Source organism: Pirellulales bacterium (genome assembly GCA_036267355.1).
Lineage (GTDB): Bacteria > Planctomycetota > Planctomycetia > Pirellulales > DATAWG01 > DATAWG01.
Window position 1 is genome coordinate 57,672 of the sequence record DATAWG010000082.1, and the last position, 57,671, is coordinate 115,342.

Consider the following 57,671-nt stretch of genomic DNA (forward strand, 5'->3'; position numbering starts at 1 on the left):
AGGGTGTCCGCTCGCTCCCGCGACTGCCAGTGAATGTTCTTGGCTTCCGTCGTGGGTTCGATCAACTCACAAACCTTGCCGGCGGACATCGCCCCGCCGCATGCGTCGAACAACCGCTTCAGTTCGGCGATTTCGAACACCTCGTGCGCAACAACGTGCAGGAAGCGTTCGTCGTTTTGTACTACTTTATCCGCCACATTGACGATGACCGCTCCGGCCTCACGACTAAAGACGCTCCGCAAGGCTCGTTGCGATTATCCCAGAAGATAGGCTCGTTTGGCCGCAGATCTCTTGCCACGAAGTATCTCGCGTCCCACGGATCTCCCGTCCTTCGTCGGCGGATCGTCAGGGTCGCGTGGGTTTATCTTCAGGTAGTCCGGCGTTGTAACTCCTTTCGATGTGGCCCCAGCGAGCAAGGCCTCTACACTCCTATCCCGCACCTCGCCCGTGTTAGGGCGGTATGCGTTAATTCTGCTGCTTGCCGCCGCGCCCGATAGATCATATCGAACGGCCGGAGCACCTTCTTCTCCTCCGCTGGTGGGCTCCGACACTGGGTTCAATTCACGCGCCATCGTCGGCGGAAGGGCGCTTCCAGGACGGGATCCTCGGACTAACCGAATTATAGCAAACGAATGATCCTTCAATCCGGTGCTGGAACGCTTTCAACCAACCGTTCGACCAATGCTTCGAGCGACTCGCGCTGACCGGCTTGGACGTAGCTTTTGGCGATCAGCCGATGGGCCAACACCGGCACCGCGAGCCGCTTCACGTCGTCGGGCACGACGAACTCGCGCCCCTCGACAAGCGCTAAAGCCTGCGTCGCTCGATACAGGCTCAGCGCCCCGCGGGTGCTCGCGCCGACTTGAAGTTCGTCGCACCGCCGCGTGGCATGCACGATCGAAAGCAAATAGTTTTGGATCGATTCATCGACGGCAACTTGGCGCACCGATTCTTGCAGCATGCGAACCTGATCGCTCTCGATGGCCGAGGCGAGCGTGTCGACTGGCTCTCCGCCGCGATGGCTGCTGAGCACTTGCAATTCGTCGTCGCGGGCCGGATAGCCGATCGAAATCCGCATCAAGAAACGGTCCAACTGGCTTTCCGGCAGCGGATAGGTTCCCTCGAATTCGAACGGATTTTGCGTGGCGATCACCATGAACGGCGACGGCAGCGGATAGCTCTTGCCGTCGACCGACACTTGCCGATCGCTCATTGCTTCGAGGAGGGCCGACTGGGTGCGCGGCGTGGTGCGATTGATCTCATCAGCCAGCACGATATTCGCGAAGATCGGCCCATGGCTGTAGACGAACTCGCCGCTTGCCGCATGAAACAAGCTGCTGCCGGTGATGTCGCTGGGGAGCAGATCGGGCGTGAATTGGATGCGGCAGAAATCTCCGCAAACGCTTTTGGCCAGCGCCTTGGCCACGAGCGTTTTGCCGACGCCGGGCACGTCTTCGATCAACAAATGCTCGCCGGCCAGCAGCGTGACGATGCATAGCCGCACCGCTTCCGGCTTGCCAAGCACGACCTGGCTCATGTTGGCTTCCAACTCGGCCACGCGGCTTTGAATATCGGTCGCCATCCAGGCCTTTCACAAGCGAGAGGAGCGGAATTCGAGAAGAGAGATTCTTGGAGGGCTCGCGCCGCACTATGTATACTAACGTGTCGGCGGAACAAACTAAACCGGCGGGTCGAATATGGCGTCGGAAAGTTTTGTTAGCGCCCTGTTCTTGCCAACGTACGTCCGACGCGATGCCCACCTATGGCGAAAGCCGCTTCAGATTCCGGCCTGCGACTCATTCCCGCGGCCCCAAAATCACCGCAGAAGCCGCCTGGGGGCTCGGCGCCCTCGTCGTCGCCCGGCGGCGGCCGTTCGCCGGCGGATTTGTCGTTCGCCGCCGCTCGGCCCAAAGACGCCGCCGGACAGTTAGCCACGGTGTGGCTCGATGGCAATGTGCTCACCTGCGCCTGTCCGGATTGCGGCGCTCCGATCTCGATCCGGCTTTGGCTGATGTTGGCCGACTGCTGGCGTTGTGGCGCCAATGTCGAATTGACCGAAGAGCAGCAGCGGCTTGCTCAACAATTGATCGACAAATCAAAATCGGGCCGCGGCAAACCGAGGGCGGCGGCTCTTGCCCCGCCTCCGGTGATTGATCCTGCGAAGCCGGCCGCGAGACCTTCCGCGGCGAATCCTTCCGCGGCCCCAGTCGCAGCGCCTCGGATTGCGGCTCCCGCGGCATCGTCGGCGCCGCAAGCTCCTCCCGAGCCGCCGGCCGCGAAAAAGTCGGTTCTTCCGCCGCTGCCGATCTCGCCGGCAAAGCCGAAGCTGCCGGTGGCGAAGCTGGTGAAAGGCCCGACGATGCCGGTTGCCGCGCCGCTCGCCCCGCCCGTGGTGGCCGAATCGTTGGCGCGTTTGCCATGGGGTTTGGCGGAGCCGGTGAGGCGGCCTCACTGGCGGCGTTGGCTTGTGGGCGCCGCAACGGTGCTCTTGGCTGCGGTAGCGCTGGGCGTATGGTATTTGTCGCATCACGGCAATGAAAATTCGTCGACCGCGATCGCCGCCGCATCGCCTCCGGACTCACAGCCGGCCGCGAAGGGTCCGCCGAAGCCGGGCGAAGAACTTTCGCTGGCCCGCGATGCCGTCGCCCCCACCCTGAAAGATTTGCCGAAAGTCATCGAAGCAATTCGTTCGACCGACAAGGGGCGGATGTTCGAAGGCCGCGACCCGCGAATTCGGCAAGAATTGCTCGACGAGGAAGGGGGGTCCCTCCAGACGGAAGCGGCGGTCGTGGCCGGCTTGCGATGGCTGGCAGCGCATCAAGAAAAAGATGGCCATTGGAGCCTCAATCACTTTTCGCACGCCGGCGATTGCAACGGCCGCTGCGATGGCGAAGGGGGCGATTCCGACAACGCGGCCACGGCGCTGGCGTTGCTGCCGTTTCTCGGAGCCGGCCAGTCGCACAAATTGGGGATTTACCAAGATGCCGTCGGCCGTGGGCTGAAATGGCTGGTGGCACGGCAAAAGCCCGACGGCGATCTGCGCGGCCCCGGCATGGGCCGAATGTATGCCCACGGACTGGGGACGATCGTGCTGTGCGAGGCCCTGGCGATGACCGGCGACGACAGCCTGCGCGGCCCGGCAATCAGTGCCGCCGAATTCATCGACCGAGCGCAAAACCCAGAGGGGGGCTGGCGCTACGAACCGGGCCAAGAAGGCGATACCAGCGTCATCGGCTGGCAACTCATGGCCCTGGAAAGCGCCAAAACGGCCTACATCGATATCCCGCAGCACGCCTTCAATCGCGCCGGGCACTATCTCAGCGCGGTGCGCGGCGGGCGGCATGGGGGACTGTTCGGCTATCAGCCCGGCTCATCCCCTTCGCCCGCAATGACCGCCGAGGGATTGCTCTGCCGCGAATATCTTGGCTGGCCGCAGAACCATCCAGGCTTGAAAGAGGGAATCGACTGGCTGTTGCGCGAGCATCTGCCGAACAAGGTTCGGCCGAACATCTATTGCTGGTACTACGCGACGCAAGTGATGCACAACGTCGGCGGCGAGCCGTGGGAGAAATGGAATGCGGCCGTTCGCGACGCGCTGCTGTCGATGCAAGAAAAATCGGGCCACGCCGCCGGAAGCTGGGCTCCGCGCGGCGGCGCCGTCGGCGGCAACTACGACACACGCGAAGGAGGCCGGATCTATATGACCAGCCTCGCCCTTTGCACGCTCGAAGTGTATTACCGCTATCTGCCGCTCTATCGGGCGATCGACATCGAATAGCCGGGGCGACGGCGCGAACGCTTGGACAATCGATCGCAAGCATTCCGCCGCGTTTGAGGCCGTCCCTCGCTCACGCGTCGGAAGGTCGTCCCTCGCTAACGCGTCGGAAGGCCGTCCCTCGCTAACGCTTCGGGCTAGTATTCGCGTCGGGCGAGCGTTCGCTTGAACGGCGCACACTAGCCCGAAGCGTTAGCGAGGATGGCGACGCCGAAAGGCGAAAACTGTCCTTTTGTCGCAGCTTAGGCGGCCGCGCGGTGGGCGGCCATCTGCAGGCCGACCGCGGATATGAGGCCAAACGTTCCCTGCAGGAACCAAGTGATATCCATCGAGTCGCCAATCAATTCTCCGGCGGCCGCAACAAGCAGGCATGTGCTCAGCCAGGCAATATTCGCAGGCAGCGTCTTGCGTTCGGTCATGTTGAAACACCTCGATTGAAGTAGTTGCGCGTCAAAGAAATCTCGTCCAGCGCAAGCATACTTCGCAGTCGCCCTGATCGATGGACAAAGCCGAGCGAATTCAAGAATTTTCGGAAGGCATGTTGCACATTCGCAACATGCCGGCTGCGTTGCTGGTGTGGGGGTCTCATGTAGATGGGGTTCGATTAATTGAGCAGTTCTCCGGCAACTTTGCAGGCGGACTCGCGAACGGCTAATCACAGAGCCACAACGCGGCAGAACCGCAAATAAAAAAACTCTTTATGCACCCCAGGCGTTCACGCTGCCTGAAGGCCTGGGCCAGGTAAAAATCGTGATTTGGCAGTTCGCCGCAACCTCGCTGATGCGCTTTCTTCTGGCCGTTTTTACCGTAGCGCAGCCCTCCGCCGCAACCAAAACTCGGTGGTGAAAAAACACTTGCTTCACGCGCGGCGAAGTCCAACACCAAGACTCTCTATCCCGCCAAGCGGTATGCAGCGATCTAAACGAAAACGGGGCTTGCTCGATTGGTTGTCAGGCTGGAAAGCCTCGCCTACGACCTGTCGCCCGAAACGCCAGTCAACTATGATGAACTCGATTCACCGATGCAGCACATCATTCGACCAGCGTTGACGCTAGGCCTGGGCAAGATCGATGGGAATTCCGCAAGTCGTGATTGTCGGCCGGCCAAACGTCGGCAAGTCGAGCTTGTTCAATTGGTTGGTCGGCAAACGGCTGGCAATCGTCGATCGAACGGCCGGCGTCACACGCGATCGGATGACCTATCTGCTCTGCCACCGCGATCGGTATTTCGAACTGGTCGACACCGGCGGGATGGGCATCGAAGACGAGGATAATCTCACCCAGCAGGTGGAAGACCAAATCAACGCGGCCATCGAATCCGCCGCCGTGATCCTGTTCGTCGTCGACACGCGCGACGGGCTCGTGCCGCTCGATCAGGAAGTGGGCAAGCGGCTGCGCTATCTGACGGCGCCGATGCTGTGCGTCGCCAACAAGGCCGACGATCCCCGGCTCGACCCGCAGGCCGATGAATTCTACCGCCTCGGCCACGGCAAGCTCGTTTGCACCAGCACGCTGCAAAATCGCAATCGCGATCTGCTGCTCGATATGATCGTCGAACGGCTGCCGCAGCCGGAAGCCGGCGATCAGCCGGAAGGGCAAGCCGAGCCGACGATGAAAGTGGCGATCGTCGGCCGCCGCAATACCGGCAAAAGCACGCTGGTCAACACGCTGGCACATGCCGAGCGCATGATCGTGAGCGAGGTGCCCGGCACGACGCGCGACAGCGTCGACGTGCGATTCGAACTCGACGGCAAATCGTTTTTGGCAATCGACACCCCCGGGCTGCGCCGCCGCAAAAGCATTTCCACCGATATCGATTTCTATAGCACGCATCGCGCCCAGCGAAGTATCCGGCGGGCCGACGTCGTGCTGCTGTTCTTCGATCCCACGCAGCGGATCAGCAAAGTCGATAAGCAGCTTAGCGACTATGTCGCGGCACAATACAAACCGTGTATCTTCGTGGTCAACAAATGGGACCTGATGGCCGACGGCATGCCGACCGAGCGCTGGGTCGGCTATCTGCGCGACACATTTCGCACGATGTGGTATGTGCCGATTGCGTTTATCACCGGCCAGACCGGCAAGAATGTCAAGGCGATGCTGAACCATTCGCAGAATCTGTTCAAGCAGGCGATTCACCGCGTTAGCACCGGAGAACTGAACCGAGTGGTGCAAGGCGCGCTCGAGGCGAATCCGCCGCCGCTCTATCAAAATCGCACGCCGAAGATCTTTTACGCCACGCAAGTGGGCACCGAGCCGCCGACGATCGTGCTGTTTTGCAGCGAGCCCGAGGCGCTGTCGCAGCCGTATCGCCGTTATTTGCTGGGCGTGTTCCGCCAGAAGTTGCCGTTTTCGGAAGTGCCGATCAAGTTGTACTTGCGCAAGCGCGAGGACAGCCGCGACGCCGAACCGGCGTAACAACGATTTTGCGTCGACAAGCTACGACGCAACTGGGCCGGAATGGAAGCGGCGGCCACAGATCTGCCCCGTCGAAAAAAACACGGCAGCCCATCGCCGGTGAGATCGGCGAGCACGGGGCCGTGCGAATTCCGGTTCGCCCATCGTTCGCTTTCAATCAACCCGATCTTTTCGCTTCAAACTCGCCGATCGGCACACAAGCCCAATGCGCTAGCGAGGGAATCAGCGACCGACGAAACCACCTCCGCCGCGTGCCATGCCCATCGTTTTGCATGGGCATGTTTCGGTCTAAGAGGCAGTGCGATCGCAAAGGATCTCGCAAGCCGGCCCGGCAGAAAATTTATTCCCGCGCCATTATCGACGACTCCTTTGGAAGAGCGTGTCCGCGTCGAAGAACGTGACCACGAGATGGCCCTGTTTCCGCTGGCGCAACGGCCTACCGAATCAGGCTGCGGTTGATCGATTCCGCTCCGGCCCGGGTGGTGAGGTTGAGATACGTTGCCGGATCGACCCGGTCGGTGATGGCGTCGACGTGGCAATCAGCGTAAACGTGCATCACCGCGCCGTTCGGATGATCGCTCGACGGGCCCCAGTCTTCATTCGCCTGCGTCGGCGTGTACATATTTGTCGACAGCAGATAGGGCACATTGTGTCCGGCCATCGGCGTGTTTGCGATGACCGCATTTGCCAGCGCCGGATCGAAGCCGGCGTTGATGGCAGTCGAGGCGCCGGTCCAGGGCGGCAGATCATTGGTGCCCGGCGGCGGAGCATTGGGATTGTTCGTCACGACCCAATTCAGCGTGCCGTCGTACCAGGAGCAATAGCCGCACTCCTTGGTTTCGCAGAGCAACAACGTGTTCGACATGCCGTCGCTGATCGAACTGATCGTCGCACCCTGCGATGCGGTCAGCAACATCGCGCCGTTTTCGACGGGCGTTTTCGGATAATCGCCGGTGGTTTGTAGATGCGTTCCCACGATCGCCTTGTAATTCGTCGGACAGGCAACGTTCACGAATCCCGGCGGCATGCTCAATTGCGATTGCTGCGGAATCGCAGCGTATTCCGGGGCGCCGGCGCCGGATCGAGCAGTGTTGTCGACGCTGGTGGTGCCGTTCGTGTTTGCATTGCCGGCCCAATTCGGACAAATCACGGCGCTCAGATACGCGGCCGAGCAATGCTGATAACCGGCCGAGCCGTTGACGATCGCCGGATCGAACGGTCCGCGGAGCGTCGTCAAGCATTTGCCCGAGCCGAACTGACATGAATTGAGGTCGATTGCCTTATACAGGTTGCCTTCTTCGATATAGGGCAGGATCCGCACGATCCAGCTCCAGCCGGTCATGTTGCCCGGCGAGGCCGTGGTCCCCTTGCCCGCCGGTTTGGCCAAGAGGGCCTGCGGCGTGTCGGAATTCGGCCTGGTGCCCGCGGGAGCGTTAAATATCAGCGGAAATCGTCGATACGCACTTTCGTGATTCAACAATGCAAAGCCGAGTTGCTTGATCTTGGCCTGACACTGATTGCGGAAGGAGGCGCCGCGGTCGGCAACCAGGTGCGGCAACAGCAGGCCAATGAGAATGCACAGGATGGTAATCACGGCGAGCAATTCCAAAAGCGTAAAGCCAGATTTTGGAGAACGCATGGACATACGCCACCTCCAAGAAAATATATGGATGAAATGAGACAGCGATGCGGCCAGAGGACCGCAGAATTCCGCACGACGACCGCAGCGCGGTCGTAGTCGGATTGGCCACGGACCGCGAGTGGTCCGGCGCGCGTGTCTCGTGCGCGGAGCTGTTTCAAGAGCAGCGCACCAACAAGCGCGGCCGCTTGGCCTCGGCCGAAAAATAGCTTCTCCACAGCACCCTCTGCTCTTGCGGGAGAGGGCAGGGTGAGGAGTTTTTCGGCCGAGCCCTATTCAAGAAAAGGGCCGCCTCGGGAGAGATCGCTCCCTCCCGAGGCAGCGGGTTTTAACGGAGGACGATGCGGCGGGCTAACCGGCGTCGCAAGCGACGCGGCTAACGCCGCCAGCGAGGCCCCAGCCTACCGGATCAACTGCGTGTTGATGGATTCCGAACCTGCCCGCGTGGTGAGCGAGAGGTACGTGGCCGGATCGCACTGGTCGGTGATCGCATCGACGTGCGCATCGGCGTAAACATGCATCACCGCGCCGTTGGAATGATCGCTGGAAGGACCCCAGTTTTCATTCTGCGTGGTGGTGTTGATGCCATTGCCGACTTTGAGGAACGGGATGTTCGTGCCCGCGGCAGCCGTGTTCGCCAAAGCCGGATTGTAGCCTTGGTTGATGGCCACCGAGGCGTTGATCCACGGCGGAAGATTGTTCGTGCCCGGCGATGGCTGGTTGGGATTATTCGTCACCACCCAGTTCATCGTGCCGTCGTACCACGAGCAATATCCCCATTCCTTGGTCTCGCAGACCATGAACGTCTTCGACGTGCCGTCGCTGATCGAAGAGATCGTCGAGCCCTGGGCCGCGGAGAGCAGCATCGCGCCGTTTTCAAGCGGAGCCTTCGGATAAGTGACACCGGTTCCGGCAGTCTGGAGGTGCGTTCCCACAACGGCCTTGTAATTAGTGGGGCAAGGGATGTCGACGAATCCGGGCGGCGCCCCGGTGCCTGTCTCGGTGATCGTCGTGTACTCCGGAGCCCCGGTTCCCGTCGTCGTTCCGCCTGTGCTCGTGTTGTCGACAGTGCTGGTGCCATTCGTGTTGGCATCGCCGCCCCAAGAGGGGCAAATCATGGCGCTCAAATACACCGCCGAGCAATGCTGATACGTCGCCGAGCCGTTGACGAGCTTCGGATCGAACGGGCCTGTAATCGTGCCCGAGGTATTTCCCATGCTGAACTGATAGGAATTGATGTCGATTGCCTTATAAAGATTGGCTTCTTCGATATAGGGTAGGATCCGCACAATCCAGCTCCAGCCGGTGAGCGTGCCCGCCGAAGTCGCGCTGCCGGTGCCGGCCGGTTTGGCGAGGTACGCTTGAGGTTCCGTGTTGCCGGTTGCGGTCGTGACGCCGTTCGGTTCGTTGAACACCAGCGGGAACCGCTTGTACGCACTTTCGTGGTTCAACAGTGCATAGCCGATCTGCTTGATCTTGGCCTGGCACTGGTTGCGGAAAGCGGCCTCGCGGGCAGCTTGAACCGCCGGCAGCAATAGCGCGATGAGGATGCCGATGATGGCAATTACCACCAGCAGCTCCACGAGGGTAAACCCTCGCTTTAGGGAACGCGTGGACATACTCCACCTCCAAAGAAAAAATGGATGAGACAGATGCGGCTACGACGCCGCTTCCTTCCGCCAACGAATCCGGCGCCGCGCACCGTCGGAAAGCCCTGGATTCCCCCGAATGCGCGCACGCCCATAGAAAAGATGAATGGCCGCAGTCTAGCGGTTTGCCAACTCGCTGTCAAATTTTTTGACGGTCGATTTAATGGCGGAATTACGGGAAAGCATTTTCTCACGCGGAGGCGCGGAGGGAGGGCTTTCAGTGGGATTCATTACCGAGCGAGGGACTTGGCTTCGGCGGCGTGGTGCGCCTTTCTGCCATAAATTCTCCGCTTGTCGTTTTATTTCCCCTTCCCCTTCCCCCTCCGCGTCTCCGCGGCTCCGCGTGAGTCTTCCCGTCGCGTGAGTCTTCCCGTCGTAGCGCTTTTTTCCGCTAGAAAAGCTAAGCTATGGCGATGATCGAGCTTAATCCGGAAATGCAGCGGCGGTTCGCCGTCGAAGTCGTCCAGCGGCTTCGCGGCGAGCGCTTTAGCGCCTATTGGGCCGGCGGGTGCGTGCGCGATCGAATGCTTGGCCGGCTGCCGGGGGATTACGATGTCGCCACCAATGCCACGCCCGAGGAGATTCGCCGCCTCTTCGGCCCGCGGCGCACGCTGGCGATCGGGGCCGCCTACGGCGTGATCGTGGTGCTTGGACCGCCCGGGGCCGGACACGTGGAAGTGACCACGTTTCGCAGCGATGTCGACTATCGCGACGGCCGGCATCCCAGCCGCGTCGTTTACAGTTCGCCGAAAGAAGATGCCCAACGGCGCGATTTCACGATCAACGGCATGTTCTTCGATCCGCTCGCCGAGCAGGTGATCGACTTCGTCGGCGGCCAGGAAGATTTGCAGCGGCGCGTCGTGCGCGCGATCGGCGATCCGCGGGCCCGCTTTGCCGAAGACAAGCTGCGGATGCTCCGCGCCGTGCGGTTTGCGGCCCGATTCGAGTTCGAGCTCGACCCGGCCACGGCAGCCGCGATCCGCGAAATGGCGGCGGAAATCGTCGTCGTTAGCGCCGAGCGAATCGCGGCTGAAATGGAAACAATGCTTTTGGACAAACATCGCGCCCGAGCGATGCGGATGCTGCGGGGGGTTGGATTGCTCGCGGTGATCTTGCCGGAAGTAGGGGCGACAGTAGGGGCGACAGCAGGGGCGACAGCAGGGGCGACAGCAGGGGCGAGGGACGAAGAGCAAGGGGCGAGGGGCGAGGGGCGAGGGGCGAGGGACGAAAACAATGAGGCAGCCTGGGAGCAGATGGTCAACTTGCTCGATGCACTCGCGGATGCTTCGTTCCCACTGGCTTTGGCGGTGCTGTTGCTCGGCGCGAGCGATCCCCTCGCCCCTCGTCCCTCGCCCCTAGCCCCTTCCGCACTCGTCCCTCGTCCCTCGTCCCACGCCCCTGCCGCCCCTGCCGCCCTTGCCGAGCAGGTCGGACGGCGATGGCGGTTGGCCAAGAAGCAGTTTGAACGGGCGGGCTGGTTGTTGGAACATCGCGCGGCCCTTGTCGAGGCTCGGCGCTTGCCGTGGTCGCGGCTTCAGCCGCTATTGGTTCACGAGGGTGCCGGCGAACTGTTGGCGTTCGGAGATGCATTTGCCGCTTGCGGGTTCATGGATGCCGCCGAAATGGCCTTTTGCCGCGAGCGGCTGGCGATGCCGGCCGCGCAATTGAATCCGCCGCCGCTCTTTACCGGCGACGATCTGCTTAAGCTCGGCGTGCCTCGCGGGCATGTTTATGCAGAGCTATTGCAAAAAGTCCGCGAGGCGCAGCTCGACGGGCAAATCAAAGACCGCGCCGACGCCGTTGAACTGGTCAAGCGATTTCTTGACGACGCGCGCCCGCCGGGTTAGAGTCTGCGGGGAAACGAGACGGGAAAGGGGCCAGAGATCAGGGGCCAGAGTCATCAGAACACGAACGCCCGGAAGTTATCCGGCCCTGAACGCGCTCACCCCATCGAACGAATCCTCCGCGTCCCGCTGGCCTCTGTCCTCTGACCCCTGGCCCCTCGCATGCACTACACCTTTCTCGACGCGCTCGGCCTGATCTTTCGCTGGATGCATATTCTGGCGGCGATGGCGGCGGTGGGGGGGCCGATGTTCATCTGTTGGGCGCTGCTGCCCGCGGCCGAAGCGCTGCCCGACGGGCCGCACCGGCAGTTGAAGGAAGGAATTCGCCTGCGATGGTCGGTGATCGTGAGGATCGCGATCATGTTTTTGCTGTTGAGCGGGGCTTACAATTACCTCGCGTTCATGCGTGCTTCGCGAGCCTGGGATGCCGCATGGCAGAATGGCCCGGCCCATCTGTATCAGGCGCTGTTCGGCGTGAAATTCTTGCTGGCGCTCGCGATCTTCTTTCTGGCCAGCGCGCTGACCGGCCGCAGCCCGGCGTTGGCCCGATTTCGCGAAAACGCACGGTTTTGGGTCGCCGTGAACCTGGCTCTCGGAATCGTGTTGGTGGGCATATCGGGCCAAATGCGGATGTTGCACATTGGTCCTCCTCCGGCGACGATCAAGGCCGCGCCGGCCGCCGCAACCGCATCGGCCCCACATGGGACCGCTACTGAACCACATCGATCGACCGCCGCCGATCCAGCCTAATTCGCAAACTCGCGACAAGAGCAATGGACAAGAAAGCCAAGAAACGCATCGACCTGTTGCAGCAGAAGCTGCAAAAACTCCGCCAACAACTGGCCGGCGCCAAAAGGCAAATGGACGAGCCGGACGAAGCCCGGCGGCTCGAAAAAGAACTCGCCGCGACCGAAGCCGAATTGCAAAAGCTCAAAGAGTCGTAGCGCGCGCCGAAGAAATAACATTCTCACGCGGAGTCGCGGAGACGCGGACGGGGCAGCATGCGGGAAATTGACGACATTACCGAGAAATTCTTGATTCGACGATCAAGATTCATTCGGCGCTCGGGCCCGGGCTGTTGGAGACGGTGTATGAAGTTGTGCTGGCCAAGGATTTGGAACGGCGAGGATCGGGCGTAGAGCGACCGAGAAAAGTATCGTTCGAATTCGAGGGGATGGTGTTCGTCGATGCGTTTCGGATCGATATTCTTGTGGAGGGGCTGGTTGCCGTCGAGTTGAAGTCCGTTGAACAAATTGCACCCGTGCATTGCAAGCAACTTCTGACCCATCTGCGCCTCATGAATCTCAGCGTCGGTTTGTTGATCAATTTCGGCGGTGCAACGCTGAAAGTAGGCGTGAAGCGTATTGTCAACAACCATTCCATTTCCCCCTCCGCGACTCCGCGTCTCCGCGTGAATCAAAAAGAATCCTTTCGCCGAGAGGCGGAGGAATGACGACAGAGCGAGCCGATTCATGACCATTGCCGAAACGATGCGGCAGCGGGCCGAACTGTTCGCCCAGCGCTATCATGCCGTGCGCGAGCAGATTGGCCGCGTCATCGTCGGGCACGACGACATCGTGCATGGTGTGCTCACCTGCTTGTTCGTCGGAGGGCATTGCTTGCTCGAAGGCGTGCCGGGGCTCGGCAAGACGCTTTTGGTTCGCACGCTCTCCAAAACCCTCGATCTCGATTTCTCGCGCATTCAGTTCACGCCCGATCTGATGCCGGCCGACATCTTGGGAACCAACATGGTGATGGAGGATCCCGAGGGGCGGCGATTCTTCGAATTCCAACGTGGCCCGATCTTCACGCAAATTTGCCTCGCCGATGAAGTCAATCGCGCCACGCCGAAAACCCAATCGGCCATGCTCGAAACCATGCAGGAAGGCTCGGTCACGATCGCCGGGCATCAATACATTCTCGAGCGGCCTTTTTTCGTCATGGCCACGCAAAATCCGATCGAGCAAGAAGGCACGTATCCGCTGCCCGAGGCCCAATTGGATCGGTTCTTCTTCAAGCTGTTGGTCGGCTATTCTGGCCGAGATGAATTGGCGACGATCGTCGATCGCACCACGCGGGGCGAGCGGATCGAAGCGACGAAGGTGATGGACGGGGCCGAAATTATCCAGTGGCAGCAGTTGATTCGCGAAGTGATTCTGGCCGAGCATGTTCGGGATTACATCGTGCGGCTGATTCTAGCGACGCATCCGCAAGGCCCGTTCGCCCCGCAGATCACCAATAAATATCTGCGCTGGGGTTCGAGCCCGCGCGGGGCGCAAACCGTGGCCCTGGCGGCGAAGGTGCGCGCCCTGTTGGACGGGCGATACAACGTCAGCTTCGAAGATATTCGCCGGGTCTATTTGCCGGCGCTGCGGCACCGCGTGATCTTGAACTTCGAGGCGCAAGCCGAAAGCCTCGACACGGACCATGTTCTGCTCGAAATTCTCGAAACACTGCCGGAAAAGTCGGATTCGAGCGGAAGTTGATCGAAGAACGCTAGGGCGGGGCGAATCCCGGGTGGGCCCAGCCGATGCGATCGAAGCGATTGGATCGATTTTGCTTGCCCGGCCTCCTTCCGGCACCTGTTCCGGCGTCGGCTGCGGCACGCCGCTCGTCGCTCCGCTTTGCGAGCGTGGCTATAATTAACCGCATCCACTTGCAGGGTCGCTGAGACGGCGAGGCGGGTGGAAATGCCCTCCCCGAAGCGAGAGCAGCTTGCCAGTCCGCATGCCCGCGTTATCGAATCACGATCTGTCGCCCGATCTTCCGGCGTGCGATCTTTCCGTGGTGGTGCCGGTTTTCAACGAGGAGGAAAGCCTCCGGCCGTTGGACGCCGAAATCCGCGCGGCCTTGCGCAGCACGGGGCGATCGGCGGAAATCATTTACATCGATGATTGTTCGCGCGATTCGTCGCTCGCCGTGCTCGAAGAGCTGTGCCGGGCTGCCGATGAAACCCGCATTCGCACGCGGATCGTCCGTTTCCGCCGCAACTACGGCCAGACGGCCGCGATGGACGCCGGCTTCGAACTGGCCGAGGGAGCCGTTGTCTTCCCGCTCGATGCCGACGGACAAAATAATCCGGCCGACATTCCACGCTTGCTCGCGGAATACGAAAAGGGCTACGACGTCGTCAGCGGTTGGCGCAAGCATCGGCAAGACAAAGCCGTCTCGCGCAAGCTGCCCAGTTGGGTGGCGAATCGCATGATCGGGCGGGTCTCCGGCGTACGGTTGCACGACTACGGTTGCACGCTCAAGGCCTATCGCGGTTCGCTGCTGAAGGAACTGCACTTGTACGGCGAAATGCACCGCTTCATTCCGCTCTATCTCGCGATCCTCGGAGCGAAGGTCACGGAATTGCCGGTCGACCATCGCCCGCGGCTCAAAGGCGTCAGCAAGTATGGCAGCCGGCGGATTTTCAAGGTGTTTCTCGACCTGCTCTTGATTCGCTTCATGACGCGTTACTACAACCGCCCGATGCATTTCTTCGGGCAGGTCGCGATTGGGTTCATGGCGTTGCTGTCGGTGTCGGTTTGCTTGATGGTGATCTTTAAATTCGGCTGGCTGCGTTTGATCGGCATCGACTATCAATCGAGTTTCGTGCAAACGCCGCTGCCGGAAATGGCCTCGACGTTTCTGATCGGTGCGATCATCTCCTTGTTTTTCGGAATTCTGGGAGAAGTGCTGGTGCGCGTGCATTACGAATCGCGCGGCACCAAGCCATACAAGGTCGAAGGCATTCTCGACTCGTTCGACGACCGCCGTATCCCGGCGACTCGGCAATCGCAGGGAAGCGTATGTGTGGAGTGATGGGAATCGGTGGTCCGCGCGGGGCAGAGCTTGTTCGGCAGTTCTTGCCCACCCTCGCGCATCGCGGCCCGGACGCCGACGGCCAATGGGATTCGCCGGAGCTGACGCTCGGCCATCGCCGGCTGGCGATCATCGGCCTCGACGACGGCGGCCGGCAGCCGCGCGTAAGCCGCTCGGGTCGCTCGGTGATTACCTTCAACGGCGAGATTTATAACTATCTCGAAATTGCCGATCGTTTGGAGGCGGCCGGCCATCCGGTCGATCGCCGTTACGACACGGCCGTGTTGATCGAAGCCCTCGAGCAATGGGGAACCGGCATATTGGCCGAATTCAACGGCATGTTTGCCTTCGCCTGGTATCGGCCGGCCGAGCGGCGGTTGATCTTGGCTCGCGATCGATGGGGCAAAAAACCGCTGTTTTGGGGGCGCGTCAAGCTCGACGACGGAAGCCATGCCCTGGCGTTTTCCTCCGAGCTATCGCTGTTCACCTGTTTGCCCGGCGGACCGCCGCCGCCCGATCCGCTGGGCGTGGCCCGCTATCTCGTTTACGACGGAATGCCCGGCACGCGGACGGTTTATCGCGACGTGGAAAAGCTGCCGGCCGGATCGTGGGTCGAACTCGATCCGGCCGGCAATCGCTTAAGCGGCGGCGCGTATTGGCAATTCGAATCGCGGCCGGAACCGATCGAGCTGGCCGACGCCGAATCACATTTCATCCGCTTGCTGGAAGAGAGCTTTGCGCTGCGGCTGCGGAGCGATGTGCCCGTCGGGCTCTTCTTGAGCGGCGGATTGGATAGCTCGCTACTGGCTGCCGTCTGGCGAACCATTCGCCCGCAAGACACCTTGCGCACCTTCACGATCGGCTTCGCCGAGCGTTCGTACGACGAACGCTGGAGCGCTCGATTGATGGCCGAGAAGATCGGCGCCGAGCACCATGTGCTGGTGATCGACAACGCCGAACTGGAGCGCGAGCTGAACCACGTTTGGGAAACGCTCTCCGAGCCGTTTGCCGATCCGAGCATTGTGCCGATGTCGCTGCTCTGCCGCTTTGCCCGCGAACACGTGACCGTGGCGATCGGCGGCGATGGGGCGGACGAACTGCAAGCCGGCTACGATCCGTTTCGGGCCTGGCGGCCGGCCCGCGTCATGGAGCGGCTCTTGCCGCGGCGGCTGTGGTATGCGGCCGGGAAGACGCTCGAATGGCTTTCGCCGAATAGTCCGTCGAATATGTCGTTGCGATTCAAGGCCCGGCATTTTTCGCAAGGATTGTTGCATCCGCCCGAGGAACGCATCCAGGGTTGGATGGCGAGCTTTCCGCTGTGGCTGGCGATGAATGCCCTCGATCCGGATTTGGCGCGGCAGGTCGACATTGAAGAGGTTTTGGAACCGACGCGGCAAGCATTCGCTTCGGCCAGACATATCGGCGAAGTGCATGCTCAAATTCAAACCTGGGTTCGCACCTACATGGAATGCTCGATCCTGACGAAGGTGGATCGATCGAGCATGGCCTATGCCCTCGAAGTGCGAGCGCCGTATCTCGACGCGCGGTTGGCAACGTTTCTCGCCGATTTGCCCGAGCCGTTGATCTTCCGCGGCGGCAGAGGGAAATACTTGATGCGCCGGATCGCGGCAAAAATGCTCCCGCCCGAGCTGCTGCGGAAAAAGAAAAAAGGCTTCGGCGTTCCCCAAGCGACTTGGCTCAAGACGATCCTTCGCGAGCGCATGGAAACGGCGCTCGAGCAAACGCGCCAAGGCGGTTGGTTCCGATTCGAGGTCGTCAATCGCATGTGGCAAGAACACTTGTCCGGCAAAGCCGACTACCGCCGCGCGCTATGGAATTTTCTGTTCAGCTTCCCGTTCCAAACCAACGGCGTGCTGACCGCTCCCGCAGCTAGCGCGCGCTCGTCGTGAGCGGCATGGCGCTAGCCCCCGGTGTTTCGCGTGTTTCGTTAGAATCCTGGAACGCAATCGTCCATTGCCGGTAGAATGGCCGGCTTAAGCATAGCGCCCGAGAGTCCTCCATTCCGATGAATGCAGTCGACGCATATCCTGCTCGCGCGCGAGGCGCACTTTCCGGCCACGATCGCCGATCTTTACGACCCCGACTCGATGCCCGACAACCTCCGCCAAGCCCACGAGCGCAACGATGAGACGCTCGAGCGGATCTACATCGGCCGGCGTGTCAAAAACGACACCGAGCGGCTGGAAAAACTCTTCGACCTCTATACCCAGATGACGGCGGGCAAGGAGTCACCGAAAAAGCCGCCAAGCGCAAAACCAAAAATCCCGATGGATGAACCCACAAGCCTGAAGCGCAAGCGAAGGTTTTCTTCGCTGGCGCTTCAGGCTTGTTGGTGGCAAGCATCGGGCACACGCGCCGGACGCGCAAGCGAAGGAATAGGAGGATCGCAAATGACAAACGAAGTGGGCCACGCGCCAATGGATGATCCATTGGCGTACTTTCTGACGTGGACCACCTACGGCTCGTGGTTGCCGGGAGATGAGCGCGGGTGGGTCAAAAAGCCGGGCCAATTCCGTGCCCCCGACGTAAAGCTGCAAGAGGCGGCCCAGCAACGAATGACCGAAACGGCTCTGACCCTGGACACGGCGCAGCGCCGCATCGTGGAGGACACGATTACCGACCATTGTGGGATTCGCGGCTGGCATCTCCATGCCGTGAACGCTCGCACGCAGTATGTCCACGTGGTGGTATCCGCTCCGGGGCGGGATCCCGAAGATGTCATGGATCAGTTCAAGGCCTGGTGTACGCGGAGGCTCAAGAAACGCGAGCGGTCGCGTCAATCGACCGGCGAAAACCTTCGGCAGAACTGGTGGACTCAGCGCGGAAGTAAGCGGTGGTCGAACGATGCAGACGAATTGGAAGCGGCCTCGCGGTACGTGCGCGAAGAGCAAGGCGAACCGACACCACGACCACCCGAAGAGAGCGAAGATACACAAGGGTGAAGCGCGTGGGGGCGACAAGATTCCTTCGCTGGCGCTTCAGGCTTGCGCTGGCAAGCATCGGGTACAGAAGCCTGAAGCGCGAGCGAAGGAAATCGCCCACGGGAACGTGCGCGAAGATCGACGCCGGCTGGGGGCAGTCGTCCGACGTCGGAAATCGCTCCCGGGCGCGCGCGAAGGGAAGCGAGGATCGACATTCCTTCGCTTGCGCTTCAGGCTTGTGTCGGACTTCGCGCTGCCGGTGGCACTATTCGGCCGCACTGCTAAAATGGAGCTTCTATGAGCCAACACATCTCGATCCCCTCCTTCACCAATCTCATCGCCGAGCCGGATGCCAGCGAATTGGCCGTCACCGAGGCGGTAAACGGGATCGACCCGCCAGCGCCGCCGAACTTCGCCCCCCCAACTCGATGCACGCTCCGATGAAATCCAATATTGGCCGCCGTGAATTCGTTCTTCAATCGTCGACCGCGGCGGCAAGCGGACTGGCATTGGCCGGCGCCGCGGCAACGGCAATCGGCGCCCCCGCGGCGTCAGCTTCGCCGGCGCGGGGCGCGACATCTCCCGGCCGGCGAATTCGCGTCGGCGTGATGGGACTCGGCCGCGGCAGTGCGTTGGCGGCCGCGCTCGCTTCGCTCGCCGATGCCGAAGTCGCTTATATGTGCGATGTCGATCGTCGGCGGCTGGCGAACGGTATGAAGCAACTCGGCGGCGCGAAATCGCAGCATCCGCAAGCCGTCGCCGACTTCCGCAAGATTCTCGACGATAAATCGGTCGATGCGTTGGTCGTCGCCGCGCCTGATCATTGGCACGCCCCTGCCGCGATTCTCGCTTGTTCGGCCGGCAAGCACGTTTATGTAGAAAAGCCCTGCTGCCACAATCCCCACGAAGGCGAACTGGCCATCGCGGCCGCACGCAAGCACGATCGAATCGTGCAGGTCGGAACGCAGCGGCGAAGCTGGCCGGCGCTCATCGAAGCGGTGGAAAAAATGCGCGCCGGCGAAATCGGCCGCGTGCTGTACGCCCGGGCCTGGTATGCCAATCATCGGCCATCGATCGGGCGCGGCAAGCCGGCTCCTGTGCCCGAATGGCTGGACTACAGCCTGTGGCAAGGCCCCGCTCCCGAGCGGCCGTTCAAAGACAACTATTTGCACTATTTCTGGCACAACTATTGGCATTGGGGCACCGGTGAAATGGGCAACAACGGCGTGCACGGGCTCGATCTATGCCGCTGGGGATTAGGCGTCGATTATCCGACGCGCGTCGTCAGCGGCGGCGGAAAATATCGCTACGAAGACGATCAGCAAACGCCCGACACGCACACGGTCACCTTTGAATTCGGCGATCGGGCGATTTTTTGGGAGGGCCTCAGTTGGTCGCCGCGCGGCATGGAAGGGGAATCTTTCGGGGCGTCGTTCCATGGCGAACGAGGCACGCTCGTGATGACCGGTTCCGGTTATGCCATCTATGCCTCACGAACAAGGAAATCGGCACAGCGAATGTCGCGTCGGGGGATGGCGTGCACTTGCAAGACTTTCTCACCAGCATCCGCCAGCATCGCCCGCCGCACGCCGATATTGTCGAGGGCCACAAGTCGACGTTGCTTTGCCATCTCGGCAATATCGCCCACCGCACCGGCCGCACGCTCCACTGCGATCCGCAAGACGGCCATATCCTTGGCGACGACGAAGCCATGCGGCTTTGGACGCGAGAATATCGGCCCGGCTGGGAACCGGTTGTTTGATTTGCAGCCGCTCCGTCGCCGCACGCGACGGACGCTTTCTCCGCGCCTTTGCTAGCGTCGGGCTTTCAATTTCCCGAATTCCCCTTGAGTGGGTCGGGCGTTTTCGCTACAAGTCCCGATCTCTTCTTGCGTTTTATCGCCCGTGCGCCCTTTCGGGCCCCACGGCGATCGGGTTGCAGCGCCTATTCGGGCAGGAGCCTAGCGATGCGATTCTTGGTTCAAGCGATCGGTGTTTATTGCACCACGGCGATCCTCGGTTGGACGACCGCTGGCGCGCGGGCCGATCAGCCGGAGTTTCCCTACACCGCCTACGTAAGCATCGACGACGCCTACGTTCGTAGCGGGGCGGGCAAACGCTATTACCCGACCGATAAGCTCGTGCGTGGCGATGCGGTCGAAGTTTATCGGCAAGACCCGGGCGGATGGCTTGCGATTCGTCCGCCGCGCAAAAGCTTTAGTTGGGTGCCGGCCGACGTGCTTCAGCCGACAAAGAACCATCTGGCGATCGTCGCCGGCGATCGCGTCGCCAGCCACGTCGGCAGCCGATTGAACGAATCGCGCGGCGTCGTTCAGGTACGGCTGGAGCGCGGCGAGGAAGTCGAAATCGTCGCCGCCGAGCCGCTTACGATCAACGGGCAGCAAGAGCTGTGGTGCAAGATAGCGCCGCCATCGGGCGAATTCCGCTGGATCTACGGCAGATTCGTCGACCGCATCCGGCCGCCGCCGGTCGTGCCGTCGATTGCCGTCGAACCGCTCGCGCCGGCGACACCGGCAACTGCGAAGCCGTTTGTCGCGCCGAGCGACAATGCCGGCGCCAATTCCGACGCATTCGACTCGAATCTTATGGCGGTCGATTTGGCGCTTTCGGCAGCGGTGGTGCAAGAAATGGCGACCTGGCGATTCGACGATCTCGAACGCCGCGCCGAACGAGTGCTGGATCGCGCCCAAACTTCCGACGAGCGCAACCGCGCCCGGCAGTTGCTCGATCGAATTGCCAACTTCGAAGACATCAAGCGGCGCAGCGACGCAATTGCCGGGCTCGACACGGGCGTCGATCGACGGCGACTCCAACTCACGGCAATGACGACCGCCCCGGCAGCGCCGGCATGGTCGAATGGCGTGGCGCTAACGGGCGCCGCGTCGCGCTACGACGCGGTCGGAAAACTCACGACGGTGCGATCGCTACGACCGCACGCGCCCCCTTTCGCACTTCTCGACGCCAATCACGAACCGATCGCGTTTGTCACACCGATGCCGGGCGTCGATCTGCGGCCGCTCTTGGGCCATCAGGTCGGCGTGAGCGGCCAGCGCGGCTACATGCCGGAATTCAAGAAGGCCCATATCACCGCGATGCTGGCCGAGCCGCTCGACGGCTCCGATGTGATCATGGCCCTGCGCGATCAAATGCGCCGTTGAGAGTTGCCTGGCACTCGCAAGCGCCGTCTGGCAGTGCCTCCAGGTGAGTTTGACGTTCAGTTTGTTTGGGATTGAACCTCCGGCCAGACATAACGGTTTCGCCGCGCACAAGAATTCACGGCGCACGGCGCACGCACTGGCAGACTGCGCTTGCCCGTGGGCACCCGCCTGGCACCTGAGTGCCGCCCAGAATGCCGTTCCATGCGTCAAGCGGTGAGCGGCGGTTCGGATGCGGCGAAACGCCGGTGTTCGTTGCGGGCAAAATCGCTGCCGTTGCCGTGGGGCACGAAAAGACCGCGAATCCGCGATCGCAGGATAACGCCCTTTTCCAATCGCTCGGCAAACAGGCGATGCGTCAAGCGAACCGTCGGCGGCGCCGCGCTCGTCCACTCGAAGATTGTTTGCCGAAAGTCCGCGGGGTGGACCATCTCGATATAGCTCGGCAACGCTCCCGCCAGTCGGATCAGGCAGCAGTCTGGATTCTCCACGGCTCGAGCTTTCGAACCCATCGGCTGGCCACGAAATTCGACTGCCGAAGCCAGACGGTTGGTTTGGGCCATATCGCTTGGCACTGGACTCGTTGGCTGATCGCAGCACGATGCAAACGCGATTGGTGCGAGCCGATCGTCCATGGCGGCAAGCATCTGCCATGATTCAACGTGCCCGAGCGTCGTAAAAACTGACAAAGCCGTTTCGATATCCAGTTGGCTGGTCTGCACGGACACGACGAGTTCCAACTGCTCGATGGGTGCGGTCGGCGCGGCGTGTCCGAATCGATCGCCGACGCGCGGCGCATCGGCGAGAAAGGCCCTCGATCGTTCGGCGTCGAGCAATCGCCAGTAGATCTGCGTGCGAAAGGGGCGCGCGGCGGTTTCTGCGTACGTCGCGATCAGATCGTTGCCGCGCACGAAGGAATCGACGGCCGACGCCGCTGCCGCCGCCGATGCCGCTGCCGCCGCCGAGTCGGCGGGTTCTATTTGCACGCCAAAGAGCGAAGCGCCCGGGATCGGTTGCCCGCACAGAGTTTCCAATTGCATGCCGTCCGATGGGCGATCGAGATCAACCGTCGCCGTCAGACGCGGCGATTTTAGCGTGGCGATTCGTCCGACGAGGTGCCAGGCGGAATTCGGCATGAGGCGGCGTAACGGGATAGCGCGGTAACAAAAAAACCCCGCCGTCCACTTGCGCGGAGCGGCGGGGCCGGAACAGAGAAGAGGCCGACGCTAAGGAAACACTCTGGGATGAATGATGCCGCTATGAAACCGCTGAAAGAATCAGGACACGGAACTCGCCACGCCGAAAAGGCAAACCCCCCTGTCCCATCTCCCCTGATAATACCAGCTTCAACGCCGATGTCCAGCATTTTGGCAGTGCATTTCCGAAATTTTTTTCCGGGCTTCCGATTCACTTCAGTTCACACACTGGCCGCCGCTCGCCGGCGGCTTCGCCGTCAATTTTCCCACGTTATAATCGGGAACCGCAAACCCAAGCGCGGAAAGCCGCTTGCGGCATCGGTTGAGCGGTGATCGGTTTTGAATTTGCCCACCCGGCCCTTGGAGTTTGCCTGCGCATGCCAGATTTTCTTGCGGTCTGTGAACAAGCGGCCCGCGCCGGCGGGGCGACACTGCTGGAATGGGTCGAGCGGTTTACGGTCCGCGAGAAGGCGCCGTCGGATCTGGTTACGGACGCCGATGTTGCGTCGCAGGAGGCGGTCAGAAAGATCGTGCTGGGTGCGTTTCCCGATCACGATTTTCTCAGCGAAGAAGAACCGTGGAGCGCGCCTCCGAGCGGGTCGGTGCCCCGCTACCGTTGGATTCTCGATCCGCTGGATGGGACAACGAATTATGTTCACCGTATTCCCGACTATGCCGTTTCCCTGGCGCTCGAGCGGGGGGGCGAGGTGCTTGCTGCCACAGTGTTCAACCCTGTGCACGGCGAATGCTACACAGCTGCGGCGGGAAAAGGCGCTTATTTGAACGGCCGGCGGATTTCGGCCAGCGGTGTTACCGAACTAGCCCATGCCGTGGTCGCGGCAAGTTTTCCCCCAAAAATGACGGCGGATTCACCAATCCTGGCCGATTTCACGCGCATCATCGTGGCATCGCAGTCGGTGCGCCGAACCGGGTCGGCAGCCCTGAATTTGTGTTATATCGCGGCCGGCCGATTCGATGGCTTTTGGGCCCGCGATACCAAGGTCTGGGACGTGGCGGCCGGCTTTTTGGCGATTCGCGAAGCCGGCGGCATCATGACTGGCCTCGACGGCAGCCCGTTTCGCCTCGACCGGCCCGAATTCATCGCCGCCGCCACCGAACCCTTGCACCGCGAACTTCGTTCCATGCTTGGATGAGGGACGGCTGCAAGACTTCAGGCTACAGACTACAGGCTACAGGGACGCGCGGCGCAATCACGGCATGGGTGGCGCGGTGGGCCCGGACATGGATGTCGCGCGATGTCGTGCTTTCGATATGCTTGCGGGCTGGGTAAGATAAAGGCTTAAGACAGACCTTTTCGCCGTAGTTTCGGCAATTATTCTTTTCTATCGCGACCGAGCGGCAGATCCCTCGACTTTTTCGCGGATCGTGGCTGCTCCGCGGGACGGTGACCTTGCGGCATCGTGGACCTTTATTTTTGCTCCCGTGGCTACTGATGGCGTTGGCCGTCGCGCTACTTTTACCGCCGTTCGACGCGGCGCCGGCAAGGGGAGATCCGCCCGCCACACCTCAGGCGGCTCCCGCCGCATCGCCGCGTGCGCCAGCCGCCGCGAACGCTAGCGGGACGGTCGCCCCAGCGGCGCCGATCGCTGCTTCGACTGCGGAGCGGACGAGCGAGGTCAAACCGGAAGTGTACTACGTTCGCGATAAAGAGGGCCGCTTGGTGCCGGTTCCCGGCTTCAGCTATGAAGACTTCGTGCGCTACTACCGGTTGAAGGAGAAACTCGATCGCCCGGAGCCCGCCCCGCGTTTTGGCCTCGAGCAAATGACGCTCACCGGCGAAAGCCGCGGCGATCGCGTCGAGTTGACCGCGGTATTCAAACTGTTGCTGAACGACGCGGATTGGGTTCGTGTGCCGTTGCGGTTGAACCAATGCGTGCTCCGCGGCACGGCGGAGTTCAAAGGCGCGGGGGAGGAATTCTTGCAATTCGATCCGGTGGCCGATGGCTATGTGTGTTGGATCCGTTCGGCCGCGCACAGCGAATGTGAACTGACGCTCCATCTGTTGGCTCCGGTTGCCAACAGCGCGGAGGAAAGCCGGCTGGAGCTAAACGCACCGCATGCCGCGGTGTCGCAACTCACGCTGCACGTGTCGGCGGCGGGCGCGATCGCGGATGCTTCGCCCGGCTTGGCTCCTCCGGAGGTTATGCCAGCGCATCCGCCCGCCGCCGGCAGCGATATTTCCGTTCTCGGCGTGGGGGGCGATTGCTGGCTTTCGTGGCGCGGGCCGGATCAACCGCTGGCCCAGCTCTCATCGGCGCTGGAAGTCACCGGCGCCGTGCTCATGCGGATCGATGGCCGGAGCGTGAACAGCGACGCCACGCTGACGGTTCGCAGTTTCGGCGCCGAGTTCGACCGGCTCCATATTCGCCTGCCGCGCGGCGCCGAACTGATCGGTGGCCGCCAGGATGGTTACACCCTCACGGCCGGAAACGGCGCCGATGCCGGGCTGGTGGAAGTGAAGCTCGATCGCAAAACCGCCGGCCCGATCGACATCCGCCTCTCGACCGAGCGCGCCTACGATGTGACCAAGCCCGGCGAATCGCTGGAATTGGCCGGCTTCGCCGTGGCTGAAGCGATTCCGCATCGGCAATGGGGATATCTTGCCGTTGCCGTGGCGGGCGATTGGCAGTTGGTTTGGGGGGAAGAGAATCGCGTGCGCCGAGTCAGCGAATTGCCCGACAGCTTGCGGCGCAAGGATCTGGTCGCAGGCTTCGAGTATTACGGTCAGCCGAATTCGCTGAGTGTGCGGGTCATGCCGCGCAAGACGCGGATCAGCGTTGAGCCGCAATATGTCTATTCCGTGCGCGAGGATGAAGTTCGGCTCGACGCTCGACTCGATTACACGATCCGAGGGGCGAAGCCATTTCAGCTCGAAGTCGATCTGCCGGGCTGGGAAATCGACAAGATTCGCCCGGAAGGCGTGATCGACAGCGGAGCGATTTCAACATCCGCATCGGGAACGATCACGCTTCCGCTGGCCGAACCCGCCACCGGCGATATCGAGCTTAATCTCACGGCCCATCGCCGCAATGGACCGAGCCTGAAATCGATCGCTTGGACGCTGCCGCAGCCGCGGGTCGACGTGGTCGGCCCGGCTGAGGTCGCGATCCTGCCGGCCGACAACATCGAACTGACGCCGCGCCCCGCTCAGATCAGCGGTCTTGGGCGATCCAATGGTCGCGCGTTCACGCTGCGGAGTGGTGCCATCGGAGCATTGCCGCCGAATGCGTCGCCATTTGCCGGATCGGCCCAGGCGGCAGACGCCGCGGCCGGTCCGTTGTCGAAAACCGGGCCGGACGGGGGCCCGATCCTGGGGAATGCCGGCAACTCGAATGCGGCGGACTTTGCGGCGACGGCGCTTTTTTACCGGGCGGAGCAAGCCGACGCAAAATTCGCCGCCGACTTCGCCGTTCGCCAGCAAGACGTCAGCGTGGAACTCGACAATCAAGTCTCGATCCGCGATCGAGACGTCTCGGTCGTGCAGGCGATCGACTATCTGGTGCGCTATGTTCCGCTGGAGCGGCTAAGGCTTGACGTTCCCCGGGCGTTGTTGGAACAACGCCGGCTTCGCTTCGCTGTCGGCAAGGAAACGCTCCAACCGCAAGCTACCCCGTCCGAAACCGATCCCGCTCGAACGGCCGTATCAATTTCGTTGCCGCGGCCAATTCTCGGGGCGTTTCGCTTGGAAATCTCGTTCACGATGCCGGAGCCGCGGCCGGCCGGCTCGGCGAGCGCGCCGCTCGACTTGCCGCTTTCCGTGCCGCGCGACGGGAGCATCGTCGCCAACACCGCGGCCATCACCGCCCAGCCCGGTGTCCGGATCGATCAGCGCGAGGGGGCCTGGAATCCGCTCGAAACGCCGGCGGCGTCAGCCGGTGCGGATCAAACTCTGAGGTTGGCGGCATCCGATCCGACCGACGAATTGCGGTTGGCCATCAGCCGCGACGATAGCCGCCTGCAGAGCGCGACGTTTGTCGATCGGGCCTGGATTCAAACGTGGCTCACCGAATCGGTCCGGCAGGATCGCATCGCCTATTGGTTTTCCACGAACGAGGATCAATTGCGATTGGAATTGCCGGTGGGCATCGGCGCCGCGGACGTCGAACTCACGCTCGACGGACAGCCGCTGACGCCGTCGGCAACTCCCTCGGGTCCGCTCGTCATCGCCTTGCCACCGGAGTCGGAGCGGCGCGAGCACGTGCTCGAACTCCGTTATCAGTTTGCCGATCGTGGCCCGCACGACGGGTCGCTCGTGCTCGAAGCCCCGAAATGGGAAAACCACGTCACGATTCGCCGCACGTATTGGCAACTGCTGCTGCCCGCGGATGAGCACTTGCTAAAAGCGGCCGGCGATCTGACGCCCGAATACGACTGGATGTGGAATTCCGCCGATTTCGGTCTCCGCCGCGTGCCACTGAAAGACGATGCGCAACTCGAGCAATGGGTCGGACTAACGCGAGTCGGCAAAGCGGCCGACCCCTCTGCGGCGGGCCCGGCGCGCGTCGCCGAAATCGACGAACAGCCCGGTCGCGTCAATCGCTACTTGTTCAGCACCGCCGGGCAAGGGGGCCGATTTCAGGTCGTGATCGTGCGGCAGTGGTTGTTGCTCTTGATCGCGTCGGCCGTGGTGTTGGCGATCGGCTTGGCACTGATCTATTTTCCCCGACTAAGAGCAATGCGCACGTTGGTTGCCGCGGCGGCGGTCGCGATCGTTGCTGCGATCGTCTTTCCCGATCCGGCGCTGTTGCTCGCACAAGCGGGAAGCTTGGGCTTGTTGCTGATTGCCGCGGCGTTGCTGTTGCGGCGGCTTACAAGCCGGCAGCCGGCGGCCGTGAAGGCGAACTCGATCTCCCACCATACTCGGTTGGAACGCAGCTCGACGCGACTGCACGCGCCCCGCGAGCAAGAACTCGAACCGGCCACGACCGCCACGTCGCCGCCGGTCGTCGAAATGCCAAGCCGATCGCGCCTATGAATCGTTTCCGTTTTGCCAGCCGCTCCGCAAACGCCGCCGGGCATCGGCCTTTCCGATTGGCGGGAGCGCTTGTCGCCGTTTTGGCGGCGATGCTTCCACCCGCTGCGGCGAGATCCGTCGCCGCCGAGCCGGTCGCTACCGGTATTGCGGCAGCGGATTCATCGCCGCTACGGTTTCGCCGCGTGTATATTCCCGAGGATCAAATCGACCGCTGGCCGCGCGAAGGCGTCCGCTATTTGCCGATGAAGGCGGGCGAGTTCGAGCGTTTGGTGGGCGGGGCCAGCGGCGGTCACAGGCCGGCCCCGGGCGTATCTGCCGAGCCCGTATCTCCCGGAGCGTTGCAATCGGGGGCTGAAGTTGCGCAACCGCCCAACACGGATGTGGTGCGCGCGGTGTACGAGGCGCGCCTGCAAGGCGACGTATTGAGCGGCGGGCGGGCGACACTCCAAATTCGCCACGCTGGAAGCGCTCCGTCGCTGCTATCGCTCGAACCATGCCGGTTGGCAATCCAGGCTCCGGTTTGGGCGGAACCTCCGCCCGCCGCGGCATCGCCAGCTTCTTCGCCGCTTGCAAACCAACCCCCGCAAGACCTTTCCACGCAGCGCCCCGCGATCCTCGGTGTTGGCGCCGACAAGCAACTGACGCTGCGAGTCGAGAAATCTGGTTCGCTCGAATTCGCTTGGACGCTGGTTGGGCAGCGGGAGACGGGCGCGGCGCTTGCCTTTGATTTGCAGCTTCCACCGGCGGCGAGCAATGAGCTCCGGCTCACGCTTCCGCCCGGCTTGGTGCCCACGGTCGAACAAGGTTTTGTTTCGCTCGTCGCCGACGAAGGGACTGCTTCCGTGGCGAGCGTGAAGAAAGACCGACCGTCGGCCCGACGTTGGACGATCGATGTCGGCGGTCAAACGCAGTTCGTGGTGCGGCTGGCGCCGCGCGATTTCTTGCGCGATAGCCGCCCCTTGACGTTGGTCCGGCAATCGTTGGCCTACAGTTTTTCGCCGCACGGAATGCAGCTTTCGGCCGATCTCAAGCTCGATGTGCTCGGCGAGCCGATCGAGCGAATTGCGATGGTCGTGGATCGACCGTTAACGCTGGTCACTGCTCGCTCGGGCGGAACGCAGCTTTCATGGTACGAAACCGACGCAGCCGGCAAGAAACCAGGAGCCGCCGATTCCAATGCGGCCGCGGGGCCGGCACGGGATCGCAACAAGCCGCCGACCAACGATCCGCTGGGCCCACGGCGAATCGTCGTCGAGTTTCCCGAGCCCATCCACGGGACCGGACGGCTCGTGCGGCTGGGGTTTGTAGCGCCTTCGATTTCGCGAAGCCGCCTGCCGGTTATTCGACCGGCCGACGAGGGACTGTTTTGGCAGGAGGGAAGCGCATCGCTGCTGGTGCCGCTTCCGCTCGAATTGGACGAACTGACGCTGAAGGGCTGCCGGCAAACGAAGGCCGAGCCGCTTCCCGCCCCCTCCCTGGGCGACGCCATCTCGCTGCAATACTTCCGCCCGGACGCCGATGTGAATGTGGCGATCAAACGCCGTGGCGATCGCCTGCAGGTGCGAAGCGGAACGACGATCGACGCCGGCGGCAATCGGCTGACCGGCCATTATGTCGCGGATGTCTCGGCGCAGGAGGGTGAATGTTTTAGTCTTTCGGCCGGAGTGTCGCCGGACTGGATTATCGATTCCGTGGAAACCGTCCCCACCGATGCCCTGGCCGATTGGAGTTACAAGCCCTCGGCGGGTTCGGCCTTTCCGCTCGAAATCGCGCTGGCCAAATCGGTTCGGCCGGATCAACCGGTTCGGCTCATTATCAACGGCCGTTGGCGGCGAGCGCCGCCCGGAGAGCGATTGCGGCCGAATGATTTGGCGCTGGCAACGCTGCGCGAGGCGCCGGCAACGCGCCGCGTCGTAGCCGTTCATCCCGGGCCGCCCTACCGCTTGCAAACCACGGGCGCTGAAACGCTGCATCGGCTCGATCCAAAACAGCTCTCGGCGATCGACACGGCCTTGTTGGGCGGAGGCTCGATCGGCGAGGGGACGCTGCTTTTCGTCGACGATGAGGCGGCGGACGATCTGGCCGTCAGGCTGGCGAACGACACGCCTCGATTTTCCGGCACGGTGCGTCTCGATGCTCAAATAACCGATGCGTCGTTGGTCGAAGCCTATCGAATTCGCTGCAAGCCGGAGTCGGCGGAATTGGATCGGTTGCTGGTCCATTTCTCCCGCCGCCGAGAGGAGCCGATGCGCTGGACATTGGTGGATTCCGACAGCGGTGCCACGCAGGCTGGCAATCGAGTGGCAATCGGCAGACCATCGGCGAGCGACGCATCCGGCATCGCTGGGATCGGCGATTCGCAGGATCAGATCGTGGCCCGGCGGTTTTCGGCCGACGAGCAGGCAGCCGCGGGTCTGACGGCCGGTGGCGAGGTTTGGGAATTGACATTCCGCCAACCGGGGAGCAAACCGATCGAAATTCAGGCGGTGCGCACGTCGGCGCTCGCCGCCGACACTCCACTTTCGCTTGCCGAACTAGTGAAGGCGGATGAGCAACAGGGCTCGGTCGCGATTTGGTCGGCCGGACGCCGAATTCCGCAAATCAATAACCGGCGACTGAAGCCCCTGGCGATCGCCCAGGCCGCCACCGGCGCGTCGCCGGCGGCGGCCGATTCCGCCCCCCGCAAAGCGGCCGAACTGGCGTTCCGCGGCGACACCGAGTTGGCCGCCTACGATTATAGCCCCGTCGAGGAGATCGTCTCGGCGGCGGTGGATCCGGCGCCCAGCCTGACTGTTTCGCCGGCAGCCGAGCGGCCGGACGCCTGGGCCTGGTCGGGCCAATTGGATTCCTACTACTCGCCCGACGGATCGAGCCAGCATGTCGCGTGTTGGCGAATCGAAAACACCGGCCGCAAACGAGTTCGCATTCAATTGCCGAGCGGTGGGACCTTTCAGTCGGCCTGGATCGACGACATCCTGGCCACGGCCGGCACGCTTTCGACCGACACTGCACCGGCAAGCTCCACGCCGACAAACGCTGCATCCCCAAACGCTGCGCCCCCAAACGCTGCAACGTCCGCGAATGCGGCAAGTCGGCAAGCCGGCGCGAGTTTGCCACCGGCGCAGGGCGCTGCGGTCCGGCTCGAATTGCCGACGGGCCGAAGGTTCGTGCAGGTTGTGCTGCAATGGGGGACCACCGACGAGCCGCTCGGTCTGCTCTCATCGCGCACATCGCAGCTTGCCGAGATCGACATGCCCGTTCTGGCTCGCGAATGGCATGTTTGGCTTCCGCCGCGATTTCAAGTGAATGGGTCTGTTGCGCTCCGTCGATCTGCCTTCGACGCGGCGGCCACTTGGAGCCAGCGATTGTTCGGTCCGTTCGGCAGGGCCGCAGGCCAATCCGTGTTCAATCCCTTGGACAGCGAAGCGTGGGCTGGGTTGGTTCGGCCTCTGGTCGGCCGCGACGAGGCATGGGCGGAAGCGCGGCAATTCGTCGCGCGGCTGCAAGAGCGGGCACAGACGGCTCGATCACCCGTGAGTTCACCGATGAGTTGGGGCGAACTCCTCGCCGGCGCTCTGCCAAGCATGGCCGGGCGGAGCGAGCTTCATCCATTGCCTCTATTGATCGCCGCTCGCGCGCTGGCTGACATTGGTCTTACACCGCAAACGGCGGTTCGGCTTCCGTCGCCGGATGCGGCTGGTGGATCGCCGTTGACGGTCGCTGATCTGGTTGTGTTGGTCGATCCGAAAGCCTTGGTTCTCACCAGCCGCAGCGCTGCGGCGGTTTGGATGGGGCCCGGCTCGGCCGACCAGACTCAATTGCAATGCTACCCGAGCGGCCCGTTTCAGACCGAATTGAAACAGTCGCTCGACGCAACGAGCGCGCGATTCATTCCCGTCGAGCAATGGAGCTTCCCCGAGGGCCAATCTCCGTGGGGCCATGCGGCGATCGCCGGCAACGGACCATCGCTCGATCACGCGGGCTGGGCCGTCTACGACTTCAGTCTCTTCGACACTCCGCGGCGCATCGGCATCGCCGATCGCGACACGATGCTGGCGATTGGCTTTGGCGTGTTTTTATTGACGCTGCTGTTGGTGCTCGCGAAGCATGAGACATCCGGGAAGCGTCAGGCAATCGGGCTAACCGCTGCGACGGCATTGGCGCTATTGGTGCCGGCGGCTTGCGTTCCGCTTGGTGCCGGACTGTGGTTGGGGCTCGCCGCCGGCTTTGCGCTGCAACGGCTGCTGCGCGGGAACCGGCCAATCGGCGGCCGTCTGGCGCGTCTGCGGCGTGCAATGAAATGGAGCGAGAGCAATCCGCCGCTCGCGGAAGCCGTCGTGGTGAGTGAACGGGGAGGCGATTCCGGCGACACGACGTTGCCGGCCGTCGTCGTTCAAGCTCCACCTTCCGCTGCTCCCAGCGACTCGAAAAGCCCTCGCAGTCTGCAGCGGCCCTCGGGCTCCGCAGGTTCGTCGATCCGCAAACGCGGCGGACCGCCGGGGCCAACGCTGGGATTGCTGCTCGCGATTGCTTGTCTGGCATGGCATGACGCCGGGGCCGCCGAACCAAACAGCGGAGCCGCTCGCGCCGCCGGTGCACAAATCGGCGCGGCGCAGGCGGGCGCAGCGCCGGCGCCTTCCACGCAGCTTGGCGCCGGGAAGACGGGGGCAAACAGCGTCACGATTGAAAACGGCGGCGACGTCGATCTAGGCGGCACTTCCGTAAACAGCGGCCCGGGAAGCGAGGTCGACCAGATTCCCGCCGTTTTGATTCCCTGTGATGCCCAGCAGCAGCCGAAAGGGGATTTCTACCTCGTGCCGGAAGGGCTCTATCTTCGATTGATTCGCCGCGGCGAGCTGTCATCCGATACGAACGACGATTCACAGCATTGGCTCATTACGTCGGCCAATTATCGTGGCGGCTTGGTGAGGCTCGACAATGCTGGATCTGCCGGCTCTGGAGCGCTCGGCTCGGCATTGCTGGGCACCACGGATTGGTCGGCGGAATACGATCTCGAAGTGTTTTCGCTCCCGGCTCATATTGCGATTCCCTTCGGCGACAATGATACGAATCTCTTGCCCGACGGCCTCCGAGTTGATGGAAAGACGATTCCATTTCAGTGGGAAAAGGTCCAGCCCGCGGCGCGCAGCGAGTCGCAAACGCTGCGGCACACGGCAACCGCGAACGGCCGACCGGCGGCCGGGTATGGGGACAAAACGGAAGAGGATGGCCGCGTGTGTACGTTCAATCTTGTGCAAGCCGGACATCATCAGGTGTCGCTTGCTTTCCGGCCGACTGCGCACGATCTGGCGGGGGCCACGACCGTGTCTTACCCCATTCCGCGGCTCGCCAATTCACGGCTTGAACTTTCGGCTCCGGCCGATGCGAGGGTTGAAGTGCCCGGAGCGCGCGGCGAGCCGTCGCTCGATCGCAGCATCCGCCGAGACTCGAGCAACATCGCGGATCCTCCGGCAAGTCGGCTGACCGAGCGGCTCGGGCCGATTGGCCGCTTGACCGTCCACGGATGGCCTACTTCGAACGGCGGCTCCGCCAAGGCGCCGGTTGTCGATGTCGATGAACTCTATTGGCTCAAGGTGCGCCCCGGCTCGGTGACATTGGATGCGGAGTTCAACGTACGCGTTGCCGAGGGAAAGCTCATGCAATTGCGCCTGCTTGAAGATCCGCGGCTTCGCAGATTGCCTCTGGAGGCCGGTTCCCCGATCCGCGAAATGCGCACCGAAGAAGGCGAATTGCACACCATCTACGTCGGACTTGGTCAGCCCGTGGTTGATCGCGTGTCGTTCAAGCTCTCGTTTCTCTTGACCGATACGTCGGGGATCGGGAACTTGCGGTTGCCGCGGCTGGAAGCGCTCGGAGTTCGCTCGGCCCAAAAGGAACTGGCCGTGTCGGTCGATCCGCCGCTGGAGTTCGATCCTTCGGCAGCTTCGCCGCCGACGGCTGCAACTCCGCTTGCGCCCGTACAATTCTTGTCGGCTTGGGGAGCGGCCGAGGCCAAGCCGCAATTGGCCTACAAGCTTGCCGCCGGCGACACCGCCTGGAGCCTGCCGATCCACTCGCGCCAACCGCAAATCGAATCGCGAGAGCAAACCGTAATCGCCATCGAGCGCGGGCGCCTGCACGAAACGTGGCTGGCCGACCTGTCGGTCGTGGGCGGATCGGTTTTTCAGATCCAAATTCCGGCGCCGCCGCAATGGACCGTCGAGACGGCACTGTTGCGGCAAGAGGGCTCGCCGGATCAACCCGTCCGCTGGGCTCGAACGCCGAATGGAGGGCTGACGCTTTTTCTCTCCGGCCCGGCGGCGGAACATTCGAAGTTGCTGTTGCGCGGCGAAATGCCTTATGCGGATGGCGCGCATCAAACGGCCGCGATGAACGTTCAACTTCCCGATCTGCGGGTTGCCGGCCCGTCGGAAGCGCGCGTCGCTTCGCAATCGATCCTGTTGCTCCGCGGCGCCGACGTGCGGTTGGCCGTTTCGAACCCCGCGGGCTTGCAACCCTCGCCGATGCCGGCGTTGAATGCCGCCGTCGCTCGAGCGCTTGCCGACGGACTGCTCGAGCGGTTCGCGCTTGGCCGACTACGGCCGGTGGCTTGTCTGGCTGGCCGCGAAGCGGCGGGCAATGGCCCGGCGATTCGCGTCGAGGCGAACGCTCCGCGATTGGAAGGAAAGGAAACGACGACCGTTCGGCGAGTCAACGACACGTGGAAGGCGGCGGTCGATCTGGATTTCAAGGTTTCTGGCGGAGTGCTCGACACGGTCCGCTTCGATCTGCCGCCGCAATGGGCCGACATCAGCGAGATTTCTCCCTCCACGCCGAGCCAGTTGCTCGAGGTGCCCGGCGAACATCGGCGTCAATTGGTGCTTCGGCCCTCGGAGCCGTGGACCGGCGAGGTTCGGCTTCACCTCAGCGGGCCGATCAGCACGGCCGCGGGGCAGCGCGTGCGCGTGCCCGACGTGCTGCCTTCGGGCAACTTTCAATTGCGCCGCTACGTTTTGCTGCCGACCCGCGCCGGCGACCAGAATTTGAGTTGGGAAGCGAGCGGATTGAATTTCGAGCCGTTGCCGAAGCGGTTTGCTCCGGATTCGTCGCAAGTGGATGTTTATCGAATTTGCGAGGTGGTTGCCGAGCATTTCGAGGCCACGTTGAAATCGGTCGATAAGACGATCCGCCAGCCGCGGGTGCATTTGGCCGATATTGCCGTCACGTATTCCGACGCCGGCCAATGCTACGGCACTGCCACTTTCGATCTCGATCCGGCCGGGACCTCGAGTTGCCTGCTCGAACTCGCGCCGAACGAACGCTTGATCCACGCGCGGGCCGACGGTGTCGCGGCGATCGCCCGGCCGGTCGCCGAGAATCATTGGAGCATTGCGCTGGGAGACGCAGCGCTCCCGCAGCAATTGGAAGTGGTGTTCACCGCGGAGTTGAAAGAAGCGAGCCGCAACGGACGGCTGTTGCTTCCAGCGCCGGTGCTGATCGATTTGCCGGTCGAGCAAACGCTGTGGACGGTTTCCGCGGCAAGCGACGGCGCCGTAGGCGGAAGCCTGAACGTCGCCGGCGCTGCCCCGGCCACGGCCGTCGATCAGGATTTGATTCGCCTTCGCACGATTTCGCAGTTGCTCGAATCTGCCGGCAGTCCCCCGGCCACCGATTCGGGCGACCAACTTGCAAAATGGTTCGGCCCCTGGTCCGACCGGCTGCGGATGGCCCGGGCTGCGATCGACCGATGGCGCGCAGGCGCTGCGGAAACGACTGCCATACGGAACGCCGTGAAGGAGATGCATGCGATCGACGAGCGCCAAGCTAAGTTAGTTCGCCGCCTCGGAATCAAGCCGGCGAAACCGGCCGCCGAGCAGCAATCTGCCGATGAAGCGTTCGCACTCTGGAAGCAGACCGACGAACCGGGCGGTCCGACCGCCGATTACTACGTGCATGGGATCGGACCGACCCTTGCGCTCGGTCTGCCGCGTCGCGGGCCAGATGAAGTGGGTTGGAGGCTGCTGACGGCAATTCTGGGCGCCGGCGGCATGGGGATGATGTTTTGGCTCGCCGGGCGGCCCGGCCGATGGTCGGCGTTTTTCGCTTCTCCACCGTTGATCGCCGTGGCGATCGGGCTCTTCTGGTGGCTCGGAATGGAACCGAGTTGGCTAGGACTGCTGATTGTGGCGGGAGGCCTCGTCGCGGCGATTCCGTTGCGGCCGTCGCGGCCCAAGAAGGCCGAGCCAGCGGCCCCCCCCAGCACGCAGAATTTGCCGAGCCCGATTCGCTAGCCGGACCGATGCGGCGACCAGCCCGGGGCGCGTCGCCGCTAGCGTGCATTCTCGCGCGAAACCGATTGACGCCGCTGGCGCATTGCGGTACTTTTCGCCGCCTCTCATTTCGTTTCCGATGAATAATGCGGAGTTTTGCGCATGGGTGAGCCGGCGAAGACCAAGGTTCGGCCGAAAAATGACGTCTCCACAGACCGCTCTGCCCTTGCGGGAGAGGGCGGGGTGAGGGGTTCGAAAAGCGAAAGTTATTTTTCGGCCGAACCCCAGGCCGAATCGAAACGCTGCGATCTGTGCGACGGCACGGACTTCGAACTCATCGCCCGGCACGACCGCCGCGGCAAAGAGCTTCCCACCGGCTTATGCACCGCCTGCGGCCTGGTGTCGCATTGGAAAATTCCCAGCGAAGTCGACCTGCAAGATTTCTACGCCACTCATTATCGCCGCGAATATCACGGCGAAACCACGCCATCCGCCCGCCGCGTCATGCGGGCATGGCGAACCGCCAAGCGGATTCAGCGGCAAGTCGGCCCGTCGCTCGCGCCGGGAAGCGACGTATTCGACGTCGGGGCAGGCATCGGCTGCGTGGCGAAAGTGTTCGAATTGGCCGGCCATCCGGCGTCGGGCATCGAACCGAATTTCGGCTTCCAGGATTTTTCCAAGAACCAACTGAGGGCCCGCGTCGAGTCGGGCGATTTGTGGGACGTGCCGCGGCAAGCCGCCTGCGACACGGTGCTCTTGATCCATGTCATCGAGCATTTCCGCTCGCCACGGCAGGCGCTGCGCCACATCCATGGCATTCTCAAGCCGGGCGGACAGCTCTATGTCGAATGCCCGAATCTCGGCGCTCCCTTCACGACGCGGCCGAAGCTGTTTCACCTCGCCCACATCCACAATTTCACCCCTGCCACGCTGGAAATGCTCGCCCGCCGTTGCGGCTTTGAAATTGTGCGCTGGTTTTCCAAGCCGGCGGATCCGAATCTGCAAGTGCTGCTGCGGCGGATCGAAACGGAGCAATTGGAGATTATTGCCGGCAGCTACCGCCAAACGATGGCCGCGCTGGAGCGCTTCGGCCCCTGGTCGTACCACTTGCGCTTGAGCTACCTTCTTCCCCGCGCCGTCAAGTTGCTTTCGTATGCGCTCGAATACGCGATCGCCGATCGCTATGTGACGCGCATTCTGGGCAACTGCGCCGCCGCCGCCGAGGCCGCGGCAAAGGCAGCCGAGAAAAACGCCCCCGCCGATTCTTCCGATCAACGCTCCGCCGCTTGATGCGGCCATCTCACGGCGCGATCAAAAATCTTCTCCGGCGGGGGCTTGTCGGCTTGGGGCACTTTGTGCCATATTTCACAAGCTCAAAAGGCAATGGCTGGCCCGCGTTTCGGTCCGCTCGCCGCGCAGGCGCAACGGCTCGAAGCGTTGGACCTTTCGGCGGGGTCCGCTGTTCCTTCGCTCGCACCGTTTTGCCGAAGCCTTTTGAAGCACACAATTTCCGGCGCATTACCGAACGTCGCTCCCGCTTCAGGATGAATCGTAGCCGGTGGCCGAGTTCTTCAACAATTCGTGGGGACTGGCCCCCTGGGCCGCCAATACGCTGGCCGCATTGATCCAGGTCTTCCTGCTGATCAATGTCGTTGCGGGCGGCGCGCTCGTCTTCATTTGGCTCGAGCGCAAGATCGCCGGGCGAATTCAAGATCGCCTCGGGCCGACGCGCGTCGGCGGGAAGTTCGGCTGGCTGCAAACGCTGGCCGACGGCCTGAAACTGCTCACCAAAGAAGACCTGATGCCCAACGGGGCCGATGGATTCTTGTTTCGCGTCGCGCCCTACGTCAGCTTCTGTGCGTCGTTCGCGGCCTACGCGGCCCTGCCATTTGCCTTCGATTGGGTCGCGCTGCCGATGAATGTCGGCGTGTTTTTCATCATTGCCGTGCTGGGCCTTGAGGTGTTTGGCGTGATTCTGGCCGGATATGCCTCGGCGTCGAAGTGGTCGCTGTTCGGGGCGATGCGCGAGGCGGCCCAAGTGGTGAGCTACGAAGTGCCGCTGGGGATGTGCGTCGTCGTGCCCGTGCTCATCGCCGGAACGATGGATTTGGTGAAAATCGGCGAAGTGCAACAAGGCTGGTTCTGGAACTGGCTGGTGCTGCACGACCCGTTTACGTTCATCATCTTTTGGGTCTATTTCACCTGCGCGCTCGCCAGCGTCAATCGCGCCCCGTTCGACCTGGCCGAGGCGGAAAGCGAACTCGTCGCCGGGTTTCACACCGAGTATTCCGGCTTGCGGTGGAGCTTCTTCTTCATGGCCGAATACGGCTCGATGTTCGCCGTCAGCGGGCTGGCGGCCATTTTGTTTTTCGGCGGCTGGAACGGCCCGCTGCCGATCACGCACTGGCTCGGGCTGGCGTCGGCCACGAATCCATTGTTGCACTATCTCGGCAACCTGCTGGGCATGATCAACTTCATGGGTAAGTGTGTCGCGGGCGTGATCTTCATGATGTGGGTCCGCTGGACGCTGCCGCGGCTGCGGATCGATCAGGTGATGAAAACGTGTTTGAAATACTGCACGCCGATCGCGGCCGCGATGTTTTTGGGAGCGGTGGTTTGGACCTATTGCTTCCCGGGCGGACTTTGGCTCCCAACGCCGCGGCCGATGGGCGATGTGCGCGAAGAATGGCTGGGGAGCCCGCGGTTCGAATCGGGCGCTGTCGGCACAAGTTCGGCGGCCGACGGGGCCGCGGAAAAAGGTGGTCGCGCCGGTCGCGCCGCCCCCTCGCTAGCGCTTCGGGCTAGTGTGGGGCCGGCACGTGCGGCGTTAGCCCGAAGCGCTAGCGAGGGAGGCGGCGGCGTGCGGCCGTCTCCCGAAAGCGGACATGGGGGCTGACGCCGTGCAACCGATCAATTGGCATTCGGTCTTTTTCCTGCTGTTTTCGCTGCTGGCGTGCTTGTTCGCGCTGGCCGTGGTGTTTTCCAGCCACATCGTGCGGATGGCGTTTTACTTGGTGCTTTCGCTGGGGGCCACGGCGGGATTGTTTTTCCTCGCCGGTGCGGATTTCGTCGGCTCGATGCAATTGCTGATCTATGTCGGCGGAACGCTCGTGCTCTTGGTCTTCGGCGTGATGCTCACGGCCCAAGGGCCATTCGTGTCGATGAAGACACGTGGCGGGGAATGGATCCTGTCGGCACTCGTGGGCGGAGCGCTATTGGCAGTGCTGTTGCAAGCCGCATTTCGAATCCCGTCGTGGCAAAATCACCGGCCGGCGGACGCGAACGAAATGACTTCGGCGCAATCCCAACCGACCGCCACGCGATTGGGTCTGGGGCTATTAGGGGCTCGCGTCGATCGGCTCGATCAACCGGAAACACCGCTCACGGCCACCATGGCCGGATATTTATTGCCGTTTGAAATCGTGTCGGTGCATTTGTTGGTGGTGTTGATCGGAGCGGCTTATTTGGCCCGAACAAAGCGCCGAGCGAAGCCGCGCGCGGCTGCCACGGACGCGTAGGTCAGCCGGGGGCGAAGGGGCGAAGGGCCCCGCCGGCCGGGGCGAGGGGGACAGTCCCCGACGCCGAAATAGGGGACGGTCCCCGACGCCAACAAGGGGGACGGTCGCCGGTCCACTCAAGTCTCAAGCCTATGAACCTCTTTACCGAACCCGTCGGCGTGTCGCACTTCCTCGTGGTCGGGGCGGTGCTGTTCGTTTGCGGCGTGGTGTGCATGGCCACGAAGCGGAACATTTTGGGCGTGCTGATGGGAATCGAATTGGTGCTGAACGGGGCGAATGTGAATTTCATCGCCTTCGGGGCCAAATTCCTGCGGACCGACCAGAACATGTCGATCGGCTTGGATGGGCAATTGATCGCACTGTTCGTGATCGTGCTGGCCGCGGCCGAGGCGGCAGTGGCGTTGGCCATCGCGCTCAACTTTTACAACAACCATTCGACGATCGACATCGATCAGGCAGATGAATTGAAGGGATAACGCAGTAGGCACAATCGTGTGCCGTCAGCGGAAGGGCGGCGGACCGCGTTGTGAAAAATTACCGCGAACCGGCAGGGCAGACGGCACACGGAGTGTGCCTGCTAGTTTAACGATGAATTTAGCTTCCACATTACCGGTGCTCTTGGGCCTGGCTTGGCTCTTGCCTCTGGTGTCGTTTGCGCTGATCGTATTTTTCGGTCCGCGAATGGGGCAGCACGGCAGGCATGCCTCGACCGTGGCCACGGCGGCGATCATCGGCGCCTTCGTGCTTTCGCTGGTGGCGCTGATCGGCTGGATCGCCAATCCGCCGGAAAACGCCGCGGAATCGAAAGAAGCTCAAGCCGAAGCCCACGCGCTCACCGCGCCCAGCAAAACCGCACCGGCGCCGATCGAAAAGGCAGCGCCGGAAAAGACGCCGGCAAAAACGCGGCCAGGCGTCGGCCCGGCAGTGGGTGGCCCCGTTGGCGAAGCCGTGGAAGAAGAGCGGCAAGCCTTGCCGCGCACCTTCAGCGGCGATTGGTATACGCTCGCCCAATTCGGCCGCCTGCGGCTCTCGATCGGCTACTACATCGACGCCCTCACCGTGTTCATGTTCACGATGGTGACGCTGATCGCCTCGTGCATCCACGTCTACGCCAGCGGCTACATGCACGACGAACTGCACGATGTGACCGATCACGAAGTGACGCTTGCCGACGGCCAGCACCTCCATCGCCGTGGGCGCTATCATCGGTTCTTTCAGTACCTCTCGCTGTTCTGCTTCAGCATGCTGGGGCTGGTCATCGCGGGCAACATCTTCATGGTGTTCGTGTTTTGGGAACTGGTCGGCATTTGCTCGTATTTCTTGATCGGGTTTTACATCGAGCGGCGCAGCGCTTCGACCGCCGCCAACAAGGCGTTCATCGTCAATCGCGTCGGCGATTTCGGCATGATCATCGGGCTGATGGCAATCTGGGGCGGGCTGGGTACGTTCGCATTCGGCGATACGCGTGATGCCCAGGGGAACGTGACTGCGCAGGGCATTTTCAGCCTCGTGCGTCCGGCGAGCAACGACTACAAGCTGCAACCGCCCGACGGATTGGTCCGCTCGGCAGCGCCGCAGCTTGTCAGCCAGATCGTGCTCGATCATGCCGGCGCGCCGGATCTCTCAAACGCTAACTCCGAAATCGACGCCGAAATCGGCGATTGGCGCGCGGGCAAACGGGTGACGACGGATGAGAATGGCGCCGCCCTGCCCGACCCGACGCATTATGGCTATTTGCTATTGGTCGTGGCGGGATTAGGGATCTTTTGCGGCTGTGTCGGCAAAAGCGCGCAATTTCCGCTGCATGTTTGGTTGCCCGACGCGATGGAAGGGCCGACACCCGTGTCAGCGCTCGTGCATTCGGCGACGATGGTCGCGGCGGGCGTTTATTTGGTGGGGCGGTTTTATCCGGTCTTCGCCCCATCGGTGCTGCTGGTGATCGCGATCGTCGGCGCGATTACGCTGGCCCTGGCGGCAGTGATCGCGATCACGGCCGTCGATATCAAGCGCGTGCTGGCCTATTCGACGATCAGCCAATTGGGCTACATGATGCTGGCGATGGGTGTCGGCGGCTGGTTGGCAGGGCTGTTTCATTTGATCACCCACGCGTTTTTCAAAAGCCTGCTATTTCTCTGCTCCGGGTCGGTGATCCATGCCACGCACACCAACGACATGCGGCTGATGGGCGGCCTGCGCAAGAAAATGCCCTGGACGGCCTACACGATGCTCGTCGGCTGCCTGGCGATCAGCGGCGGGGCGATTCCGTTTTTGATCGGCTTCAGCGGTTATTACTCGAAAGACGGCATCATTGCCCAGGCCCTGTCGTTCAAGCAAGCGAACTCGAACCCCTGGTGCGGTTCGTTCTACTATGTAGCAGTGATCGGGGCCGCGATCACGGCGTTTTACATGTTTCGCCTCTGGTACATGACGTTTGCCGGCACGCCCCGCGATGCGCATGTGCATGCGCACGCTCACGAATCGCCCAAGGTGATGTACGTGCCGCTGGTGATTCTGGCGGTGTTTGCGTTGGCAATCGGCTGGCCGATATTTGGGTTGCCGAATTTGCTCGAGCAAGCGCGGCCGGCCGGCATCTTGCCGACGGTTACAGGCGGCGTGTTTGCGCCGTGGCTCGTGCATCCGAGCGAACACCTGTCGCACCATGTTCATGGCACCGCGACGATCTGGGCCACGGCGGCCGGCTTCGGCGGAATTTTGCTGGCCACGATTATTTACCTGTGGCGCATGCTCGATCCGGCGGAAGTGGCCGGCCAATTCGCCCCCATCTATCGGTTGATATGGAACAAATTCTATTTCGACGAGTTGTATCAGGCCGTTTTCGTCGCTCCGGTGATGTTCATTTCCCGGCGCGTGGCGGATTTCGATCGCACGCTGATCGACAGATTCATCAATTGGTGTGCCAAGGCGGTGCGTCGCGTGTCGTCGGTCGACGATGCGATCGATCGCTGGTGCGTCGATGGGCTGGTGAATTTCACCGCTCGATGGATTCATGGCGCCGCAGTGTCGATGCGCGGCATCGAATCGGGCCGGCTGCGGCAGTATGTGATGTGGATCGTCATCGGCACGGTCGGCCTGTTCGTGTTGGCGAGCTTTTTTTGGAACGTGAATTGGGGAGGCTAAAGTAGCAGGCAAATTCCGTGTGACGTGAAGGCCGAAGTAAGAATAGCATCGTTCGGCAGCGCCATCCTCGCTAACGCTTCGGGCTAGCGTGGCGGGTGGCGACGCTACACTAGCCCGAAGCGTTAGCGAGGACGGATGGCACGCGGAGCGTGCCTGCTACGGAGAAATCGCAGTATGACAAATCCATACGTTGTGCCATTGAGCTTGCTCGTTTTTCTGCCGGCATTGGGCGCCCTAGCCTTGGCGTTTTTTCCCAAGGACCGGCCCGAAACGGTGCGGCGGTTCGCGCTGTTCATCACGATTCTCACCTTCGCGCTTTCCGTGTGGCTGGCATGCGGGCCATCGGTCGCGCCCGGCGGTGTCAAGCCCGACACCGCCCGATTCGGGATCGGCCTGAAGGGCATGCAGGACATCTTCTCGGTCCCTTGGATCAGCTCGTTCAATATCTACTATCTCATGGGCATGGATGGCATCAGCTTTCCGCTCGTGTTGCTGACGACGTTTGTCAGCATGCTGGCGATGGGGGCAAGCTGGCCGATCACCAAAAGCGTCAAGGCCTATTGCATTCTGTTTTTGCTGTTGGAAACGGGCATGCTGGGCGTGTTTTTGGCGCTCGATTTCTTCCTGTTCTACGTGTTTTGGGAAGTGATGCTATTGCCGATGTATTTTCTCATCGGCGTGTGGGGCGGTCCGCGGCGTGAATACGCGGCGATCAAGTTTTTTCTCTACACGCTCTTGGGCAGCGTGCTGATGCTGATCGCGATTCTGATGCTCTATTTCAAGAGCGATCTGCGCACGCTCTCGCCGGAGCAACTCACAGCGACGCACGTTGCCGAAGCTCCCGCCGACGCCGCAGCGATCAAATCGGCCGCGACTCCGCAACACACGTTCAACATCCTGGCGTTGCAGAAGATCGGCCAATCGCCAAACTCCGCGTTCGGCGATGAATTGCTCTGGGGCAAGAGCGTGGGCTGGTGGGCCTTCTTGCTGCTGTTTATCGGATTTGCGATCAAGGTGCCGGCCGTGCCTCTGCACACATGGCTTCCGGATGCGCACGTCGAAGCACCCACGCCGATCTCGATGATTCTCGCGGGCGTGCTGTTGAAGATGGGGGGCTATGGCATCATCCGAATTTGTTTTCCGATCTGCCCCGGCGGCGGTTATGAACTGAGCTATTTCGTGTGCGCGGTCGGCGTGCTGAGCATGGTGTATGGCGCTTTTGCGGCGATGGCCCAAAAGGATTTCAAGCGCCTCGTGGCCTACAGCTCGGTGAGCCATATGGGCTACGTCGTGCTCGGGCTCGGAGTGTGGAGCGCCAACAGCGGGCATGTTTACAACCCACTTTACTGGTCGATGGGCGTCAACGGGGCCATGTTCCAAATGATCGCCCACGGCATCAGCTCGGCCGGCATGTTTTTCATGGTCGGCGTGGTCTACGACCGCGTGCATCATCGCAATCTCGATCAGTTCGGCGGGCTGTTTGCGCGGATGCCCGTCTATTCCGGCTTGGCGATTGGCGTCTTTTTCGCCGGCTTGGGGTTGCCTGGCTTGTGCGGATTCATCGGCGAATTTTTGGTGACGCTGTCGGTGTGGAACTACAGCCACGCGCTGGCGATCATCTCCGCGGCCGTGGTGATTCTGACGGCCGGCTATATTTTGTGGACGATTCAGCGCGTTTATTTGGGGCCGGAATACAAGGGCCCACACGGCGACCATCTCCATCCGATCACGCCGCGAGAGATCGCCATTGCCGCGCCGCTTTTGGCGCTTGCAATCCTGTTCGGCGTTTATCCGCAAGCGATTTTCAATTACATGGAACCGAGCGTAACGGGGCAAGTGAGCCAATTGGCCGACTGGACCCGCACGGTGCACGATCGGCCTGCGCAGGTGGCGAGGGATGACCAGTTTCCAAGGTTGGGTGCCATGCCCACTGCCTTGAGTGGGCACGTGTCTAGTACCCTACCGCGAAGCCAAAACATGCCCACGCAAAGCCGTGGGCATGGCACCACCAACGAGCAACCAACGGCTTTCGTTCAATGATCCCACTCGTTGCCCAATCCAGTCTTTCGCAGCTCGTCGACGCGCTGCTGCGCGACACCGCGGCAGTCAGCCTGCCGGCGTTTCGCACGGAGCTGACGCTCTGCGCCTCGATCGTGCTCCTGCTGCTGGTGCGGGTGTTTTTCGGCAGCGATCGGGTCAGTGCGTTTTTCCTGGCGCTCGTCGGATCGCTGGTGGCGCTCTATTTCGCGCTGCCCTGGACGCAGCCGGCGGGGCTATTGGTCGACGGGCATGTGGTGCGGCATGAGTTCTTCACCGGCATGTTGGTCTACGATTCGCTGGCGCTCTATTTCCGCGCGCTGCTGATGTTCTTTGCCGTGCTGTTCGTGCTGCTCACGCGGCTGACCGGAATTCCCGATCGCGAAGACGCGCCCGACTTTTATGTCCTGATGCTCGGGGCGACGCTCGGCATGTGCCTGATGGTGACCGCCAATCATCTGCTGACGATCTTTTTGGGCGTCGAGATGGCGAGCGTGCCTTCGTATGCGTTGGCGGGGATGCTCAAGGGGCGCCGCAAGAGCAGCGAAGCGGCGTTGAAATACTCGGTCTACGGGGCCGGGGCGGCCGGCATCATGCTCTATGGCATCAGCCTGTTGGCCGGCGTGCTCGGCTCATGCCACTTGCCGACGATGGCTAACCAACTGGCCGCGATGGTGCAGTCGGGCCACTTGGGCGATAGCGCGATGGTGTTGGTGCTGGGCGGGCTGATGGTGATGGTCGGGCTGGCATTCAAGCTCTCGGCGGTGCCGTTTCACTTCTGGTGCCCCGACGTGTTCGAGGGGGCCAGCGCCGAGGTGAATGCCTTTCTTTCGGTGGCCTCGAAAGCGGCGGCATTGGCGCTATTGATCCGGGTGGTGGTCGGGTTTGGATTTATTGCTCCGGCGAATGGCGTTGCGAGCGTTGCCGATATGGCAACACCGGTCGCGTTCTCGGTCGCCGATAATGGAAAAACGCTGGTTGCGGAGCGCGTCGCGAGCGACGCGGCCAACCAGCCGGTGGTCGATCCACCGCACGACGCGCGGATCATGGCGCTTGCGCCGGCGCGAAATTTCATGGCGATCCTGGTCGCCTTTTTGGCCGCGATCACCTGTACATTCGGCAATATGGCCGCCTACGGCCAAACCAATATCAAACGCCTGCTGGCGTATTCGACGATCGCGCATGCCGGCTACATGATGATGCCGATCGCGGCCGGGCTGGTCTTGGCCGGCAAGAATCCGGCGGCAGCCGAGACGGCTTTCGCCGCGGTGCCGTTCTATGCCGGCGTTTACCTGTTCATGAATCTGGGCGCGTTTGCGATCGTGGCTCTATTGCGCAATCAGTTGCGGAGCGAAGAGATTGCCGACTACGCCGGGCTGGTGCGCAATTCGCCGGGGTTGGTGATCGCGCTGGGCGTGATCGTGTTCAGCCTCGTCGGGATTCCGCCGCTGGCCGGCTTTGCCGGAAAGCTGGTCATTTTTTCGACGCTCGTCGACGCGATCAACCACGACGCCGCCCGGGGCTTGATGATCACGCTATTGGTGATCGGCGGATTGAACACGGCCCTGGCGCTGTTTTACTATTTGCGGGTGATCAAGGTGATGACCTTCGAGCCGGAGCCCGACGAGCGGCCGCCGTTTACGTTTCCGCTGGTTTCGTTTTCCGGAGCGTATATCGTGGCGATCAGCGCGCCGGTGTTGTTGTTGGGACTGTGGTGGAACGATTTGTACGTTTGGGCCGCCGCGGCAACCGCCCATTTGTTGTGGTGACAGAGTAGCAGGCACACTCCGTGTGCCGTCTGCGCCGCAGCAGGGCTTTCGAATCGTTTCCGTTTGACGGCGTTTTATCGCGGCCGACGGCACACGGAGCGTGCCTGCGACGTTGACGTTCATGGCTTCGCGAGGCGGAAATTTGATGCGACAACACGAAGCTCAAGATGTGCTCGGCCGGCTGTTCGTGCTGCTTTATCGTTCGCTGCCGATGTATCTGGCCGAGGCCATGCCGTGGACGCATCCCGGCGGCGAGCAGGCGCAGCGTGTATTGGCCGGAATGGTGGCCGACGCCAAAGCGTATTGCCAGCGGATTGCCCAGCGAATCGCGCAGCTTCGTGGCCGGCTGGATCTCGGCGAGTTTCCGATGGAATTCACCGATCTCAACATGCTTTCGCTCGACTATCTGCTTACCGAACTGGTGCGCTGGCAGAAGGCGGACATTCGCAGGATCGAAAAACTGGCTACCGAGCTTGCCGCAGAAAGCGACGACCATGCGCTGGCCGAAGAGGTGCTCGGCAACTGGCGCGGGCATTTGCAATCGCTCGAAGAACTATTGCACCGCCCCGCCGGTCCGCCGCTAAAAATCGCCGCGGCCTCCTGATCGTCGTGCCAGCGGCGCGGCCGTCCTCGCTAACGCTTCGGGCTAATATGCCGTAAACGCACAGCAGCCCGAAGCGCCAGCGAGGGTGCACCCACCGAATCGAATTACAGATTCCAGTTGGCGCAAAGCTTCTCGCGGAAGGCGCTCCATTCGCGCGTGTGTTCGGCGTTGCTCGGCTGATGGGCCAGCAGTTCGGCGATCCAATCGTCCATGCGGCGAAGCCGTTGGGCCATCACTTCCACGACGTTGTGGGAGAGCTTGTAGGCAGCCATCACCCCTTCGTCGAGCAAGTCTTTGTAGTCGGGGTAAGAAATCCGCAGCAGTTGCACGGCCGATTGGGCCCGCACGTCGGCCGAGTGCGGCGCCGGATGAAAGAACGACATTTCGCCGAATTGATCGTACGGCCCGAGCACCGCCAACACGAACGCCGCGCGGACCAACTTGCCGTCGGGCGCCGGTTGCTGCACGTGCTTGACCACTTCGCATTTTCCTTCGATCACGACCGACAGCTTGCGGCACTCTTCGCCTTGGCGAGCGATCGTCGCGCCGGCCGCCCAAGGCTCGAGCCGAGTGATCTCGGCCAATTGGCGCCGTTCGGTCGCGTTCAAATTCCGAAACAACGGTATTTCAGCGAGCAGTTTGTCCAGCACGATGTCGGTCGTCATGATCCACCTCCGTTTAGGAATCTCGAAATGAGCGCGCGTCGAAGGAAAACTCCGTTGCTCGCCCCCGCCGTCCTCGCCAACGCGTCGGGCCAGTGGGGCGTGTGGTTGAGGAACACTAGCCCGACGCCTCAGGGAGCACTTCGGAAACCGAAGCTATCTCTCCGGGCCTTTGGGCCACGACCGGTCGATTAAATGTAGCTCTGCGATCCGCGTGCCGTTGCGGCGTCCGTGGATAACCGCTAAAGCTCGGCCGAAAAATAAGTTCCGTTTTTTCGCACCCACTCACCCCTGCCCTCTCGCGCAAGGGGAGAGGGGCTTGCGGAGAGTTATTTTTCGGCCGAGGCTAAGTTATGCCGCCGAGCACGGTGGCGCGGCCCACCCGGCCGATGCCGAGCATGAATGCGGCCGTCCGCAACGACACCTTCCGCTCGACCGATAATTCCCACACGCGCTGGAAGCCGTCGGAAAGCACGTGGTCTAGCTCCTGGCGCACCCGGTTGATGCCCCATTGGTAGTGTTGCCGATTTTGGGCCCATTCGAAATAGCTGGCCGTGACGCCGCCGGCGTTGGCCAGGATATCGGGCAGGATGATCGTGCCGCGCTTGGCGAGGATCTCGTCGGCGTCGGGCTCGGTCGGGGCGTTGGCCCCTTCGACGATGATCGGGGCCTTGATGCGCGGTGCGTTTTCGGCCGTGATCACTCCCCCAAGCGCCGCGGGGATCAATAGCTCGACATCCAGCTCGAGCAGGGCCGCGTTGCTGATCCGCTCGGCTTCGCTGTAGCCCTCGAGCGTGCCGCGATGTTCGCGCGTGTAGCGGAACATGCCCGTTAGATCGAGCCCCTTGGGATGGAAATAGGCGCCGCTGATATCGCTCACCGCGACGATCTGGCACGTCGCCTCGCCGAGGAATTTGGCCGTATGCGATCCGACGTTGCCGAAGCCCTGGATCGCCACGCGCGTCAGCTCCGGCTTGCGGCCGAGCCGGCCCAACAGCTTCATCACCAAAATGCCGACGCCGCGCCCGGTGGCTTCCTCGCGGCCGGGCAGGCCGAACATTTCGACCGGCTTCCCGGTCACGCAGGCCGGGCTGAAGCCGTGATATTTGGCATATTGGTTCATGAACCAGGCCATCACCTCGGCCCCCGTGCCCATGTCGGGAGCAGGGATGTCGCTGTCGGGCCCGATGAGATCGTGAATCGCATCGACGAATTTGCGCGTGATGCGTTCGACTTCGCGGAGGCTGAGCCGCATCGGATCGATGGCGATGCCCCCTTTGGCGCCGCCGTAGGGGAGATTGACCACGGCGGTTTTCCAAGTCATGAGCGCCGCAAGGGCCCGCACTTCATCGAGATCGACCTGCGGATGATAGCGCAGGCCGCCTTTCATCGGTCCGCGGGAATTGTTGTGTTGCACGCGATAGCCGATGAACGTGGCCAGTTCGCCGTCGTCCATTTCGACGGCGATCTGCACCTGCACTTCGCGTTTGGGGATGACGAGCAAGCGGCGCATATTTTCCGTCAGATCCATCTGATCGGCCGCGCGATTGAAGTAGATTTGCAGCGCGTCGAATGCTCGCATGGGAGGAAGGCTTTGAGGCTGTGAGGCTGTGAGGCTGTGAGGCTGTGAGGACGGATTCCACCGACCTCCTATGTGAATTGATGTGGCAGCGCCAATCTGTGGAATCATAGTGCTGCCGGGCTGGGGGCTCAAGGCGGACGCTGCCGACGTCGAAGCGGCGTCGTGAAACCGCTTTGCAAACATGCTTGCCGGCGCGTACCATGAATAGCGGAGAGGCTTGAGGCTGGCGGTCCGGGGAATCCGGCTCGGACCACGGCAGCGGACTGGCAGCGTCGCGCGGCGGGGGTTCTGGTCGCGCGGTCGTGCCTCAAGCCTGTAGCCTCAAGCCTTTAGCCTTTCGCGCCCATGGCCGTTTCGATTCCCGATTTTTGGCGTTTGGCGGTGGAAAGCCGCCTGCTGGCGGCGGCCGACTGCGATCGCTTGAACGGCGAATTCGCGGTCGTGAAAGGCGCGGCGTCGCAATCGAATGCCGTTACGCTCGGCGAATGGCTCGTCGCCGGCAGGGCGCTGACGCGTTATCAAGCCCGAACGCTGCTGGCCGGGCAGGCCGGCCCGTTCTTCTATGGCGACTACTACGTCTACGATCGCATCCGCTCGAAAGAAGGCCGCCTGGCCGGCCTGATGCGCGCGATGCATATGCCGACGCGGCACCCGGTGCTGCTCTATTTCATCACCGGGGCTGCGGCAAAGGATCCGCAGTGGTGGCAAGTCGCGGTGCAACAAGTGGCATGGGCCTGTTCGGTTGGCCATCCGTTTGTCGCGCAGTGTTATCAGTTGCTCGAGCTGGGGCGATACAAAGTCGTGGCGATCGAAGATCTGCTCGGCGATCCGGCTGCGGGGGGCGAACGGCCGGCAGGCGCTGCCGACAGCACGCTCGCCGCCCGGCTTGCTCCGGGCGAACGGCTCGCGCCGGCAGATGCCTGCCGCGTGGCGTATCAGATCGGACTTGGACTAGCGCGGCTCCAGCAGTTGGGGCAAGTGCACGGTTCGATCTGGCCGGAAAATATCTGGCTGGCGGCGGATGGTTCGGCGAAACTGTTGCAAGTGCCGCTTGCGCCCGAGCCGGCAACGGGCCCCGGGCCGCTCGATTGGACGGCGGCCGATCCAAACGGCCGATTGTCGCTGGCCGCCGACTACGCGGCGCCGGAACTGGCCCAACTCGGCCGGCCCCCGGATATGTGCAGCGATGTCTACGCTCTGGGGGCGACGCTGTATCAAATGCTTTCCGGTTGGCCGCCGTTTCCGGGGGGCGACGCGGCCAGCAAACTTTCGCGGCATGCGTCGGAATTTCCGGTGTCGCTCGAGCAATTCGGCGCGCCGCAGCCCGTCGATCAGTTGGTCGGCTATTTGTTGGCGAAAGATCCGGCGGGGCGATACCAATCGGCGGCCCAGGTTGCCGAGGCTTTGGCCTATTTCGTCGATCCCGCGGTTGTGAGCTATGTTCCACCGTTCGCGGCGACCGCCTCGACCTACGACCTGTGGCTGGAGACGCAACCGCGAGTGCCCGGCATGGCCCCCGGCGCGATCCCGACGGCATCGAGCTTGGCGATCTACACGGCTGCTCAATATGAAGCGGCGCGAAACGGCGCTGCTCAAAATGCGGCGGCGGAGTCGGGCTTGGCGTATCCGATGCACCCTGCGGCACAGGACTACATGCCGGCTCCCGCCGGGCAACAGGGCTCCGAACAAGCTTCCTCGTTTTTCGAATCGATTCAGCCCACCGCTCCGGGCTACGATGCGGCCGGTTTCGTTGGAGCCGAGGCGAGTGCGCCACCGCCAGAGTTCGCGGATTGGGGAGCCGCCGCGGCTGCGGCGCCGCAAGAGTTCACCGCCCAAGCGGAATACGCAGCCGGGCCGTATGCAGCCACACAGCCCGCGGGCGGCGGCGCCGCCGTGGCGGAAGCGATGGTCGCCGCTGCCGCAGCACCGGCCGCACTGAACCTCGACGCCGTTCTCAATTCCGCTCCATTGCCGGTCAAATCAAAATCACGCAAGGCCGCGGGCTCCGCGGCGCCGAAAGCGAAATTGAGCCCGCTCGCTCTGGCAGGGCTCGGCGGCGGCCTGGCTGTGGTCGCCGTCGTTGTCGGCTTGGTGCTGTTCCGCGCACTGAGCGGCGGAACGGACGACAATGGGCAAGTCGCACTTGATACCACGAATAGCGCAACAATGCGTTCCATCCCCAACGGACCGACCAATCCGGGCGCCCTACCCGGAAAGGTTTCCGGAAATACCGGCGATCCCGGCCAATCGCCCAAAGCCCCGCCCGCCAGATCGCCCGCCAGCGGCGGCAACCAGACGCCGGTGGAGACCGTGCCCGACGATGGAATCTCGCTTTGGGCTTCGCCAACCGCGGGACCGCCGCTGCCGACCGATTACATCGCCAGCGGCGCGCAATTGATCCTGGCCGTGCGACCGGCAAACATCTTGCGCCACCCCGACGGCGACCAGTTGCTCCCCGCGCTCGGCCCTTGGGGCGACATTGCAGCCCATGCGGTGAAAGATGCGACCGGTTTGGATCTAAATCAGGTCGATCAGGTGTTGCTGGTGATTCACGACGGAGGAGACGGCAAGCCGGTCGCGACCGCGATCTTCCGCACCACGGAAGCAATGGCGCCCCAAGAACGGTTGCCGGCCTGGGGCAACCCCACGGCGACGACCGACGGCGACGCCACGTACTACCAAGGCGCCAAAGACTCATTCTTTCTTCCGGCGAAAGAAGGAGGCAAACTGCTCGTAGTCGGACCGACGGCGCAGATCAAAGAGATCATCCATCCGACGGACGGGCCGCCGGCAATGCCGCGCAGCCTGGAATTGCTCCTTCCCCACACGGATGCAAACCGCGACGTTTCGCTCGTGTTCGTGCCGGCGTATTTGTTCGGCGACGGCCAATCGGTGCTATCGGGTCCGCTCTTGGCGTTGAAAAAGCCGCTCGAGGATTATTTCACGACTGACGTGGGCGCGGCACAGCTCAGCCTGCATTTCGACGCAAACTTTTTCGCCGAGCTGCGCACGGTCGGGCTGCCGGGCAAGGAAGCGAGCACGCTTTCGGACGATTTGTTGCGGCGATTGAAGGCGGTGCCGGCGAACGTGGAAAACGATCTCGACGCCCTCAATCTGCATCCCTACGGCCGAAAGCTGCTCCGCCGGCTTCCGGAATGGATGCGGCTATTGAGCGATTACACGCGTGGCGGCGTCGATGCCGACGAACCGGTGCTGCGCTGCTATTTGCCGATGATCGCAGCGCCGAACCTGCTGATGGGAACGGAATTGGCCTTGGCCGAGCAGCCCATTCAAGGGAGCGGCGCCCTGGCGGGCGGGCCAAAAAAGCCGCAGACGATCGCCGAATTGCTGAAAAAGAAGACCACGCTTACCTTCCCTCGCGACACGCTGGAAAAATCGCTGCAATTGCTTTTCGAGGATGTCGGAATCAAATACGAAATTCTTGGCCCTGATTTGCAGTTGGAAGGGATCACCAAGAATCAATCGTTCGGCCTGGATGAGCACGACAAGCCGGTCGAGGAAATCCTCCAAAAAATCATGCGTTTGGCAAATTCGGACGGTAAACTAGTTTATGTGATCAAACCCGAAAAACCCGGCGGTCCGGAAATGCTGTTTCTGACGACCCGGGCTGCCGCGACGAAGCGCGGTGACAAACTTCCGCCGGGCCTGGAAGCCGGACCGGCCAAACCGACGCCCAAGAAGAAGTCGTGAAGCCCTTCGCCGTTTCTTGCACGACCTGCCGCGCTCGGCTGAAGGTTTTGGACCCTGCAGCGATCGGACAGATTCTGGCCTGTCCGAAGTGCCAGAGCATGGTTCAAATCGAGCCCCCGCCCGACTGGTCGCCCGACGACGAGGCGGAGGTTGCCGCGGCGGGGGTCGCAAGTGCTGCCGTTACGGGCAAACCTATCGCGCCGGCGTCGCCTCCGCTCGCGGTTTCACGCGCCGCGCCCGCCAGCGGCGACACCGCAAACGTTGCCGAAGCGGCGTCAAAATCGGCAATCGCGAAATCAGCGCCTGCATCGCAATCGCCAGCGAAGCCGAATGCGGCAACCGTGGTTGGAGCAGATTCGACGGCACCAGTTTCGGCAGCCGCAGTTTCGGCAGCCGCAGTTTCGCCGGCGGCAGTTTCGGCAGCCGCAGTTTCGCCGGCGGCAGCTACCGTCGCCGCCAATCAGCCAATCATTGCGGCCAGCGTGCGCCGTGTTCCGATTTCGCCCGTCGATGCATCGCAGTCGGCCGCGGAGGCGTCGCGTTGGTTTTGGCCGACCTTCAGCGGCGTGACATTGTTGGCCCTTGCGGCAGCAGGACTGGTGATCTACTGGAATCGGCACGACGCCGCGTCCGCCAGCACTCCGGCCAGCATGCAATTGAGCGCGGTCCCACCGAGCGTCGAAATGTCTGCCGCGCCGCAAAGCAAGACTCCGGAACCGGTGAAGCCGGTACGAACGGTTGCTGCTGCGGTCGCAACGCCATCGGCGCCGGCTGTTGCAGTTTCACCCGCTGTCCCGCCGAAGGCGGTCGGGCCGACAGTTGCACCGCCCGTTGCTCCAGCGCCTGTTCGCGCCGCTCCGCCGGCCAAGCGACCCGCGGCGCCGTCCGTTGCACAAGCAGCGCCGAACGTGCCGCAGCCAGTCGCTCCGCAGCCGACGGTTCCACAAGCCGTCGCGCCGCTGGTTGATCCCGCCGCTGGCGTTGCGGAAAGCGATCCGGCCACCGGGCCAATGCCCGATCCCACGCCGGCCGCAGCACCGCCGGCCGCAGCGTTGCCGGTTGCAGCGCCGCCGGTTGCAGTGTTGCCGGCTGCAGCGGCAGCCGCTCCCGCTGCGCTGCCGCCGATGGCTCGGCCGAGCCTGCAGCGAATCGCGCCGCGCGATGTCGATCTCGACGCACGGTTGGCCGATCGCGTGCAGGCAATCGAATTCCAGGAAGCGCCGCTTTCGCAGTTCTTGAGCGATCTCGCCCAGATGAGCACCGTTCCGATTTCGCTCGACGGCGACGCGCTCGCGGAAATGAATCTCTCGGCCGATATGCCGATTTCGGTGCAGCTCAAGAATACGACGCTGGCCGGCATCTTGGACGAAGCGCTGACCGCCCGTGGATTGGGCTGGCGAGCCGCGGGGCACCAAATCGAAGTCGGCCGCGCGCCGTCGCAACAACTTCGCCGGGTGCGTTATTCGGTGTCGGATCTGACCGGCAACTCGCCGGAATCGCGGTTGCAGTTTGCGGAACTGGTGCATGCGCTGATCGAGCCGAGCGGCTGGTCGGAAGCGGACGGGTCGGCGACGAGCGTGTGGTCGGATGGGGCGCTGATGGTGACGGCCGATGCATCGGCACACGCCCAGATGCTCGTGTTTTGCGAAAAACTGCGTCTCGCCCGCGGTTTGCCGCTGCGAAGTCGCGTGCCGGCCGAGCGATTCCATCTCGATTCGCGCACCGCCCACGCGAAAGCGGGCCTCAATGTGCCGATCACTGCAAACTTTGCCCGGCCGGAGTCACTGGAAAAAATTCTCGGTTATCTACAAAGCACGACGCATTTGAATCTGCTCATCGACCATGCCGCGCTCGCCGCCGACGGAATTTCGGCCGAGAGCGAAGGCGCTTTGGTTGCTCAGCAGCAGCCGTTGAGCCAGGCGCTGGCCGCGCTGCTGGAGCCGATGGAATTGACCTATCGCGTGATCGACGACCGAACGATCGAAATCACGACACCCAAGGCGGCGGCGGCCCGCGCGGAAGTCGAATTCTATCCGGCCGGCGATCTGCTCGCCGCGGGAAGCGAAGCGCACGAACTCGTGGCACGGATCACCCGCGAGCTTGCTGCCGCCGACCAAGCTGGGCCCCGCAATCCGGCGGCGCCGCGGCCCTCGATCCAGTTCGACGCGCCGAGCAAGTACTTGATCGTGCGAGCGCCGCAGAACGTGCAACATCGCATCGAAGCGCTGCTCGGAAGCTGGCGCATTGCGAAGCAATAAATGCTTCTGCTGCCCATAATCTTCACGAGCTATGCAAACTCGAGCCTGAATGGCTCATTCTACCAAACTTGAGCCTGAAAGGCTCATTCCGTCAGCCCAGGGCGGAGCCGCGTGAGCGGCGTAGCCCTGGGAATGTGGTGCAACGCATAGTCCGGCCCTGAAGGGGCCGTTCCACAATTCGTGGCGCCTTGTTGAAGGGCCCTGTCAGGGCCGACGCTGTGACGGTGTTTTTCCGGCCTCGCCTTACCAGTGGAACTGGAACGTGCCTTCGAGCGAGCGCCATAATCGCGCGCCGAGCGATTGGCTGGGAGCATCGATTTTGGCCCGGCCTGCGGAGCGGTCGCGTAGCGGAATCGGGTGCTCATCGAGCGTGATCCGGGCTTGATACATCGTCTCGAGCGGATGCACCATGCCCGAGGCATCGACGCGGCTCGGCAGTTCGCCGAGATCGGCCAGCTCGCGCGGAGCGACTTCGAGATCGATCTGGGCCACCGCAGTCACTTTGCCGTGCAACGTATCAGCGGGCAATTCGTCGAGTTTGATCGCGACGCTCGCCCCGGGGCGCACGAAATCGACATCCGCCTGATCGATCACCGCCACGGCCTCCAGCTTGCTCGGATCGCCGACGAGGCAAAACGGAGTGCCCGTTTCCAGATAGGCCCCGAGATTGATTGGGTCGAGCGGCGTGTTTGACCAGCCGGGCAATTCGCCCCGCGGCTCGCCCTGCCGCGCGTCCGCCGAACGGCTGCGTGGGGGAAGGACCGTGCCGGAGCGCGGGGCCACGATCGTAAGCCGCTGCCGGTCTTCCAAGCGACGCTTGAGCCGCTCGCTCAGATCGGCCACGGCCTTTTGCGCGGTGGGAATTTCTGCCGCGGCAACGGGATCGCCCCCCTGCTGCCGCAGGATGTTCTGCAAATGAAGTGATTGAGTATTGAGATCGCCTTGAAGCTGGGCGATTTCCAAATCCATTTCGCGATTCTCGAGCCGAGCGAGCGTTTGCCCGACCGTGACAACATCGCCCGCTCGCACGGATTCCAACAGCCTGCCCGACACGTCGACATACACACGTGCGGCGTCGGCCGGCTCCAACACCACGGGCGCCGCGACGCGATGCGGCAACGGGACGCTCAGCACTGCCGCGATCGCCAAACAGGCTCCGCCGGCGAACATCGCCAGCCGGCCCCAATGCACTTCGTCGCGCCGATGCTGGTTTTTCAAAAATCGGACTCCGCTCGCAGCGGGCATCCCGACCATCGCTCCGACGGCCGTCAGCGCGATCAGCAGCACCAATGGATCCAACCCGTACGGCGAGAGCACACGATGCATGAACCACACGATCAACACCACCACCATCAGCCGGTACAGCGCCGATAGCACGGAATACAGCGCCAGCCACCCCTGCCCATGGGCCGGCAACAGCCGATCTTCGACCAACTCGGCCCCGGCGGTAAAGCGAGCCAGCCAGCGCCGCCAGACACTCGAGGCCTGTTGCTGCAAATTCGGCACTTCAAGCAGATCGGAAAGGATGTAGTAACCGTCGTAGCGCAGAAGCGGATTGCCGTTGAGCAGCACCGTATTCACCGAGCAGACGAACATCAGATCGAGGCAAAGCGAATTCAAGAGGCCGTTGCCGGTCGACCACCACACGAAGGTGGCCAATGCGGCGATCACCATTTCAACGACGATCCCGGCCGCGCTGATCGCGATCCGCTGCCGTTTGTCGCCGAGCAGCCAGGCGTCGGACACGTTGCAATACAGGCAGGGCGTGAACACCAGCAGCATGAAGCCGAGCTCGTGGCAGCGGCCGCCGAAATGCCGGCAAGTGAGGGCATGCCCGATCTCGTGCAACACCTTCACCGAACCGATCGCCGCGGCAAGCCAGAACAAATTTCCGGCCCCGAAAAACGCCCGGAAATCCGGCAACCGCGCTTGAAGCGTTTCGCAGTGAACTCCCGCGAGGACGATGGCCGACAGGACGACGAGCGCGCAAACAAACGCCATGGCGCGGGAAAAGATCCAGCGCGTCGCCGGTTCGAGGCGGCCCAAGAATGCGTCGGGATCGATCCCGCGAAACTGCAACGCCAGCACATTCGCAAGCTGCTCCAGCATTTTCTGCCAGCGCTGTTTTCGCCGGCGCTCGAGCAACTCGGCCGCCTGGCCGCTGGAATCGGCGACGATCAGGCCCTCTTCGTGCAGTCGCCCCAGATAAGCTTGCAGGCGCTGCGGATCGAGCCGCCGCGGGGCAAACCGCCGCTCGAAGCGCGATTGGATCTCGTCGATGCTCGTTTGCCCATCGAGCATGCGCAACACGAAGTATTCCTCCTCGCGCAACTGGAAGTAGCGCAGCGCAAGCGGGTCCTTCACGCTCCATTGCGGCCGGCCGCGCATGGCAACGGCTCGCATTTCCAAATCGGGCCGCATCCGCATCGAAAGCGGTCGAGCGGTCGTGGAAAGGGCGAGAGGCAGCAAGGGAGGGCGAGGGTGAGGGTGAGGGTGAGGGGACAGAGCCATGGGCCCTGGAATTATATTGGCACAAACGAAGCCGCGCCGACAGGCCGACGCCGGGATGCCGACCTTCGCGTGCCCTCAACCGCTCCCGAAGTGGGCGGCTCAGCCTTGATAGCCGGCGCGGATGTCGTCGTAGGAACGGAGCTCGTAGCCGATGCCGACGAAATCGAGCAC

The 57,671-nt window shown here is 62.6% G+C and carries 38 protein-coding genes (2 of these 38 cut by a window edge); 27 read left to right on the forward strand and 11 right to left on the reverse strand.

The genetic code is table 11. The annotated features are described in order from the left end of the window. Both VHX65_13065 and VHX65_13070 read right to left on the reverse strand, forming a co-directional pair. Positions 1-242 carry the 5' portion of a hypothetical protein gene (locus VHX65_13065; GenBank protein ID HEX3999475.1) on the reverse strand. It extends 52 nt beyond the left edge of the window, so 242 of the gene's 294 nt are visible here — the first part of the coding sequence; its start codon is at positions 240-242; its stop codon lies beyond the left edge, outside the window. Between the two features lie 398 nt (positions 243-640). Beyond that, a complete protein-coding gene (locus VHX65_13070; GenBank protein ID HEX3999476.1) occupies positions 641-1,582 on the reverse strand; it encodes a MoxR family ATPase in 942 nt (313 codons plus the stop codon). A gap of 180 nt (positions 1,583-1,762) precedes the next feature. On the opposite strand from VHX65_13070, the gene VHX65_13075 reads away from it, so the two are divergent. Then, positions 1,763-3,778: a prenyltransferase/squalene oxidase repeat-containing protein gene (locus tag VHX65_13075; protein HEX3999477.1), complete on the forward strand. Its 2,016-nt coding sequence runs from the start codon at positions 1,763-1,765 to the stop codon at positions 3,776-3,778. Between the two features lie 239 nt (positions 3,779-4,017). On the opposite strand, the gene VHX65_13080 is transcribed toward VHX65_13075, so the two are convergent. Beyond that, complete coding sequence (locus VHX65_13080) at positions 4,018-4,194, reverse strand: hypothetical protein (GenBank protein HEX3999478.1); 177 nt, start codon at positions 4,192-4,194, stop codon at positions 4,018-4,020. A gap of 80 nt (positions 4,195-4,274) precedes the next feature. Between VHX65_13080 and VHX65_13085 the strand changes: the two genes are divergently transcribed. Further along, a complete protein-coding gene (locus VHX65_13085) occupies positions 4,275-4,430 on the forward strand; it encodes a hypothetical protein (protein HEX3999479.1) in 156 nt (51 codons plus the stop codon). On the opposite strand, the gene VHX65_13090 is transcribed toward VHX65_13085, so the two are convergent. Then, positions 4,427-4,657: a hypothetical protein gene (locus tag VHX65_13090; GenBank protein ID HEX3999480.1), complete on the reverse strand. Its 231-nt coding sequence runs from the start codon at positions 4,655-4,657 to the stop codon at positions 4,427-4,429. The two genes, VHX65_13085 and VHX65_13090, sit on opposite strands and share 4 nt — an antisense overlap. A 188-nt stretch (positions 4,658-4,845) precedes the next feature. Here VHX65_13090 and der point away from each other — a divergent pair, with 188 nt between their 5' ends. Next, the gene (der, locus tag VHX65_13095; protein ID HEX3999481.1) at positions 4,846-6,192 is read left to right on the forward strand and encodes a ribosome biogenesis GTPase Der; all 1,347 of its coding nucleotides are present in this window, start codon (positions 4,846-4,848) and stop codon (positions 6,190-6,192) included. Positions 6,193-6,628: 436 nt separating this feature from the next. Here the strand turns inward: der and VHX65_13100 are convergent, their stop codons facing one another. Next, positions 6,629-7,837 (reverse strand): DUF1559 domain-containing protein, encoded by a 1,209-nt coding sequence (locus VHX65_13100; protein ID HEX3999482.1) that lies wholly within the window; start codon positions 7,835-7,837, stop codon positions 6,629-6,631. A gap of 395 nt (positions 7,838-8,232) precedes the next feature. Further along, a complete protein-coding gene (locus tag VHX65_13105) occupies positions 8,233-9,450 on the reverse strand; it encodes a DUF1559 domain-containing protein (protein HEX3999483.1) in 1,218 nt (405 codons plus the stop codon). 443 nt (positions 9,451-9,893) lie between these two features. Between VHX65_13105 and VHX65_13110 the strand changes: the two genes are divergently transcribed. The 11 genes from VHX65_13110 (at position 9,894) to VHX65_13160 (ending at position 21,251) form a co-directional block, all read left to right on the forward strand. After that, complete coding sequence (locus VHX65_13110; protein ID HEX3999484.1) at positions 9,894-11,327, forward strand: CCA tRNA nucleotidyltransferase; 1,434 nt, start codon at positions 9,894-9,896, stop codon at positions 11,325-11,327. A 159-nt stretch (positions 11,328-11,486) separates the two neighbouring features. Continuing rightward, a complete protein-coding gene (locus tag VHX65_13115) occupies positions 11,487-12,074 on the forward strand; it encodes a hypothetical protein (protein ID HEX3999485.1) in 588 nt (195 codons plus the stop codon). Between the two features lie 23 nt (positions 12,075-12,097). Further along, positions 12,098-12,268, forward strand: coding sequence for a hypothetical protein (locus VHX65_13120; protein HEX3999486.1), 171 nt, complete (start codon positions 12,098-12,100; stop codon positions 12,266-12,268). 86 nt (positions 12,269-12,354) lie between these two features. Beyond that, positions 12,355-12,777, forward strand: a complete 423-nt coding sequence (locus tag VHX65_13125) for a GxxExxY protein (protein HEX3999487.1) — start codon at positions 12,355-12,357, stop codon at positions 12,775-12,777. A gap of 19 nt (positions 12,778-12,796) precedes the next feature. Beyond that, a complete protein-coding gene (locus tag VHX65_13130) occupies positions 12,797-13,810 on the forward strand; it encodes a MoxR family ATPase (GenBank protein HEX3999488.1) in 1,014 nt (337 codons plus the stop codon). A gap of 241 nt (positions 13,811-14,051) precedes the next feature. Next, a complete protein-coding gene (locus VHX65_13135; GenBank protein ID HEX3999489.1) occupies positions 14,052-15,131 on the forward strand; it encodes a glycosyltransferase family 2 protein in 1,080 nt (359 codons plus the stop codon). Between the two features lie 44 nt (positions 15,132-15,175). Next, complete coding sequence (asnB, locus tag VHX65_13140; GenBank protein HEX3999490.1) at positions 15,176-17,041, forward strand: asparagine synthase (glutamine-hydrolyzing); 1,866 nt, start codon at positions 15,176-15,178, stop codon at positions 17,039-17,041. Positions 17,042-17,161: 120 nt separating this feature from the next. Then, a complete protein-coding gene (locus tag VHX65_13145; GenBank protein HEX3999491.1) occupies positions 17,162-18,094 on the forward strand; it encodes a type IIL restriction-modification enzyme MmeI in 933 nt (310 codons plus the stop codon). 276 nt (positions 18,095-18,370) lie between these two features. Continuing rightward, positions 18,371-18,517: a hypothetical protein gene (locus VHX65_13150; GenBank protein HEX3999492.1), complete on the forward strand. Its 147-nt coding sequence runs from the start codon at positions 18,371-18,373 to the stop codon at positions 18,515-18,517. Continuing rightward, on the forward strand, positions 18,514-19,890 hold the full coding sequence (locus VHX65_13155; GenBank protein ID HEX3999493.1) for a Gfo/Idh/MocA family oxidoreductase: 1,377 nt from the start codon (positions 18,514-18,516) through the stop codon (positions 19,888-19,890). The genes VHX65_13150 and VHX65_13155 overlap by 4 nt, the downstream gene beginning before the upstream one ends. Before the next feature lie 149 nt (positions 19,891-20,039). Next, on the forward strand, positions 20,040-21,251 hold the full coding sequence (locus VHX65_13160) for an SH3 domain-containing protein (protein HEX3999494.1): 1,212 nt from the start codon (positions 20,040-20,042) through the stop codon (positions 21,249-21,251). Positions 21,252-21,457: 206 nt separating this feature from the next. Here the strand turns inward: VHX65_13160 and VHX65_13165 are convergent, their stop codons facing one another. Beyond that, on the reverse strand, positions 21,458-22,384 hold the full coding sequence (locus tag VHX65_13165) for a hypothetical protein (GenBank protein HEX3999495.1): 927 nt from the start codon (positions 22,382-22,384) through the stop codon (positions 21,458-21,460). 437 nt (positions 22,385-22,821) lie between these two features. Between VHX65_13165 and VHX65_13170 the strand changes: the two genes are divergently transcribed. The 11 genes from VHX65_13170 (at position 22,822) to VHX65_13220 (ending at position 46,776) form a co-directional block, all read left to right on the forward strand. Beyond that, the gene (locus VHX65_13170; GenBank protein ID HEX3999496.1) at positions 22,822-23,598 is read left to right on the forward strand and encodes an inositol monophosphatase family protein; all 777 of its coding nucleotides are present in this window, start codon (positions 22,822-22,824) and stop codon (positions 23,596-23,598) included. 281 nt (positions 23,599-23,879) lie between these two features. Further along, on the forward strand, positions 23,880-27,440 hold the full coding sequence (locus VHX65_13175) for a hypothetical protein (GenBank protein ID HEX3999497.1): 3,561 nt from the start codon (positions 23,880-23,882) through the stop codon (positions 27,438-27,440). Continuing rightward, positions 27,437-35,731: a hypothetical protein gene (locus tag VHX65_13180; GenBank protein HEX3999498.1), complete on the forward strand. Its 8,295-nt coding sequence runs from the start codon at positions 27,437-27,439 to the stop codon at positions 35,729-35,731. Before VHX65_13175 ends, VHX65_13180 begins: the two co-directional genes overlap by 4 nt. A gap of 222 nt (positions 35,732-35,953) precedes the next feature. Next, complete coding sequence (locus tag VHX65_13185; protein HEX3999499.1) at positions 35,954-37,000, forward strand: class I SAM-dependent methyltransferase; 1,047 nt, start codon at positions 35,954-35,956, stop codon at positions 36,998-37,000. 268 nt (positions 37,001-37,268) lie between these two features. Continuing rightward, positions 37,269-38,606, forward strand: coding sequence for an NADH-quinone oxidoreductase subunit NuoH (gene nuoH / locus VHX65_13190; GenBank protein ID HEX3999500.1), 1,338 nt, complete (start codon positions 37,269-37,271; stop codon positions 38,604-38,606). Next, the gene (locus tag VHX65_13195; protein HEX3999501.1) at positions 38,596-39,228 is read left to right on the forward strand and encodes an NADH-quinone oxidoreductase subunit J; all 633 of its coding nucleotides are present in this window, start codon (positions 38,596-38,598) and stop codon (positions 39,226-39,228) included. Before nuoH ends, VHX65_13195 begins: the two co-directional genes overlap by 11 nt. A gap of 131 nt (positions 39,229-39,359) precedes the next feature. Continuing rightward, positions 39,360-39,704, forward strand: coding sequence for an NADH-quinone oxidoreductase subunit NuoK (nuoK, locus tag VHX65_13200; GenBank protein HEX3999502.1), 345 nt, complete (start codon positions 39,360-39,362; stop codon positions 39,702-39,704). A 112-nt stretch (positions 39,705-39,816) separates the two neighbouring features. Further along, entirely contained in the window at positions 39,817-42,366 is a 2,550-nt protein-coding gene (locus VHX65_13205) for an NADH-quinone oxidoreductase subunit L (GenBank protein HEX3999503.1), read from the forward strand. Between the two features lie 174 nt (positions 42,367-42,540). After that, the gene (locus VHX65_13210) at positions 42,541-44,406 is read left to right on the forward strand and encodes an NADH-quinone oxidoreductase subunit M (protein HEX3999504.1); all 1,866 of its coding nucleotides are present in this window, start codon (positions 42,541-42,543) and stop codon (positions 44,404-44,406) included. Then, positions 44,403-46,172 (forward strand): NADH-quinone oxidoreductase subunit N, encoded by a 1,770-nt coding sequence (locus VHX65_13215; protein ID HEX3999505.1) that lies wholly within the window; start codon positions 44,403-44,405, stop codon positions 46,170-46,172. Before VHX65_13210 ends, VHX65_13215 begins: the two co-directional genes overlap by 4 nt. 145 nt (positions 46,173-46,317) lie before the next feature. After that, positions 46,318-46,776, forward strand: a complete 459-nt coding sequence (locus VHX65_13220) for a hypothetical protein (GenBank protein HEX3999506.1) — start codon at positions 46,318-46,320, stop codon at positions 46,774-46,776. 104 nt (positions 46,777-46,880) lie between these two features. Here VHX65_13220 and VHX65_13225 read toward each other — a convergent pair whose 3' ends face one another. Both VHX65_13225 and VHX65_13230 read right to left on the reverse strand, forming a co-directional pair. Beyond that, entirely contained in the window at positions 46,881-47,441 is a 561-nt protein-coding gene (locus VHX65_13225; GenBank protein ID HEX3999507.1) for a cyclic nucleotide-binding domain-containing protein, read from the reverse strand. 343 nt (positions 47,442-47,784) lie between these two features. After that, positions 47,785-49,020, reverse strand: a complete 1,236-nt coding sequence (locus VHX65_13230; protein HEX3999508.1) for a Glu/Leu/Phe/Val dehydrogenase dimerization domain-containing protein — start codon at positions 49,018-49,020, stop codon at positions 47,785-47,787. Between the two features lie 345 nt (positions 49,021-49,365). On the opposite strand from VHX65_13230, the gene VHX65_13235 reads away from it, so the two are divergent. Both VHX65_13235 and VHX65_13240 read left to right on the forward strand, forming a co-directional pair. Further along, the gene (locus VHX65_13235) at positions 49,366-52,731 is read left to right on the forward strand and encodes a hypothetical protein (GenBank protein ID HEX3999509.1); all 3,366 of its coding nucleotides are present in this window, start codon (positions 49,366-49,368) and stop codon (positions 52,729-52,731) included. Then, complete coding sequence (locus VHX65_13240; protein ID HEX3999510.1) at positions 52,728-54,989, forward strand: hypothetical protein; 2,262 nt, start codon at positions 52,728-52,730, stop codon at positions 54,987-54,989. The genes VHX65_13235 and VHX65_13240 overlap by 4 nt, the downstream gene beginning before the upstream one ends. Before the next feature lie 243 nt (positions 54,990-55,232). Here VHX65_13240 and VHX65_13245 read toward each other — a convergent pair whose 3' ends face one another. Together VHX65_13245 and VHX65_13250 are read right to left on the reverse strand one after the other, a co-directional pair. Next, positions 55,233-57,458, reverse strand: coding sequence for an HlyD family efflux transporter periplasmic adaptor subunit (locus VHX65_13245; protein ID HEX3999511.1), 2,226 nt, complete (start codon positions 57,456-57,458; stop codon positions 55,233-55,235). 141 nt (positions 57,459-57,599) lie between these two features. Beyond that, positions 57,600-57,671, reverse strand: the 3' portion of a protein-coding gene (locus tag VHX65_13250; GenBank protein ID HEX3999512.1) for a TIM barrel protein. It continues 1,020 nt past the right edge of the window; the window shows 72 of its 1,092 coding nt (coding positions 1,021-1,092); its start codon lies off the right edge, out of view; its stop codon occupies positions 57,600-57,602.

What these genes read in the sequence shown, in the direction of transcription:
- VHX65_13160 (HEX3999494.1), top strand. Translation starts at nt 20,040, where the DNA reads ATGCGATTCTTGGTTCAAGCGATCGGTGTTTATTGCACCACGGCGATC.
- VHX65_13080 (HEX3999478.1), bottom strand. Translation starts at nt 4,194, where the DNA reads ATGACCGAACGCAAGACGCTGCCTGCGAATATTGCCTGGCTGAGCACA.
- VHX65_13180 (HEX3999498.1), top strand. Translation starts at nt 27,437, where the DNA reads ATGAATCGTTTCCGTTTTGCCAGCCGCTCCGCAAACGCCGCCGGGCAT.
- der (HEX3999481.1), top strand. Translation starts at nt 4,846, where the DNA reads ATGGGAATTCCGCAAGTCGTGATTGTCGGCCGGCCAAACGTCGGCAAG.
- VHX65_13215 (HEX3999505.1), top strand. Translation starts at nt 44,403, where the DNA reads ATGATCCCACTCGTTGCCCAATCCAGTCTTTCGCAGCTCGTCGACGCG.
- VHX65_13230 (HEX3999508.1), bottom strand. Translation starts at nt 49,020, where the DNA reads ATGCGAGCATTCGACGCGCTGCAAATCTACTTCAATCGCGCGGCCGAT.
- VHX65_13205 (HEX3999503.1), top strand. Translation starts at nt 39,817, where the DNA reads ATGAATTTAGCTTCCACATTACCGGTGCTCTTGGGCCTGGCTTGGCTC.
- VHX65_13110 (HEX3999484.1), top strand. Translation starts at nt 9,894, where the DNA reads ATGATCGAGCTTAATCCGGAAATGCAGCGGCGGTTCGCCGTCGAAGTC.
- VHX65_13085 (HEX3999479.1), top strand. Translation starts at nt 4,275, where the DNA reads ATGGACAAAGCCGAGCGAATTCAAGAATTTTCGGAAGGCATGTTGCAC.
- VHX65_13195 (HEX3999501.1), top strand. Translation starts at nt 38,596, where the DNA reads ATGGGGGCTGACGCCGTGCAACCGATCAATTGGCATTCGGTCTTTTTC.
- VHX65_13135 (HEX3999489.1), top strand. Translation starts at nt 14,052, where the DNA reads ATGCCCGCGTTATCGAATCACGATCTGTCGCCCGATCTTCCGGCGTGC.
- VHX65_13145 (HEX3999491.1), top strand. Translation starts at nt 17,162, where the DNA reads ATGCAGTCGACGCATATCCTGCTCGCGCGCGAGGCGCACTTTCCGGCC.
- VHX65_13070 (HEX3999476.1), bottom strand. Translation starts at nt 1,582, where the DNA reads ATGGCGACCGATATTCAAAGCCGCGTGGCCGAGTTGGAAGCCAACATG.
- VHX65_13225 (HEX3999507.1), bottom strand. Translation starts at nt 47,441, where the DNA reads ATGACGACCGACATCGTGCTGGACAAACTGCTCGCTGAAATACCGTTG.
- nuoK (HEX3999502.1), top strand. Translation starts at nt 39,360, where the DNA reads ATGAACCTCTTTACCGAACCCGTCGGCGTGTCGCACTTCCTCGTGGTC.
- VHX65_13105 (HEX3999483.1), bottom strand. Translation starts at nt 9,450, where the DNA reads ATGTCCACGCGTTCCCTAAAGCGAGGGTTTACCCTCGTGGAGCTGCTG.
- VHX65_13210 (HEX3999504.1), top strand. Translation starts at nt 42,541, where the DNA reads ATGACAAATCCATACGTTGTGCCATTGAGCTTGCTCGTTTTTCTGCCG.
- VHX65_13165 (HEX3999495.1), bottom strand. Translation starts at nt 22,384, where the DNA reads ATGCCGAATTCCGCCTGGCACCTCGTCGGACGAATCGCCACGCTAAAA.
- VHX65_13235 (HEX3999509.1), top strand. Translation starts at nt 49,366, where the DNA reads ATGGCCGTTTCGATTCCCGATTTTTGGCGTTTGGCGGTGGAAAGCCGC.
- VHX65_13150 (HEX3999492.1), top strand. Translation starts at nt 18,371, where the DNA reads ATGAGCCAACACATCTCGATCCCCTCCTTCACCAATCTCATCGCCGAG.
- VHX65_13170 (HEX3999496.1), top strand. Translation starts at nt 22,822, where the DNA reads ATGCCAGATTTTCTTGCGGTCTGTGAACAAGCGGCCCGCGCCGGCGGG.
- VHX65_13155 (HEX3999493.1), top strand. Translation starts at nt 18,514, where the DNA reads ATGAAATCCAATATTGGCCGCCGTGAATTCGTTCTTCAATCGTCGACC.
- VHX65_13075 (HEX3999477.1), top strand. Translation starts at nt 1,763, where the DNA reads ATGGCGAAAGCCGCTTCAGATTCCGGCCTGCGACTCATTCCCGCGGCC.
- VHX65_13120 (HEX3999486.1), top strand. Translation starts at nt 12,098, where the DNA reads ATGGACAAGAAAGCCAAGAAACGCATCGACCTGTTGCAGCAGAAGCTG.
- VHX65_13220 (HEX3999506.1), top strand. Translation starts at nt 46,318, where the DNA reads ATGCGACAACACGAAGCTCAAGATGTGCTCGGCCGGCTGTTCGTGCTG.
- VHX65_13115 (HEX3999485.1), top strand. Translation starts at nt 11,487, where the DNA reads ATGCACTACACCTTTCTCGACGCGCTCGGCCTGATCTTTCGCTGGATG.
- VHX65_13100 (HEX3999482.1), bottom strand. Translation starts at nt 7,837, where the DNA reads ATGTCCATGCGTTCTCCAAAATCTGGCTTTACGCTTTTGGAATTGCTC.
- VHX65_13130 (HEX3999488.1), top strand. Translation starts at nt 12,797, where the DNA reads ATGACCATTGCCGAAACGATGCGGCAGCGGGCCGAACTGTTCGCCCAG.